This window comes from Mogibacterium kristiansenii, from assembly GCF_009695905.1.
GTDB classification, from domain to species: Bacteria; Bacillota; Clostridia; order Peptostreptococcales; family Anaerovoracaceae; genus Mogibacterium_A; species Mogibacterium_A kristiansenii.
This window is the reverse complement of sequence record NZ_VUNA01000015.1, coordinates 1-50,340: the sequence shown is the minus strand read 5'-3', so window position 1 is coordinate 50,340 and position 50,340 is coordinate 1. Positions and strand designations below refer to the sequence as shown.

General features: G+C 42.2%; 49 protein-coding genes and 4 pseudogenes. 47 read left to right on the top strand and 6 right to left on the bottom strand.

Annotation, left to right across the window (positions count from 1 at the left end; translation table 11 throughout):
- The first annotated feature begins 896 nt into the window (after positions 1-896).
- A complete protein-coding gene (locus tag FYJ65_RS07760) occupies positions 897-1,925 on the top strand; it encodes a hypothetical protein (RefSeq protein ID WP_154554752.1) in 1,029 nt (342 codons plus the stop codon).
- 467 nt (positions 1,926-2,392) lie between these two features.
- Positions 2,393-3,880 carry a pectinesterase gene (locus FYJ65_RS07755; protein ID WP_154554751.1) on the top strand — a complete coding sequence of 496 codons (1,488 nt, stop codon included), beginning with the start codon at positions 2,393-2,395 and terminating at the stop codon, positions 3,878-3,880.
- Between the two features lie 48 nt (positions 3,881-3,928).
- Here the strand turns inward: FYJ65_RS07755 and FYJ65_RS07750 are convergent, their stop codons facing one another.
- Positions 3,929-5,122: a glycerate kinase family protein gene (locus FYJ65_RS07750; RefSeq protein ID WP_154554750.1), complete on the bottom strand. Its 1,194-nt coding sequence runs from the start codon at positions 5,120-5,122 to the stop codon at positions 3,929-3,931.
- Between the two features lie 168 nt (positions 5,123-5,290).
- On the opposite strand from FYJ65_RS07750, the pseudogene FYJ65_RS09895 reads away from it, so the two are divergent.
- The 4 genes and pseudogenes from FYJ65_RS09895 to guaA form a co-directional block, all read left to right on the top strand.
- A pseudogene (locus FYJ65_RS09895) lies at positions 5,291-5,904 on the top strand (four-carbon acid sugar kinase family protein); the annotation flags it as partial.
- Between the two features lie 6 nt (positions 5,905-5,910).
- Positions 5,911-6,567, top strand: a complete 657-nt coding sequence (locus FYJ65_RS09890; RefSeq protein WP_331469455.1) for a nucleotide-binding domain containing protein — start codon at positions 5,911-5,913, stop codon at positions 6,565-6,567.
- Positions 6,568-6,735: 168 nt separating this feature from the next.
- Positions 6,736-8,247 (top strand): IMP dehydrogenase, encoded by a 1,512-nt coding sequence (locus FYJ65_RS07740; RefSeq protein WP_154554749.1) that lies wholly within the window; start codon positions 6,736-6,738, stop codon positions 8,245-8,247.
- Between the two features lie 112 nt (positions 8,248-8,359).
- Positions 8,360-9,904: a glutamine-hydrolyzing GMP synthase gene (guaA, locus tag FYJ65_RS07735; protein ID WP_154554748.1), complete on the top strand. Its 1,545-nt coding sequence runs from the start codon at positions 8,360-8,362 to the stop codon at positions 9,902-9,904.
- Positions 9,905-10,124: 220 nt separating this feature from the next.
- Here the strand turns inward: guaA and FYJ65_RS07730 are convergent, their stop codons facing one another.
- Entirely contained in the window at positions 10,125-10,328 is a 204-nt protein-coding gene (locus FYJ65_RS07730) for a transposase (protein ID WP_154554747.1), read from the bottom strand.
- A 331-nt stretch (positions 10,329-10,659) separates the two neighbouring features.
- Between FYJ65_RS07730 and FYJ65_RS07725 the strand changes: the two genes are divergently transcribed.
- A complete protein-coding gene (locus FYJ65_RS07725) occupies positions 10,660-11,712 on the top strand; it encodes an InlB B-repeat-containing protein (RefSeq protein WP_154554746.1) in 1,053 nt (350 codons plus the stop codon).
- A 379-nt stretch (positions 11,713-12,091) separates the two neighbouring features.
- Here the strand turns inward: FYJ65_RS07725 and FYJ65_RS07720 are convergent, their stop codons facing one another.
- The gene (locus FYJ65_RS07720; protein ID WP_206157367.1) at positions 12,092-13,096 is read right to left on the bottom strand and encodes a serine/threonine protein kinase; all 1,005 of its coding nucleotides are present in this window, start codon (positions 13,094-13,096) and stop codon (positions 12,092-12,094) included.
- A 28-nt stretch (positions 13,097-13,124) separates the two neighbouring features.
- Positions 13,125-13,994, bottom strand: coding sequence for a LytTR family transcriptional regulator DNA-binding domain-containing protein (locus FYJ65_RS07715; protein ID WP_154554744.1), 870 nt, complete (start codon positions 13,992-13,994; stop codon positions 13,125-13,127).
- Between FYJ65_RS07715 and FYJ65_RS07710 the strand changes: the two genes are divergently transcribed.
- Both FYJ65_RS07710 and FYJ65_RS07705 read left to right on the top strand, forming a co-directional pair.
- Positions 13,891-14,694, top strand: a complete 804-nt coding sequence (locus FYJ65_RS07710) for an SDR family NAD(P)-dependent oxidoreductase (protein WP_154554743.1) — start codon at positions 13,891-13,893, stop codon at positions 14,692-14,694. The two genes, FYJ65_RS07715 and FYJ65_RS07710, sit on opposite strands and share 104 nt — an antisense overlap.
- Positions 14,695-15,107: 413 nt before the next feature.
- Complete coding sequence (locus tag FYJ65_RS07705) at positions 15,108-15,641, top strand: group II intron maturase-specific domain-containing protein (protein ID WP_331469454.1); 534 nt, start codon at positions 15,108-15,110, stop codon at positions 15,639-15,641.
- A gap of 92 nt (positions 15,642-15,733) precedes the next feature.
- Here FYJ65_RS07705 and FYJ65_RS10010 read toward each other — a convergent pair.
- Positions 15,734-16,289: pseudogene (locus FYJ65_RS10010) on the bottom strand (DegV family protein).
- A 186-nt stretch (positions 16,290-16,475) separates the two neighbouring features.
- Between FYJ65_RS10010 and bcp the strand changes: the two are divergent.
- The 10 genes and pseudogenes from bcp (at position 16,476) to FYJ65_RS09875 (ending at position 21,463) form a co-directional block, all read left to right on the top strand.
- The gene (bcp, locus tag FYJ65_RS07695; RefSeq protein WP_154554742.1) at positions 16,476-16,931 is read left to right on the top strand and encodes a thioredoxin-dependent thiol peroxidase; all 456 of its coding nucleotides are present in this window, start codon (positions 16,476-16,478) and stop codon (positions 16,929-16,931) included.
- Positions 16,931-17,056 carry a hypothetical protein gene (locus FYJ65_RS10055; RefSeq protein ID WP_331469452.1) on the top strand — a complete coding sequence of 42 codons (126 nt, stop codon included), beginning with the start codon at positions 16,931-16,933 and terminating at the stop codon, positions 17,054-17,056. The genes bcp and FYJ65_RS10055 overlap by 1 nt, the downstream gene beginning before the upstream one ends.
- A 142-nt stretch (positions 17,057-17,198) precedes the next feature.
- Positions 17,199-17,357 carry a peroxide stress protein YaaA gene (yaaA, locus tag FYJ65_RS10050; protein WP_465223470.1) on the top strand — a complete coding sequence of 53 codons (159 nt, stop codon included), beginning with the start codon at positions 17,199-17,201 and terminating at the stop codon, positions 17,355-17,357.
- Positions 17,358-17,741: 384 nt separating this feature from the next.
- Positions 17,742-18,338: pseudogene (locus tag FYJ65_RS09945) on the top strand (flavin reductase family protein); the annotation flags it as partial.
- 42 nt (positions 18,339-18,380) lie between these two features.
- A complete protein-coding gene (gene rbr / locus FYJ65_RS09940; RefSeq protein ID WP_235898237.1) occupies positions 18,381-18,923 on the top strand; it encodes a rubrerythrin in 543 nt (180 codons plus the stop codon).
- Between the two features lie 6 nt (positions 18,924-18,929).
- Positions 18,930-19,187 carry a desulfoferrodoxin family protein gene (locus FYJ65_RS09935; RefSeq protein WP_328603045.1) on the top strand — a complete coding sequence of 86 codons (258 nt, stop codon included), beginning with the start codon at positions 18,930-18,932 and terminating at the stop codon, positions 19,185-19,187.
- Positions 19,188-20,045: 858 nt separating this feature from the next.
- Positions 20,046-20,765 (top strand): hypothetical protein, encoded by a 720-nt coding sequence (locus tag FYJ65_RS07670; RefSeq protein ID WP_154554740.1) that lies wholly within the window; start codon positions 20,046-20,048, stop codon positions 20,763-20,765.
- 122 nt (positions 20,766-20,887) lie between these two features.
- Positions 20,888-20,983 (top strand): helix-turn-helix domain-containing protein, encoded by a 96-nt coding sequence (locus tag FYJ65_RS10005; protein ID WP_154554756.1) that lies wholly within the window; start codon positions 20,888-20,890, stop codon positions 20,981-20,983.
- Positions 20,944-21,165 carry a hypothetical protein gene (locus FYJ65_RS07660; protein WP_154554739.1) on the top strand — a complete coding sequence of 74 codons (222 nt, stop codon included), beginning with the start codon at positions 20,944-20,946 and terminating at the stop codon, positions 21,163-21,165. The genes FYJ65_RS10005 and FYJ65_RS07660 overlap by 40 nt, the downstream gene beginning before the upstream one ends.
- 61 nt (positions 21,166-21,226) lie before the next feature.
- Complete coding sequence (locus FYJ65_RS09875) at positions 21,227-21,463, top strand: hypothetical protein (protein ID WP_331469451.1); 237 nt, start codon at positions 21,227-21,229, stop codon at positions 21,461-21,463.
- Between the two features lie 51 nt (positions 21,464-21,514).
- On the opposite strand, the gene FYJ65_RS07650 is transcribed toward FYJ65_RS09875, so the two are convergent.
- On the bottom strand, positions 21,515-22,333 hold the full coding sequence (locus FYJ65_RS07650) for a MerR family transcriptional regulator (protein WP_206157365.1): 819 nt from the start codon (positions 22,331-22,333) through the stop codon (positions 21,515-21,517).
- A gap of 107 nt (positions 22,334-22,440) precedes the next feature.
- Here FYJ65_RS07650 and FYJ65_RS07645 point away from each other — a divergent pair, with 107 nt between their 5' ends.
- The 28 genes and pseudogenes from FYJ65_RS07645 to FYJ65_RS07510 all read left to right on the top strand — a co-directional run bounded on the left by FYJ65_RS07645 (position 22,441) and on the right by FYJ65_RS07510 (position 49,999).
- Entirely contained in the window at positions 22,441-23,727 is a 1,287-nt protein-coding gene (locus tag FYJ65_RS07645) for an MATE family efflux transporter (protein WP_328603044.1), read from the top strand.
- Positions 23,728-23,839: 112 nt separating this feature from the next.
- Entirely contained in the window at positions 23,840-25,018 is a 1,179-nt protein-coding gene (locus tag FYJ65_RS07640; RefSeq protein WP_154554736.1) for a fibronectin type III domain-containing protein, read from the top strand.
- A 298-nt stretch (positions 25,019-25,316) separates the two neighbouring features.
- Entirely contained in the window at positions 25,317-25,595 is a 279-nt protein-coding gene (locus tag FYJ65_RS07635) for a helix-turn-helix transcriptional regulator (RefSeq protein WP_154554735.1), read from the top strand.
- 953 nt (positions 25,596-26,548) lie between these two features.
- Positions 26,549-26,707, top strand: coding sequence for a hypothetical protein (locus FYJ65_RS07630; RefSeq protein ID WP_154554734.1), 159 nt, complete (start codon positions 26,549-26,551; stop codon positions 26,705-26,707).
- Positions 26,708-26,740: 33 nt separating this feature from the next.
- Complete coding sequence (galE, locus tag FYJ65_RS07625) at positions 26,741-27,754, top strand: UDP-glucose 4-epimerase GalE (RefSeq protein ID WP_154554733.1); 1,014 nt, start codon at positions 26,741-26,743, stop codon at positions 27,752-27,754.
- 12 nt (positions 27,755-27,766) lie between these two features.
- Positions 27,767-29,044 (top strand): DegT/DnrJ/EryC1/StrS family aminotransferase, encoded by a 1,278-nt coding sequence (locus FYJ65_RS07620; RefSeq protein ID WP_206157364.1) that lies wholly within the window; start codon positions 27,767-27,769, stop codon positions 29,042-29,044.
- A 31-nt stretch (positions 29,045-29,075) separates the two neighbouring features.
- The gene (locus FYJ65_RS07615) at positions 29,076-29,447 is read left to right on the top strand and encodes a VanZ family protein (RefSeq protein ID WP_206157363.1); all 372 of its coding nucleotides are present in this window, start codon (positions 29,076-29,078) and stop codon (positions 29,445-29,447) included.
- Positions 29,448-29,494: 47 nt separating this feature from the next.
- Positions 29,495-30,166: a nucleoside-diphosphate sugar epimerase/dehydratase gene (locus FYJ65_RS07610; RefSeq protein WP_206157362.1), complete on the top strand. Its 672-nt coding sequence runs from the start codon at positions 29,495-29,497 to the stop codon at positions 30,164-30,166.
- Between the two features lie 210 nt (positions 30,167-30,376).
- Positions 30,377-31,111 carry a DegT/DnrJ/EryC1/StrS family aminotransferase gene (locus FYJ65_RS07605; RefSeq protein ID WP_154554731.1) on the top strand — a complete coding sequence of 245 codons (735 nt, stop codon included), beginning with the start codon at positions 30,377-30,379 and terminating at the stop codon, positions 31,109-31,111.
- A gap of 33 nt (positions 31,112-31,144) precedes the next feature.
- Positions 31,145-31,747 carry an acetyltransferase gene (locus tag FYJ65_RS07600; RefSeq protein WP_154554730.1) on the top strand — a complete coding sequence of 201 codons (603 nt, stop codon included), beginning with the start codon at positions 31,145-31,147 and terminating at the stop codon, positions 31,745-31,747.
- On the top strand, positions 31,744-32,406 hold the full coding sequence (locus tag FYJ65_RS07595) for a PIG-L deacetylase family protein (RefSeq protein WP_154554729.1): 663 nt from the start codon (positions 31,744-31,746) through the stop codon (positions 32,404-32,406). Before FYJ65_RS07600 ends, FYJ65_RS07595 begins: the two co-directional genes overlap by 4 nt.
- 19 nt (positions 32,407-32,425) lie before the next feature.
- Positions 32,426-33,052: a sugar transferase gene (locus tag FYJ65_RS07590; RefSeq protein ID WP_154554728.1), complete on the top strand. Its 627-nt coding sequence runs from the start codon at positions 32,426-32,428 to the stop codon at positions 33,050-33,052.
- Positions 33,052-34,272 (top strand): type III PLP-dependent enzyme domain-containing protein, encoded by a 1,221-nt coding sequence (locus tag FYJ65_RS07585; protein WP_154554727.1) that lies wholly within the window; start codon positions 33,052-33,054, stop codon positions 34,270-34,272. Before FYJ65_RS07590 ends, FYJ65_RS07585 begins: the two co-directional genes overlap by 1 nt.
- A gap of 6 nt (positions 34,273-34,278) precedes the next feature.
- On the top strand, positions 34,279-35,361 hold the full coding sequence (locus FYJ65_RS07580) for an ATP-grasp domain-containing protein (RefSeq protein ID WP_154554726.1): 1,083 nt from the start codon (positions 34,279-34,281) through the stop codon (positions 35,359-35,361).
- 29 nt (positions 35,362-35,390) lie between these two features.
- Positions 35,391-36,629 (top strand): glycosyltransferase family 4 protein, encoded by a 1,239-nt coding sequence (locus FYJ65_RS07575; RefSeq protein WP_206157361.1) that lies wholly within the window; start codon positions 35,391-35,393, stop codon positions 36,627-36,629.
- On the top strand, positions 36,619-37,809 hold the full coding sequence (locus tag FYJ65_RS07570) for a glycosyltransferase family 4 protein (protein WP_154554724.1): 1,191 nt from the start codon (positions 36,619-36,621) through the stop codon (positions 37,807-37,809). The genes FYJ65_RS07575 and FYJ65_RS07570 overlap by 11 nt, the downstream gene beginning before the upstream one ends.
- A 15-nt stretch (positions 37,810-37,824) precedes the next feature.
- Positions 37,825-38,961, top strand: coding sequence for a glycosyltransferase (locus tag FYJ65_RS07565; protein WP_154554723.1), 1,137 nt, complete (start codon positions 37,825-37,827; stop codon positions 38,959-38,961).
- 6 nt (positions 38,962-38,967) lie between these two features.
- Positions 38,968-39,648, top strand: coding sequence for a CatB-related O-acetyltransferase (locus FYJ65_RS07560; RefSeq protein ID WP_154554722.1), 681 nt, complete (start codon positions 38,968-38,970; stop codon positions 39,646-39,648).
- On the top strand, positions 39,645-40,907 hold the full coding sequence (locus FYJ65_RS07555; RefSeq protein ID WP_154554721.1) for an O-antigen polymerase: 1,263 nt from the start codon (positions 39,645-39,647) through the stop codon (positions 40,905-40,907). The genes FYJ65_RS07560 and FYJ65_RS07555 overlap by 4 nt, the downstream gene beginning before the upstream one ends.
- 91 nt (positions 40,908-40,998) lie before the next feature.
- Positions 40,999-41,785 (top strand): annotated as a pseudogene (locus FYJ65_RS07550) (IS30 family transposase).
- Positions 41,786-42,004: 219 nt separating this feature from the next.
- Positions 42,005-43,153: a glycosyltransferase family protein gene (locus FYJ65_RS07545; RefSeq protein WP_154554720.1), complete on the top strand. Its 1,149-nt coding sequence runs from the start codon at positions 42,005-42,007 to the stop codon at positions 43,151-43,153.
- Positions 43,153-44,445: a flippase gene (locus FYJ65_RS07540; protein ID WP_154554719.1), complete on the top strand. Its 1,293-nt coding sequence runs from the start codon at positions 43,153-43,155 to the stop codon at positions 44,443-44,445. Before FYJ65_RS07545 ends, FYJ65_RS07540 begins: the two co-directional genes overlap by 1 nt.
- A gap of 15 nt (positions 44,446-44,460) precedes the next feature.
- Positions 44,461-45,336, top strand: a complete 876-nt coding sequence (locus tag FYJ65_RS07535) for an ATP-grasp fold amidoligase family protein (RefSeq protein WP_206157360.1) — start codon at positions 44,461-44,463, stop codon at positions 45,334-45,336.
- Positions 45,337-45,627: 291 nt separating this feature from the next.
- On the top strand, positions 45,628-45,972 hold the full coding sequence (locus FYJ65_RS09520; RefSeq protein WP_206157359.1) for a DapH/DapD/GlmU-related protein: 345 nt from the start codon (positions 45,628-45,630) through the stop codon (positions 45,970-45,972).
- Between the two features lie 62 nt (positions 45,973-46,034).
- A complete protein-coding gene (locus tag FYJ65_RS07525) occupies positions 46,035-47,069 on the top strand; it encodes a polysaccharide biosynthesis protein (protein ID WP_154554718.1) in 1,035 nt (344 codons plus the stop codon).
- 16 nt (positions 47,070-47,085) lie between these two features.
- On the top strand, positions 47,086-47,583 hold the full coding sequence (locus FYJ65_RS07520) for a PglD-related sugar-binding protein (RefSeq protein ID WP_154554717.1): 498 nt from the start codon (positions 47,086-47,088) through the stop codon (positions 47,581-47,583).
- Between the two features lie 26 nt (positions 47,584-47,609).
- A complete protein-coding gene (locus FYJ65_RS07515) occupies positions 47,610-48,803 on the top strand; it encodes a UDP-N-acetyl glucosamine 2-epimerase (RefSeq protein ID WP_154554753.1) in 1,194 nt (397 codons plus the stop codon).
- The gene (locus FYJ65_RS07510) at positions 48,803-49,999 is read left to right on the top strand and encodes a polysaccharide biosynthesis C-terminal domain-containing protein (RefSeq protein ID WP_154554716.1); all 1,197 of its coding nucleotides are present in this window, start codon (positions 48,803-48,805) and stop codon (positions 49,997-49,999) included. Before FYJ65_RS07515 ends, FYJ65_RS07510 begins: the two co-directional genes overlap by 1 nt.
- Positions 50,000-50,340: the final 341 nt, after the last annotated feature.

Genomic DNA, 50,340 nt, shown 5'->3' with positions numbered 1-50,340 from the left:
CAAGCACGGGCTCCATTGCACATAAAGTGTAGCTGGTGCTATGGACATCCATTCCGATTTTTAGTATTCTATTCATAAATGACCTCCTTTTGTATGTGGTAAACCACTGTCTATTGATTTAGTCGTCAATTACAGTATAGTGGCGAATCCACGATATTACAAATGTGAGGTCATTTCATATTATCTTATTTCTTCGTTCGGAAGCACCACGCCTATCGGCTCGGTCCGGCGGCGCCTCAGTTGGCGTCGCCCTCCCCGCAAAGCCTTAACTCTTCGTCGGGCCACGCCAACCAGGCCCGGATTTTCTCGGTCCGCCGGCGCCTCAGTTGGCGTCGCCCTCCCCGCAAAGCCTTAACTCTTCGTCGGGCCACGCCAACCAGGCCCGGAATTTCCCGGTCCGCCGGCGCCTTTGTTGGCGTCGCCCTCCTCGCAAAACCTTAATTTTTCGTCGGGCCACGCCAACCAGGCCCGGAATTTCCCGGTCCGCCGGCGCCTTTGTTGGCGTCGCCCTCCCCGCAAAGCCTTAATTCTTCGTCGGGCCACGCCAACATGGCCCGGATTTTCCCGGTCCACTGGCGCCTTTGTTGGCGTCGCCCTCCTCGCAAAACCTTAATTCTTCGTCGGGCCACGCCAACCAGGCCCGGATTTTCCCGGTCCGCCGGCGCCCTTGTTGGCGTCGCCCTCCCCGCAAAACCTTAATTCTTCGTCGGGCCACGCCAACCAGGCCCGGCCGAGCCTCCGGCAACCCGGGCTTCCCTTTTCCCATAAGAAGAGAATGCGACGAATATATATAATATAACAAGATATTAAACTAACAGTTACTTGACATAAAAATGGGGGGGGGGTAGCACAATATATCTTGTGTAATTATGTAATTCAAATTATCAGGGGGAGAAATGAATTCGAAAAGAAAATACAAAAGAGGAATTTGTCGTACGCTGATTGTGGTGATGATGGTAGGTCTGATGGGCGGCGTGTATCCCATGATGCGGGAAAACCAAGCCTGTGCGTTTACCCGAACCATGAACGTAAACGATTGGCTGGAGCAGTGCCGGATGGTGGCCATCAAGGTTTCCAACGAAAAGGCTAAATACCACGGAGACCCGGGTTCACCGACGAAGAAATACGATAAGAATTTCAATAGAAAACATCTGACGAAGATTCACCGAAGAGTGCAGCTGAACTGTGCGGACTACGCATCCTGGTGTCTCCAACGGTACAAGGTACTCCCGGTGGGTCAGAAATTCTGGGTGCAGGGTCAGAGCATCGAAGGAAAGGACAAGAAGAAAGTTCGGAAGAACAAGAAATTCCAGCAGATTAAGATTGCCAAGAAAGGGGTCTATGCTTCCACTTTGGTGAAGCGAAAGGGAACCAAGAGTCTCAAGAAGGGCGACCTGGTTTCCGTGGTGAAGAAGAACGGAAAAGGGCATCACATCCAGATCTATGCCGGCAGAGAAGAAGGCACTGGCAAAATGCTCTGGTATATGGTGAACAACGGCAGCATTTGTGACAAAAACGGTTACCTGAAGCTGTCCCGCATGCTGCGTACCGTGAACGGTCAATACAACGGAAATCCGCGCATCGCCATGATTCTCCGCATCAAGGGCCTGAACTATACGGAGAAATTTAAAGTGACTACATCTCACGGAGAACACGGAACGATTGCCGGGGCCCGCTGGGTAAAGTGGGGCAAGGATGCGGAGTTCGCCGTGACGCCGGAAGAGGGATATGAAATCGCCGGTGCGACGGTGAACGGCAAAGCCATCGAATTCGACCCTTCCGCCGATTCGATTACGGTAAAAAATGTTCGTAAAACCAGCCGCATCCGGGTGGAATTCCGGGAAGCGCCGCCGACAGAGGTACCGGATGAGACAGTGAAACAGATTCCGGAAGGAGGAAATTTAAATCCGGAGGAGAAGGAGTAAGAGGTTAAAGGGGAGTCGGTTTGCTTTTGTCGGATGATATTTTTCCGGCCTTCTGGTGCATGAAATTGTTTTTATTGGGGGCGTAATCTGTTATGCGAACAAGAAGTACGAAGTTCCGACGGCGATATGTTTGATGGAAATTTTTGGATTCCTTTTGATTGGAAAATATCTGTATTATGACGTTTGAATAAGGGCAGTTCGAAGATTTCCGCAAAGGTGTTTCAAGTATTGAAAATGGAATAAGATGAGAAAGAGGTGAGTCTGTGGGACCCACCTCTTTTTGTTGGAATAAATTGCGACAGAACATGGAAGTGAAAGTAAACCGGAATTAAACTGCCAGTTTATTGACGAAAAAAGTGAAGGAGTTGATAATATACTAAGAAAGTCTCTAAGAGACAAAAGTGTATCATATTCACTCTCGGGGAAACAATCGGTCAATTTATCTGGGCTAAATTGGAGGAACAATTATGAAAGAGAGATTTGGGAAGTTATTGGGAGTTTTAGTGTGCAGCATGGTTCTGGTGGGAACGCTGGCCGTTGCGGCATTTGCGGATGATGATGTTGTACCGGTAGGATCTGCAGATGTGGCATGGATTGGCGAAACCGGTTACGAAACATTGGAGGCAGCAGTAACAGCTGCAAAGAGCGGAGACACTATCGTTCTGGGAGAGGGAAAATATACCCTGTATAAGAAGGGCGCCGACACAAAGGGAAAGAACCTCACCTTTGTCGGAAAGGGCGCTGACAAAACAGAATGGGGAATAGGTGCAACAATGCCGGATCCGGACAAATTTGGAACGGAATATAACGGAGACTACAGTTTTGACGGTGCAGGTACAATTACTTTTAAGAACATGACATTGCAGTCGAGCACTGCGAATTATCTGGGCTTTATTCGTGCAGATAGGACAATTACGGAGAATTGTACTATTAACGGAAAGACCTTCTACTGGGGGTATACTTCCGCAATGTTCAAAAACACAACCTTCAACGCACCGAAGGGTGATTATGCACTGTGGACATACAGCTCGCCGGAGATGACTTTCGATGGGTGTACCTTTAATACATCCGGAAAAACCGTTAACGTGTATACGGATTTCGGTGCCGGAAAAAACGACATCACGGTGAACTTCAGCAATTGCACGGTGAATAATTCCGCTGAAAAAAATAAGTCGGTGCTGAACATCAACGATCAGAATATGGGAAACTTTAAGTACAGACTGAACATTTCCGGAACAAATACGATTAACAACACTGCTGAGGGTGTTGATATTTTCCGCGATTCGGTGACATGCAGCAGATGGTTTGGCTTCGGCGGAAAGGCATCTTCCAATAATACCGGCAGAAGTGTGGTTACCGTCGATGGCCATGATGCATTCAAGGATGGCAAGATGGTGGGTCACGAGGTTTGTGACAACTACACCGATGGTTATAAAGACAATGCTTATGAGAGAAGCACATCGGACTGGGAAAAGACTGATACGGACAAGTACGTTCGTCGCGTGAAGAAAGTCTGCAATTACTGTGGCTACAGTGAGACATATGATGAAGAGGGTTATTCCGTAACGTATACCGATGGTGTGGATGATAAGGAAATCTTCAAAGATCAGACACAGATTGTTCCGGCAGGAGATGGAACGCCGAAATTCGATGGCGAAGATCCTTCCAGAGAGGGTTACAAATTCACCGGGTGGAGTCCGGCGGTAGAGGAAACCGTAACTAAGAATGTAACGTATACTGCTACTTGGGAAAAAGAAGCGGATCCGACCGATCCGGATAATGGTGATGACGATACCACTCCGAGCAAGACCAACGGAAAAACTACGGGGAAAAAAGTAGCTCCGAATACCGGAGACGACAGCAATCTTTCACTGTGGGCTGCTTTGCTGTTCATTAGTGGTGGTGTTGCCATTGGTACAACGGTTGCAAGAAAGAAGAAAAAATATACCAAATAATTCCATGAATTGACGAAATAACGGCTGCAAAATCGCAGCCGTTATTTTTTACCGTATCTCCATCCCGGCCTTCACGATGCGGAGCAGCCGCACCGCCGCGCGGAAGCAATTCTTCTCCGCATCGCGGATGGCCGAATCCAGGGATTCAATGCGGTCCACCAGGGGCATCATCCCGGAAATTCCGAAATCGTACAGCGCCTCGGCGCCGTCCTCGATGCTTCCCGCCAAGGCGAAGCAAGGTATTTGGTGGGTTTTGCAGTGCGCCGCCACGCCGGCCACCACTTTGCCGTAAGCCGACTGGAAATCCATGCGCCCTTCACCGGTGATGACCAGGTCCGCGGATTCCAGATGCTCATCGAATTCCAGAAGCTTCAATACCGTCTCGATGCCGGAGGAAATTTCGCTGCGGGTAAAAGCAAGCAGTCCGGCGCCGAGACCCCCGGCCGCCCCGGAACCTGGTGCGTGGCGGATGGATTTTTTTTGGAGGGCGGATTCTACGCAATCGATGTAGTGAGCCATGGCTTGATCCATGTCGGCCAGCCGCTCTGCCGGAATACCTTTCTGGGGTCCGTACACGTACACCGCGCCTTCCGGCCCCAAGAGAGGGTTTTTCACGTCACTCATGACGGTGATGGGGATCCGGGAAACGGCGGGGTCCAGCCGGGAGACATCCACCGCCGCAATTCGATGCATGGATGCGGGCATCGGATCCAGGGGCATGCCGTTTTCGTCCCGGAACACGGCGCCAAGGGCGGCGGCCATGCCCATCCCGCCATCGCTGGTTGCGCTGCCGCCCAGGCCCAGGTAGATATGCCGACAGCCCTGAGAGATGGCATCCAGAATCATCTCGCCGGTGCCGAAGGTGTTGGAATGGAAGACATCCCGCTCCGCCTCGGGCACCAGGGTCAGGCCGGACGCGCCGGCCATATCCATGATGGCGATTTTTGTTTTTGGGAGGGGATGCTCCGGCGTTTCCCGTGCAGAAGCGGTGGGTGCGGATGGAACGATGCCGTAGCGGGCGGTGACCGGAGTCCCTAAAGGGCCGCGGACCTGCACGGTGCGGATTTCACCGGGGAGGACGTTCATCAGCACTTCCGCGGTGCCTTCCCCGCCGTCCGCCAGGGGAAGCTTCTGAACGGCAGCATCCGGGAATACCTCCCGGGCGGCGTTTGCCGCGATGTCACAGACCTGAGAGGCGGTGAGGGATCCCTTGAAGGAATCCGGCGCGATTACAATCTTCATAAAAAAATCCTTTCTGTATGCGGGAACCGGCGAGATGCCCGTTGTCAAGTGTTTTATTTTCTTAATGCCATAGTGAGTGGAAATCTTTCCGCCGATATATTACAATATAAATCAGAAATATTATAGCAAGTACGAGGGGATTCTGCTATTGGGACAGGAGAGAGATATATGAAGAAACAGGCAGATATTTTGACGCAGTATGCGGAAATCGATGAAGCGCACGTGGATGCGCTGCTGCAGGAGGAGCTTCGCCGGAATCGGAAGAAGCTGGTGGTACTGGACGATGATCCGACAGGGGTGCAGACGGTGCACGACGTGTCGGTGTATACCCACTGGACGCCGGAGGATTTGGCGGCGGGTTTTCAAGAGGAAGAGAATCTGTTCTACGTGCTGACCAATTCCAGGGGTTTTACGGAGGCGGAAACGATAAAAGCACACCGGGAGGTCGCAGAGGCCACCGACAAGGCGGCAAAGGCGGCCGGTTCACCCTGGACAACATCCACTATGTGAAATACGGCGAAGAGTTGGTGCCGGCCAATGAAACGGAGTTCGCCAAGGACCCCACCTTCGGATACGTGTCGGAGACCCTGCCGGAGTACGTGGAGGAGAAGACCGGCGGAAAGTTCCGGAAGGAAGCGGTGACCTGCATCTCCTTGAAAGATTTGCATGAAATGAATTTCGACCGGATTCAGCAGCAGCTGATGGACGTGAAGGATTTCAATAAAGTCGTGGTGAATGCGGTGGATTATCCGGACCTGAAGGTATTCTGCGTTGCGCTGCTTCGGGCCATGGCCGCCGGCAAGAACTTTCTGTTCCGGACGGCGGCATCCCTGGTGCGGGTGCTGGGCGGCATTTCGGAACGGCCGCTTCTGACCCGGGAGGATATGGTCCAGAAGGAAACCGCCAACGGCGGAATCATCGTGGTGGGTTCCCACACGGACAAAACCACCCGGCAGCTGAGCCGGCTCCGGGAGCGGGAGGACATTGCGTTTATTGAATTGGATGCGACGCTGGTTCGGGACGAGGGAGCCTTTGAGCAGGAAGTGGCCCGCTGCCTGGCAGAGGAGGAGCGCTGCATCCGGAACGGGCAGACGGTGTGCTGCTACACCACCCGAGGCCTGATTACGGCGGATACCGGCGACCGGGAGGACGAGCTGCGCCTCTCCGTGCGGATTTCTGATGCGGTGCAGTCTCTGGTGGGACGGCTGTCGGTCACACCGGCTTTCGTCATCGCAAAAGGCGGCATTACTTCCAGCGATGTGGGTACCAAGGCGCTGGCGGTAAAAAAAGCTCGCGTGCTGGGACAGATTCAGCCGGGAATTCCGGTGTGGCAGACCGGAGCGGAAAGCCGTTTCCCGGGAACGCCGTACGTCATCTTCCCGGGAAATGTGGGTGAGGACGGAACTCTGAAAGCCGCGGCGGAAGTGCTTTTAGGGGGAAAATAAAAAGCAATATTTGTTAAATAACAACAAGGTCAAATAATTCGGTTGTGCAATTTAACAAAGTGAAGAAGAGTGCAAAAAAACCTTTAAAAATCAACGTTTTTGTGCTATATTAGAATACAATTTATGATTTAAAATACTGTTGCGAAGTGAGAAAGAAAGAGGTGTACAATGGCAATTGTTCTTCAGGAACCATCCAGAACATTTAGTGAATATCTTCTGATTCCGGGCTACTCCAGCGCGGAAGCAAGACCGGAAAATGTGTCGCTTAAGACTCCGATTACCAAGTTTAAGAAAGGTGAGGAGCCGGCGATTACCATGAATATTCCACTGGTATCTGCAGTAATGCAGGCGGTATCTGACGACCATATGGCCGTAGCTCTGGCAAAGGAAGGCGGCGTTGCGTTTATCTACGGATCCCAGTCCATTGAAAGCCAGGCAAACATGGTACGCAAGGTAAAGAGCTACAAAGCGGGCTTCGTAACCAGCGACTGCAACCTGAAGCCGGATCAGACCCTGAAGGATGTTCTGTACCTGAAGGAAAGAACCGGTCATTCCACCATCGCGATTACCGAGGACGGTACTGCCAACGGCAAGCTGATGGGCATTGTAACCAGCAAGGACTACAGAGTCAGCCGTCTGGATGCGGACACGAAGATTTCCGAGTTCATGACACCGATGGACAAGCTGGTATACGGAAAAGAAGGCATCACCCTGTCCGAGGCGAACGACATCATCTGGGACAACAAGGTGAACCAGCTGCCAATCGTAGACGATGAGATGCACCTCAAGAGTCTGGTATTCCGTAAGGACTACGATTCTCATAAATCCAACCCGAACGAACTGCTGGATGCCAACAAGAGCTACATAGTTGGTGCCGGAATCAACACCAGAGACTTTAAGGAAAGAGTTCCTGCACTGGTAGAGGCCGGTGTAGACGTGATGACCATCGACTCTTCCGAAGGTTACTCCGAGTGGCAGGCAATCACCCTCAAGTGGATTCGCGACAATTACGGAGACACCGTTAAGGTGGGTGCCGGAAACGTTGTCGATAAAGAAGGTTTTGACTTCCTGGTAGAGCACGGTGCGGATTTCGTAAAGATCGGTATCGGCGGTGGCTCCATCTGCATCACCAGAGAGCAGAAGGGTATCGGCCGCGGCCAGGCTTCTGCTGTGCTGGAAGTTGCAAAAGCAAGAGACGAATACTATGAGAAGACCGGCATCTACGTTCCGATTTGCTCCGACGGCGGTATCGTTCACGATTACCACATGACTCTGGCTCTGGCAATGGGTGCGGACTTTATCATGCTGGGAAGATATTTTGCTCGTTTCGACGAGTCCCCATCCGCAAGAATCATGGTTAACGGAAACTACATGAAAGAGTACTGGGGCGAAGGTTCCGCAAGAGCCAGAAACTGGCAGAGATACGACCTGGGCGGCGATGCAAAGCTGAAGTTCGAGGAAGGCGTAGATTCCTACGTTCCGTATGCCGGCTCTCTGCACGACAACGTAAAGCTGTCCCTGGACAAGGTGAAATCCACCATGTGCAACTGCGGCGTGCTGAGCATTAAGCAGCTGCAGGCGGAAGCGAAGCTTACTCTGGTATCCGCAACCAGTATCGTTGAGGGCGGCGCTCACGACGTTGTCCTGAAGGACAACAGCGTTGCTACCGTAAGACGATAGTTGAAAAACGAGACGCAGAATGTATAATAACGGTGCATCAGCGTGTTGGCGCTGATGCACTTTTAAGATTAATCGCAAAAGAACAGTAAAAAGAATTGGAAGAGGTATCAAAATGGCACAGAACAAAATTTTGATTCTGGACTTCGGCGGTCAGTACAACCAGCTGATTGCTCGGCGTGTTCGGGAATGCAATGTGTATTCGGAAGTCCGCGGCTTTGAGAGCACCACTCTGGAAGACATCAAAGCCTTCGATCCAAAGGGTATTATTTTTACCGGCGGACCACAGAGCGCATACGGCGAAGGTGCACCGAGCATCGATGCCGGCGTGTTCGAGCTGGGCGTTCCGATTATGGGAATCTGCTACGGTGCGCAGCTGATGGCATACATGCTGGGCGGCAAAATCGATTCCGCTCCGACCAGTGAATACGGTCGTGCGGACGTGGTAATCGATGATAAGGACGGCATCCTGAAGAGTGCCGACGATGTGAATGTCTGCTGGATGAGCCATACGGACTACATCAGCCGGCCGCCGGAAGGTTTTGTGGTGACCGCGCACACGGATCACTGCCCGGTTGCGGGAATGGAAGACCGGAAGAGAGGATTCTACGGCGTGCAGTTCCATCCGGAAGTAAACCACACCGCACACGGTGCAGAGTTCATCCGGGATTTCGTGCTGGACGTGTGCAAATGCGACCAGGATTGGAAGATGAATTTCTTCGCAGAAAAACAGATTGAAGAGCTGCGGGAGAAGATTGGCGACGGAAAGGTGCTGCTGGCACTGTCCGGCGGCGTGGACTCCAGCGTCGTTGCGGGACTTCTGTCCAAGGCAATCGGCAAACAGCTGACCTGCGTTTTCGTGGATCACGGCCTGCTCCGTAAGAACGAGGCGGAAGAGGTTGCTGCCGTGTTCGGACCGGAAGGACCGTTCGACCTTAATTTTATCTGCGTGGATGCGAAACAGCGTTACTACGATAAACTGGCCGGCGTAACCGAACCGGAGCAGAAGAGAAAGATTATCGGTGAGGAGTTCATCCACGTATTCGAAGAGGAAGCGAAGAAAATCGGCAAGGTGGATTTCCTGGCACAGGGCACCATCTATCCGGACGTAATCGAGTCCGGCCTGGGCAAATCCGCTGTCATCAAGTCTCACCACAACGTGGGCGGACTGCCGGATTACGTGGACTTCAAGGAAATCGTGGAGCCGCTGCGCAGCTTGTTCAAGGACGAGGTTCGTCAGCTGGGCAGAGAAATCGGACTGCCGGATTACATTGTAGACCGGCAGCCGTTCCCGGGTCCGGGTCTGGGAATTCGAATCATCGGGGAGGTTAACGCAGAGAAGGTGAAGATCGTTCAGGATGCGGATGCCATCTACCGGGAAGAAATTGCCAACGCGGGACTGGCCGGAAGCATCAGCCAGTACTATGCGGCGCTGACCAACATGCGCTCCGTCGGCGTTATGGGTGACTTCCGTACTTATGATTACGCCGTGGCACTTCGTGCGGTTCAGACGTCCGACTTCATGACCGCAACCGCTGTGGAAATTCCGTGGAATGTCCTGCAGAAGGTGATGACCCGAATCGTAAACGAGGTGGATCACGTGAACCGGGTATTCTATGATTTGACCAGCAAACCACCGGGGACTATTGAGCTTGAATAACCTATAAACATCAAGAACCGTTGAAATTTCAACGGTTCTTTTTTTCGTGGGACCAAGTTTGGGACCAAGTCAGCAATATTTGCAAAACTCATCATTAATTTTTATTATTATAAGACACATGATTTTTAAGATTTGGTAGTAGCTACTTTCGGACACTTTTTCATCAATTGGATTGTTACCATGACAGTATTTATTTTGCAAATCTAATACATTTGAGTACTTATGCATATTTAGCATCCTTATCGCTTAAATGCTGGGATTGATGACCGCTTCCAACGAAAGCGCCAGTGCCTCTATGCTTTCTAATGGCTCTCCATTCAGCGAGCGTAAAGTATGGAAATCCAAGCTGCTCAGCTACTTTCTTTACTCCAATGTCATCAGATAGTTCTAAGGCTTGAAGCTTAAATTCTTTATCATATTGCATAGATAAACCCTCCTTATTATTAATATATCATTGTTTTATGGGTCTATCGACTGCACTTAAATGCTACCACTCCAAAACTTTACCGGTCGTTCTTAGACAAGGAAAATTTTGTGTTTTAATCTGAATCATAGTATGATATTTCACATAAAGTGTAGATTCAAAAACACTGGATGCTGGTGGGCGAATTGTATTACAGGGAGAAAGGGATAGTTTTGCAAGATATGAAAATAAAGTATTATCAGATTTTGCAGGGCAATTAGGGGTAACGTTTCAAATTACAATTAATGTCGACGATCAGGATAATGCCATTATCAATAAAGATTCAGATATAATGGGTGGTCAAGATCTTGTAGGAAATGAACTTGAGTATAGGGCAATTGGAGAGATTACTTATAGTGGAGATGCACAAGTTATTGCCACAAGTGTAGACAAAAAATATCCTTTTATTGTAGATTTTCCAGTTCAAAAAGGACGTATAACTGTCATGTCAGATGTAGACTGGTGGCATAGAAGGGGCAATATGCTCCATACACCTGCTCAATTACAGTCTGCACAGGAATTATGGGGAAAATTTTTATCAAACTCTATAAAAAATATGCAAGCTGTAAAGAATGGAATTAATCCTAATCATGAACATCATTTCAATTATATAAGTCAAGGTAATAAGATTTTGGCATATTGTGATGAAACATGGGGTGCCTCTGGATGTGAATATAATGGAATAAGTAACGCTGTTGCAGTAACCTTATTAGCTGATGATGCCTTTTATTCAGGTGAAGCTTATTCAGGTATTACAGTAGAAGGAATAGACACATACAATGCTATTACAAAAAGTAATTTAGACAAGTCACAAGTAAGCTTCTATCAAGTAGAGATAAAAGGAACCACTAGTGGAGGAATAAAACTTGAATCAGCGCCAAAAGAAAAAGGTCATTATTATGCAGCAATCACTAGTAATGGTGCACAAGCTGTGGCTGCATTTAGTATTGAGAGATTAGCACATAGTATTACAATACAAAATGGTACAACAGAAATTGCAGACAGTAAAGCAGAAGAAGATACGATTGTAACCATTAAAGCTGATCCGGCCCCGGCGGGAAAAGTGTTTGATAAGTGGGTTGTAGAAAGCGGAAACATTACCCTTGCGGACGCAAACAGCGCAACCACAACCTTCACAATGCCTGACAGCGCAGTAAGTGTGAAAGCGACCTATACGGACGCTCCGCAGACCGGAATACCGACAGAACCGGCGAAGCCTGAGAACCCCGATTCTCCGCAGACTGGCGATAACAGCCACATGGCATTGTGGATTGCACTTCTCTTTGTGAGCGGAGCAGGCGTAATCGGAACAACTGTTTACGGAAAGAAAAAAAGAGCAAAATAAATTCATATAAGTGTGCTTAGCGTACTTGCAACAATCCCTCCTGTCACAGACACCGGCAGGAGGGATTTATTATGGACAGATATAATAGTCGAATTGTGATATTCTTATTCATCCTATACCTACCTCCTTCTCTTTATTGATATTCATTGTTTTTCCTCCTGAAAATTGTCAACTTCAATTGCATTGCTGCGGAAATCAAGCCCTTTGGCACAATTATCATCAAAAATCAAAACCCTCCGAAGTGACTCAAGGTTTCCGCTACAATCTCGGAGCCATCTCGCATCGCCTGCTCGATATCCCCATGCAGAAGATACGAACACACAAAACTGGAATTGTCAAGAAAAGTGCAGTCTGTTAAACCCACAAAGTTTCTGATAGTCTAAGCAGCACACTGAATATCCTCTTCGAACAGCCTTCTGTTTGCTGCAGGAGGAAGACTGTTCGGATTTGATGTATAGATTCTCTTCTGGTTGTAATACGTGAATACATAGTTGAAGACGATTCGTTTATTTTCTTCTCTGGTCATTCTGTAGGTTGGAATTCTGTATAGCAGTTCCTTCTTGAGTGTAGCGAAGAAGCTTTCCATGTCGCGCCGCGGCAATTGCATAGATAACTGTATTATGGAGACATTTTTCGGTCGAATGAAGAATGAGATGTATTGTGGGGTCATTCCGGTCAAGGCGTAGTATATCGTTGCACACATGCCATAGACATCTGTCCAGGGGCCGAGTTTACCGTTCGGGAAGTATTGTTCCGGGGGTGCAAATCCATGCTTTAAAATTACTGTTTTAGATTCCTGTTCAGTCATACTTTCAAGGTTTGCAGAACCAAAATCAATGAGGTGGAATTGATTGTCGGTTCCGAGAATCAGATTGTCCGGACTGATGTCTCCATGAAGTAATCCTTTTTTATGAACCTGAATCAAATCCCGTAGAACCGGTGCAATGAGCTGGAATAATTCATCAAAGGACAGTGGTTCGTTTTCTTTAATATATTGTTTTAATGTGAGTCCATCGATTAGTTCCATGACAAGATAGAAGGTGCCATTTGCCTCGATAATATCTTTTACTCCTACGATGTGTTCCAACTGCTGAAATTCTTGTAAGATGCTTGCCTCTGTCAGAAAGCGGCGGCGTTCCCGCTCAAATAGTTCCTGATGCTCCGGAAAGGGAACAACGGTGGAGCTTTCTTGTTCTATCCTTCGGTATGCGATATGATTTGGAAAATACTCTTTGAGCGCAAAATGTTCGTCTGTATGGCGGAGTTTGCAGCAATAGGTGATTCCGAATCCGCCTTCTCCTAAAACCCGTTCAATGATGTAGTTGTGTGGTAGAACCGTTCCGGGAGGTAAAGTATGGTATGATTGTGGTATATGGTCGTTCATAGTTGTTTCTCCAATCAATCGTGCAAGTCTATTTATTCCCATTGAAAATCTTTACAGCAAAAAGAAATAAAAGCAAGGGTACATCTGCCAACTGTAATTCGGTCGTGCTGAAATCTCCCAAACTCAGTTCCGTTTCCGGATTTAGCAGGTAAACCTGTTTCGGGATGAGGCGGGTATTGCCCTCAATAAAAGTACCATTGCTGGAGTAGTCAATAATCTCATATTTCTGTTTTTTTTTATGATAGGTGATTTCACAGTGAATCCGGCTTACAAAAGGCAGGTTAATAACCACATCAACAGCATTGTCATCCCGGCCGATTAAAACCCGTTGTTCTGCTTTAATGCGAATCATGGAACCTTCATAGATACCACAGGTGCAGATGAGGGTACCGCAGGAGGGCTGATTCTTTAAGAAATCCCGTGTTTTCTTTTGATACTGTCGGCTGACCGGAATGGCGGTGTCGGTATCCCGAAGGGTAATAGATTGATTGTTATAACCAATAATCTGATTTATTGCTACTAGGTAACTTTGATGACAGCGAAGAAAATTATTTCCAGTTAAATGTTCTTCCAATGTATTCAATTTTTCATAACACTGGTAAGTTTCGGACAATGTGTGAATGGTAAGTATTCTGTTATTACTCTCAATGTAAAGAATAGTGTCAATGGGAATTTTGTAGTTGCTGCCCCGGGTTGACAAACAAATGAGAAACTCAATATTCCTGTGGAAAAAAGGGGCAAAATTTGATAGAATGAAAAAAATCAAGAAGCATAATTTAAAGGAGGAATTTGTTATGAACAGATTACAGGACAAAGTTGCTGTTGTTACCGGGTCCACCAGTGGAATTGGTGTTGGAATCGCTAGACTGTTTGCGGCAGAAGGAGCAAAGGTAGTCATCTGCGGGAGACGGGAAGAGAAGGGGCAGGCTGTTGTGGATAGCATTGCCCAGGATGGCGGAGAAGCCTGGTATCATTTTATGGATATTACGGTTACAGAGAGCATTGAGAAATTGTTTGCAGATACCGCTGAGAAGTATGGAAAGATTGACATTCTGGTAAACAATGCTGCCAATGTAGGTCTGAAGGATGGTCGTGTGGATGAGTTAAGTCTGGAAATGTGGGATGCTGTTTTCCAGAGTGATGTGCGTGGCACCTTCTATGCTACTAAGTGTGTACTTCCCTACATGCAGAAGAATGAGAATGGAGGTTCCATCATCAATATTGGTTCCATGGCTTCCTGCGGAGGAGACCTTGGTTCTACCGCGTATGCCTGTGCGAAGGCAGGTGTGGACATGCTGACCCAGTCCACTGCACTGCAGTACGGAAAGCAGAACATCCGTTGTAACTGTGTCCGCCCGGGATTGATTGTGACTCCGGAGAACGAAGCTTCTGTACCTCAGGCATTGAAAGATGTATTCCTGAGCAACATTATGGTGAACCGTTATGGATGTCCGGAAGACATTGGTCATATGTGTGTATACCTGGCTTCCGATGAGAGCGCTTATGTGAGCGGTCAGATTGTCAACGTAGATGGAGGTTTGAATTCCCATGTTTCTACGGTTGCCCAGTTTAGAGAAATGAATTCCCGTACCTGGTAAACAAAGTTTATATATAAATAAAAATACCATTCCATGGGAATCGTCTGGCATCAAGGTTTCAGACGATGCGTGGAATGGTATTTTGTTAGTGCGCCTGGCGGCGCACGTTTCTAACGGGTTAAAGTCCCGAATCCACCCGGTGGTGGGAAGGATATAGCCGAAGGCAAGGGTGTCCATCGTGGGATGGAATCTGAAGGAAGCTGGATGTGAGGAAAATACTAACTCACGGGCAAATTTCTGGTCTGACGAATAGAAATCTCATATAAGGTTATACATGAGGGTAAGACTGCTAACCAAGCCAAAGCCCAATAGCTACATGGAATCCTGTATGATAAATGAGGCAGATAGATGGAGAGGAAGAAATGTGTGATACCCAGGGAGGTCTGTTCGGCACGCCTTGAAAGAGGTAACCATTGCTAGCAAATGTCTACCTCAACGAGTTCGACCAAGAATTCTTGAAAAGAGATGTTCCATGCATAAGATATGCAGATGACATTGTGCTTCTTGCAAAGAGCAAGCAAGCATCAGAGAGACTCTTGGAAAGCAGTACAAAATATCTTGAGGAGAGGCTGAAACTTACAGTCAACCGAGAAAAGAGTCGTACTGTCAGCGTATTTGCAATTCGAAATTTTAAATTCCTTGGCTTTGCATTGGGAAGAAACGGAAAAGGCATTTATGTCCGAGTTCATCCGAAGTCATGGAAGAAGTTTAAGTCTAGACTGAAGGAGTTATCTTCCCGTAAGCGATGTCAGTCAATCAAGCCAAGTCTTGAGAAAATCAAGGTGTATGCGAGGGGATGGCTTAACTACTATGGAATTGCAAGTATGAAGAACAACATAGATGACATCAACGGATGGCTCTATCACATAATACGTATGTGTATATGGAAACAGTGGAAACTTCCAAGAACAAAGAAAAGAAAGGCTGATAAACAGTGGATTTTATGATATAGCCACAGCCTATCCGTCTGTGCACGTCAACTATTGAAACCGCCGTGTACCGAACGGTACGCACGGTGGTGTGAGAGGACGGCGGTTAGTCACCGCCTCCTACTCGATTTTTCTGTCAGTCTACCCGTTCGTTTCCCCAGAAAAACAGTGCCACCTTCTGCGTTGACTTTCATTTGTTCTACGATTGCCCGGATGACTTTTTTCTTGCCACGGAATTTGGTGCGGGGAATCAAATGTCCCAGATTGTCCATGTTTAAAAGAGGGCATATATTCAAAATATTTCCAATGGTGCCGGAGGTTTTGGAAATTCTTCCACCTTTAATGTAAAAGGACAAATTTGTCCATAATCAATCCGTAGCCGGAAGATGCACCCAGAGAATCTACAATATAGATGGTACGGTCCCGGTATTTTTCCAACAGCGTCTCCTTTGCAATATTGGCAGAATTGATGGCACCACTTAATCCAGAGGAGAGGCAGACATGCAGGATGTCATAGCCTTTTGCAAGAAAGCCTTCGAAATATGCCTCATATTCCTCAGCATTGACCTGGGAGGTTTTGGTGTCGGCACCTTGGGCCATAGCTTTGTAAAAATCTTCAAAATTTATGGACTGTCCCAGGTCATCTTTGTATTCTACGCCGTCCAATTCATAATGAAAGCATATAATGGAAAAGAGATTAAATAGTAATGGAAGATTCCATTATCAAATTGACATAAGAATGTGGTAGCGTATAATTAAAATTGAATACACTGAAAAACGGAGAAATAAATGATTTCAGGCAATAAAAGAACAAGAAAACAGGTGGAAAATACAAAAGCGGAGGAATAGTAAATGTTAGAGTTAGGAATAAAAGCACCGGATTTTGAATTGCCGGATCAGAACGGAGAAGTGCATAAATTAAGCGATTATGCAGGAAAAAAAGTGATCTTATATTTTTATCCAAAGGATAACACACCAGGATGTACGAAGCAGGCATGTGGCTTTTCTGAGCGTTATCCACAGTTTACTGAGAAAGGAGCTGTTATTCTCGGAGTAAGCAAGGACTCTGTAGCGTCTCACAAGAGATTTGAAGAAAAATACGGACTGGCATTTACGCTATTAGCAGATCCGGAGCGTAAAGTTATTGAAGCATATGATGTCTGGAAAGAAAAGAAAAATTATGGAAAAGTATCTATGGGTGTAGTAAGAACTACATATCTTATTGATGAGCAGGGAATCATTATAAAGGCAAATGATAAAGTCAAGGCGGCAGATGATCCTGAAAATATGCTTAAGGAATTGGTATAATGAAGATTATTTTATCACCTGCAAAAAAGATGATTGTAGATACCGATAACTTAGCACCGGTTGAACTGCCTGTCTATATTGATAAGACAGCAGAAGTATTAAACTGGATGAAAAGCTCTTTATAACAGGCTTACTCCAGCTGTTTTAGCATATGAAGGGATTGCATTTCAATATATGGCACCATCTGTGTTTGAAATCCAGCAGTTTGAGTATTTGCAAATCATTTAAGAATCTTTTCTGCGTTTTATGGCATTTTAAAACCAATGGATGGTTGCCAAGATGGCTCGTGGTGAAATGGTCAGATTCATAGCGGAAAATAATATTGAAAATCCGGTGGAGATTCAGAAATTTGACAGACTCGGATATTCGTTTAGGTCTGATTTATCTTCAGATTCAGAATATGTATTTGAACGCAAAATAAAATAGTTATTCAGATAAAAGATGCTCAGTTTGACAGTTTTTATAATAATGATAATTATTAATAATTTTTTGACAACAGGATAAGAGTGGTATATAATCCTTATTAAGAACTAATCCTAATAAGGAGGACGAATGACAAGTAAGAGAAATACATTCAAAAAGATCTTGTAAGAAATGCCGTATACGAAATGAGAAGACACGTTACGGCAAAATGAAGTGTATGAATTTATAGATGTATAAAGTGCGGTGAAATTTTTGATGTGGATATGGATCAAATACCGGATTTGCTGGAAAGAATTCATAACACTCATGGAATTGAATTTGTGGATTATGATATTTCATTTAAAGTCATTTGCCCGAAATGCAGGGAGAAAGTAAAGGAGGAACAGCATGGATAGGAAAGCAATGTATAAGTTGAGTTATGGACTGTTTATATTGACCGCTAAAGAAGCAGAAAAAGATAACGGATGCATCATTAACACAGCCATTCAGGCAGCTTCGGAACCAAACCAGTTAAGTATCTGTGTAAATAAGGCAAATTATACGCATGATATGATTCAAAGAACCGGAAAATTTACTGTATCAGTCTTAAGTCAGAAGGCACAATTTGAATTGTTCAAACATTTTGGCTTCCAATCAGGAAGAGATACCAATAAGTTTGAAGCATTTGAGCAGTGTGCCAGGGGCACAAATGGTATTTATTATATTACAGAAGGTACAAATGCATACATTTCTGTGACAGTTACTAAAACAGAGGACTTGGGTTCACATACGATGTTTATCGGTGAGATAACCGATATGGAAGTTTTAAGCAATGTTCCTTCAGTAACATATGATTATTATCAGAATAATATTAAGCCTAAGCCACAGGAGGTTGGAAAAACAGAGGACGGTCAGACAATATGGCGCTGCAGAATTTGCGGATATGAATATGTAGGCGAGGAATTACCAGATGACTTTATATGTCCTTTGTGCAAGCACCCGGCATCAGATTTTGAAAAAGTAGTAACGAAAACGGAGGTAAAAGAGATGGCAGCAAACAAATATGCAGGAACACAGACAGAGAAGAATTTACAGGAGGCATTTGCAGGGGAATCACAGGCAAGAAATAAGTATACCTATTTTGCTTCTGTAGCGAAAAAGGAAGGTTACGAGCAGATGTCAGCATTGTTTTTAAAGACTGCAGATAATGAGAAAGAACATGCAAAGATGTGGTTCAAGGAATTAGCAGGAATTGGTGATACAAAGGAAAACCTGGCGGCAGCGGCAGAAGGTGAAAATTATGAGTGGACAGATATGTATGATGGCTTTGCTAAAACAGCTGATGAAGAAGGATTCCCTGAGCTTGCAGCAAAATTCAGGGCAGTAGGTGAGATTGAGAAGCACCATGAGGAAAGATATCGTGCACTTCTTAAGAATATCGAAACTTCACAGGTATTTGAAAAGAGCGAAGTTAAGGTATGGGAATGCCGTAACTGCGGACATATTGTAGTCGGAACAAAGGCTCCAGAGGTATGCCCGGTATGCAATCATCCGCAGAGTTATTTTGAAGTACGTGCAGAGAATTATTAAGGGAGAATAGACAAGGAAGTAAAATATTATGTATGTAAGCATTGTGGAAACATTATTGAAAAGCATGTACCGGTACATACACTAGACGGTAATCTGGTTCATGTTGTTGTTGGAGAAATCAAACATCCAATGCTTGAAGAACACTTTATTGAATGGATTACATTAAATACCAATCAGGGTGTTTATAGAAAACAGTTAAATCCAGGACAGGAGCCGGTTGCAGATTTCTGTCTTTGTGACGAAAGATCAGTTTTCAGAAGTTGAATAGAAGCCTAATCCTGTTTTAAATACGGAGAGATAAACAAAAACCCTGGTGCGTGAGCAACAGGGTTTTTTATGTGCGCCTTGCGGCGCACGTTTCTAACAGGTGAAAGTTCCCAATCTGCCCTAGTAGTGGGAAGGATACAGCCAAGACCAAGTAGGGTGTCCATCGCGAGGTGAAATCAGAAGAAAGGTGGCGGCAAATCTTTGGTCTGACGAACAGAAATCACATCAGGCTTCAGTTAACAGAAATTAGTCATATTGCATTGTGAGATACAAGACATTATGGAATTTGTTCCAGATGAGGAAAGGTGAGATTTATTGGAGAAAAGTATGAAGATGGAATTGAAAAGTTAAAGCAAACACTGATAGAATAGGAAGATGGTCGACAATCATTAATACACCGGCTCCGGGATTAAATGTTGTATAAAGAAAATTGTTGATGAGGTAAAAAAGAAGAAGTAGAATTCTATACACCACATGATGTGGTTCAGTTGATTGCAACTATGATTGAGCCTTATGATGGCACAGATTTATCTGTGATCCGCGCTTTTAGACGGTAGAGCTCACGGTGGACCATTGACCTGCGGGATTGATCCGCGTATATTAGAGTGGCCAATGCCGGGAACTGTATTTGCTAGAGCGCTTACAAGATACCTTCGGGTAGTGACTTTTCAAAAGCGGAATATTTTCTCTTGACAAAGGTCACTTCATATCAGGTTGGAATCTAGCTAGCGTGAAGTATTATATAACCAAGTTAAAGGAAAAGGAATATTTGACGAGACAAGGAAGCAGTCAAAAAGGGAAATGGATGGTGTTGACAAAATGAAGAGATCTTTTTCAAAAGGAAATCGGCAATTCATGGTTGTCGCAATAGTGATTTTAGCAATGGGAGTGATGCTGGCGGGATGCGGACGCTCGAACGAACGGCCGGAGTTTTTGACAGCGCATGAGTGGGTTCACTACAATTCGGCAAGCAATGAAACAATTAGTTTTGGCGAGGACGGACACTTTGCGTTTTACGGTGACGAAGGGAATCCCGTGGGGAATTCCGACTTGTACGATCGGTATTCGTACGATTCGGAGAGCAAGGCGATTAAGCTTAAGCCGGAGGGCGATATGAAAATTAAGGTGCTTCGCCACGAGAAGGCGCGCCTTCTTCTGGATATCGACGGGGATGTGAAGGAGTTTTTCGATGGGAAGGATGAACGGATTGCCGGAGGCGCTCCTCAGAATCTGGAGTACGATCTGGACAACGTTGCAAGCGGCTTCGGTTCGTATCTGGCGATTATCAGCAAGGATGGATTTAAAATCGTTACCGCACCGGCAAATTATGACGGAGATGATCCGGAGTTTAAGGAATATGAACTTTCTGAAAAACTGGTGGATCATGCGACGTTCTATTCCTGGGTGTACGATGTGGATGAGTCGGGGATGGATGTCAAATCGAACTGCAGGAAGGTGACGGAAAAAGAAGCGGCGAAGATGATCAGCGACGGAGCCGCCGTGGGATTCGTGTGGTATAACGAAAAAGCGGAGATTACGAAAATCGTCTTTTGGGGAAGCACGGTTACGCAGTAAGAAATTGCAGTCTTGTGGCAATCGACGAAATATGTCGGTACCACGAGACTTTTTTTGCTGCGAAGCCCGCTAAAGTGCAGCTCTACCTGTGAGGGGTCGCAGTAAAATGAAAAGCGCAGGACCTGACGCAGGCGCAACTGGCGCAGAAGCTGGGGGTTTCCGATAAATCGGTTTCCAAATGGGAAAGAAGGTTGAGATTGTTGCCAAGGAATACATGAGGGGCAAGTTCCTTCGTTCGAAAGTGTGCTCTACGATGCAGATTCGCCGAGGAGAGGGGATGATCGGCGTGCTTCTGGATTCCGATAAAGGGGAATGCATGGTTTCGGTGGGCGACAGCGAGGGCGCCGGAGGAAAGAATCCTAGAAACGAATGGAAAATGCCTGAAGGAGAGCGGCGTTGACTATTACGTTTGAGATTATCCGGACAAGCTTGCCGGGGTAGACAATCCGGAGAAAAAGAGAATGATCATCGGAAACGAATTTATCGAGGTGTTTGCGGAAGAGGCGAGAAAACTGGACGGCATCGAGTTCCTGGCGCAGGGCACAATAACATGGAAATTCATGGACTTTGGGACAGCTGACAAAAAGTGTCAGCTGTCATCCAAAGTCCTATTTCATTTCCACGAATTGTGCCGGCTGCGTCTGCGGAAGACCCGCAGCGGGGACCTGCCCGGTCCTGGGGGAAGGAGGAAGCTGTAGGGGCTCCGCCCGGCACCGATCACCTCGGCGGAGCCCACTTCACATGAGGACTTATTTTACATAGAAAAAAATCTCCGTAATGAATTCGCTTTCGTCGCCGGAGGAAAAGTAATCGTTGATGCAGAACTCGTAGGAATCCGAAAGAATCTCCAGCTCGTTCTCCCGGCAGAAGTTCAGCAGCTTCCGGTAGGACCGTTCCACGGACTCGTACGTGCCGTAGTGGTAAATGCCGGCCACCTTGCCTGCCGGCAGGATTTTGATGTTCTTCGCTTTCTTTGTTTTCTCGATGGGCAGGAATGCCACGGAGGCCTCGGTGTATCTTCCGTCCAAAATATTTTCGTACGGGACAATGACACCGGTTTGGAAGAAGATTGGGAGCTCATCCTGCAGCGCCTGAGAAAAACACTTCTTCGTGGCGATGCTGATTTCCCGGAAGGACTGCGGAGCGTCCACCGGGGCGAAGAGGATACGGCTTTGCGGGATGTCCTTTACGGTCACCTCCTGATTGCCCTCGCGGAATTCTTTTACGTGCTCCATCTGTTCGCAGCGATGTGCCAGCCGGTGCTGAACCAGCTGTAGGCGTTTGATCTGCCGGTCGATGACGGAAAGCTGCTTCCGCAGGATGACCAGAGAGGTGTCGATGGTGTAATTTTTCATGTGCTCCTGAATTTCGCTCAGGGAAAAACCCAGCTCTTTCATGATTAAAATGGTGTCCAGATAGTCGATTTGCTGGGCGGTGTAATAGCGGTATTTGTTGTTCGGGTCCACGTAAGCGGGCTGAAACAGGCCGATTTTGTCGTAGAAAATCAAGGTTTGCTTAGAGATATTCTGGTATCCGGCAAGCTCCCCGATGGAAAACATATCTTTCATATAAATCTCCCTTGACACTATAGTTACTATATCCTTTACTATATAGCCATCACAAGAAATAAGCAAGCAGGAGGATTGAAAATGAAGTGTTTTGAAACAAAAATGACATATCTGCATTTTATAAAATATTTGATACCATCCGTTTTGACCATGATTTCCTGTCGTTCTACACGACCATTGACGGATTTTTCGTATCGAAATATGCCGGTTCGGATGCGCTGGCGGGAATCAACATCGTGATTCCGGTGACCTGCGTCATCTTCGGAATCGCGGTGATGCTGGCCACGGGATCCGGGGCGATTATCGGAGAGCGGCTGGGGCAGAAACGAGAACGGGAGGCCGGTGAAATTTTTGCTTTTATTGCCGCTTCGCTCCTAATATTCTCTATTGCATTTACCGCGGCGGGTATCCTGTTCCTGGAACCGATCTGTGTTTTTCTGGGAAGCAGCCCGCGGCTGATGGAGCACGTGGTGCCGTACGCCTTCGTGATTTTCCTGGGCACGGTGCCGATGTCCTTCAAGCTGTTCTTCGAGTACCTGGTGCGCACCGACGGCAAAGCCAACATCGGGATGGTGATGTCCCTCGTCGGACTGGTCCTGAATGTAGTCCTGGACTACATTTTCGTGGGACGGCTGAGCATGGGAACTTTGGGCGCAGCCTGGGGAACCTTCCTGTCCATCACGGTGAGCATGCTGATCGGTCTGGGATATTTCCTGAAATTCAGCCATATCAAGTTCTGCCGCCCGAAGCCGGATTGGAGAATTCTCCTAAAATCCTGCACCAACGGCAGCAGTGAGATGCTCACGGAAATGTCCACGGGAATTACCACGTTCCTGTTCAACCTGATCATCATGCAGTATTTCGGGGAAGACGGAATCGCGGCGGTGACGATTATCATGTACATCTACTACTTCTTTATCTCTATTTATATGGGAATCACCGTGGCTACCGCCCCAATGGTGAGCTACAACGCGGGCGCCGGAAATCACGCCAAAATCCGGGAGACCATCCGCTACAGTTTCATCACCATCGCCGTCAGCTCCGTGCTGATTCTGGCCATTTCCCTTCTCTGCGGGCCGCGCATCATCGGCCTGTTCGTGGACGGCGGCAGCGTGTTCACCCTGACCTGGGACGGCCTCAAGCTCTTCAGCCCGGTATTCCTGTTCATCGGCCTGAACGTGTTCCTCTCCGGCTACTTCACGGCCCTGGGCAACGGCTTCCTCTCGGCACTGATTTCCTCGCTGCGGTCCCTCATCCTGGTGGTGGTCTTCATCCTAATCCTCCCAAAACTCCTGGGTGTGTCGGGGGTCTGGATCACCATGCCGCTGGCGGAAGCCGTGACGATTTTCGTCGCCGTCCACCTGTATCGTTCCTACGGCAAGTGCTTCGGATAAAAATAAAACGGCGTAGGGCAGACACATCCGGGGAGACCGAGCCTTGCGGAAGGATAATCGACTAGTGGTTGTTGAACTTATTAGCCATTGAATTGTCTAATAACACAGGAGTATGCTTGTAATAGGAAAAAAATCTCTTGAGAAAGGAAAGGAAAAAGTTATGAAGAAGAGACGATTAATGGCATTACTTTTATCCGTCTGCGTGGGCATTTCAATGTTTCCAATGATGGCCTTCGCCGATGATGGTTCTACGGGAGAGACAAAACCAACCGCAACCGATGCGAAGTATTTCATGTATGAAGAAGGTGAATACGATGAAGTAAACGATACTGAAACCTATGAAATAACAGGATATAAAGGCACTGCATCCACGGTTGTAATTCCGGATACAATTAAGGGCAAGAAAGTAACATCGATATCCCTTTATGAAAATGACGATAAATATGATAAGTGTTTCGCAAAAATTCGGACACTTGTCATTCCAGAAGGGGTTAAAGATGTCAGCCTGGATTGTTTCTATATGAAACGGATTGTTATTCCGCAGAGCGTTGAAGCGTTGGATATTACCGGCATGCATAGAACGATTCTGGATTGCAAATGTGGATCCTATGCAGAGAAATGGGCATTATCCCATGATTTCCCGTTAGCATCGGGAACATCCACTCAGATAATAGCTAAAGCAACCTTTAAGAAGTCCGGAAAAGTTGTTAACACTTGTAAGAATTGTGGCGCATCGAAAGAGGCTAAAGTTTATCGTGCGGATGCTTGTTGTACTGGAGCTTATAAAGGTGAAAATGGCTTTTATTACAATGGAAAGGCAAGAAACGGACATATTTTGGTGTATGCTGTCGACAATCAAGACGCCTGGCTGTACGATCTTGAAAAAGGAAAGGATTATACCGTTAAAGCTCCGGCAGGAAGAAAAAAAATCGGGGTATACTATTATACGGTAACTCTGAAAGGAAAGTATTCAGGAACAAAGAAGCTTGCAATGAAAGTTGCGCCGAAAAAAACAAAAATTACGAAAATCAGCAGAGGAAAGAAAACCCTTACCGTTAAGTGGAAAAAGCAGCGCTCTCAGACCAGTGGCTATCAGGTTCTGTATCAGTCTGCAAAGATGAAAAAGCCGAAAGTAATTACGGTAAAGAATAATAAGAAGACTTCTGTGAAGATCAAAAAGCTGAAGAGGAAGACTAAATACTATGTTTGCCTTAGAACCTATAAAAATGTAAAAGGCAAGAAAATTGGTATTTGGGATGAAAACAATCTTAAGATTGTTAAAACAAAGTAACGAAAAAAGTCAAAAGTGCAAGCAAAACCGAGACAGAGACTTGTCTTTATATAATCTGTCAAAAAATTACCGACCGAGCCCAAAAGGCTCGGTCGATTGCTTTGTATGCCTTTTGTACGGGTTTTAAACTAAAGTATACCAAGAATTAAGGGTATTAAACTATGTCTTCATTGATTCAACTTAAGTTGGAAGTGCATAATTATTGTAGCTATTCTTTATTTATAAAACAAGATAAAGTTTTCGCCGCTAAGTGGCGCCGGGAGTTTTGGGAAAATGATAAACGAGTAGGATTTTGAAGATGAAAGAAACACAAGTAATTAACAGGATTGAAACAGGGAAAAGAATTCGCCGGTTGCGTGTGGAGAATGGATATCAGGTAACCGATATCCAGAGAATTATCGGACTGGCGTCGCCCCAATCCGTTTACAAATGGGAACGAGGGGACAACCTTCCATCCATTGACAGTGCGGTTATTCTGGCATGGATCTTCGATATTCCTGTGGAAGATTTATTTGTTCTGAATGATTCCGACGAAGGTTTGGATGAAGAAGATAGAAAAGTAACAACGTGCAAATAGTTTAGAAGAACCAAAGACGCAGACCCCCGGTATGGCTGACGATTGTCAGCCATACCGGGGGTCTGCTATTTTTTACTCTTTATGGATAGCCGTTGGAGCGGAATCGTTGCTGCGAACCACCGTACAAGTATTCATGAAACACTTCTAATTTGGACCGGTCACGCAAAAGTGGCGGAAATTGACGACGAAACCCTCTGCCCCGAGGTTGCGTCGTCAATTTCCACGCGGCCGCCGGGTGGATTAGAGCCAAATGCCCGAGGGAGAGGGCGAGATGAGGTCTAGGAAGCAGGAAAACCGAGTGGAAATAAGTGATTTTGTTCCTGACTTCAATTTTGACTGGAGCATTTTCCGCAAAGAAAACATTAGATTGACGACAGACCGCCGGAAACCGAAGGTCTGTCGTCAATTTTTGGTGGCACAGAATGCGGATTAGAGCAGGTGGCAGGGAGGGATGATTAGAATTGACGACGACGAGGCGAGAGTGTGAGTTCGTCGTCAATTCTTTCCTTTTGGAAATATAATAGTGGGAAGAGATGCACGGACCCCGGGGCCTTCCATGCATCTCTTTTCATCTGAACGCAGCCCGCCGGCCGGCGCGGTTCGCGCACGCCTGCCCGCAAAGCCAAAGAACTCGGTTTTCGAGCGCGAACCCGTGGGACGCGCAAAACAGTAAAACGCGTCCCGTCCGTTAGCGGAGCCCAACCGGCTCGGCAGCGCCCACCAAGTTCGGCAGCGCCCCGGGGAAGCGCTGCCCGAAGGTGAAATTTAAACTTACAATTCAATCGGAAAACCTGAGGTTTAATTCAAAATACTTTTACCACTCTAAAGCTGATTAAAAGTGGTAAAAACATAGAAAAAACATAAAATTAAAGGAACGGTACCTTGTTTTGTACCATTATAAAGAGTAAAATGAAACGTAGCGTATTGCGGAATTAGAGTGTTAAGAGAGAAAAATGCGGACAGGATTGAATGTCAGAAAGAGAAAAGACGGGCTTTATGAGGCTCGATATATGAAGGGGCGCACGGAAGAGGGCCGGATTGTGTACGGGTCGTTCTACGGGAAGACTTTGGAGGAGGCGGCGGCCAAACAACCCGGCGAAGCCGACGAATAACGGCGAAGCCGCTGTATAGAAAGAAGGTACAAAATGAGCATTTTATTGGCAGGGGGCGCCGGATACATCGGGTCCCACACCGCAGTAGAACTGATTCGAGCAGGCTATGACGTAGTCATCGCCGACAATTTTGATAACAGCAGCCCGGAAGTCCTCCGGCGAATCGAGCAAATTACGGGCGTGCGGCCGAAGATGTATCGGACGGACGTGAAAAACCCGGACACATTGAAAACTGTTTTTACGGAAAACTCCATCGACGTGGTGATCCATTTTGCCGGGCTGAAGGCGGTGGGAGAATCCGTGGAGAAGCCGGTCAAGTATTACCGAAACAACATCGATACCACCCTGACGCTGCTGGAAGTGATGCAGGAGACGGGCTGCCGCCGGATGGTATTCAGTTCCTCCGCCACCATTTATGGGGAAGAGGCGCCGGTGCCGTATACGGAGGACATGGGCCGCGGAAAATGCACTAACCCGTACGGTTGGACGAAGAACATGATGGAGCAGATTTTGGAAGATGCGGCGCATGCCGACAAGGAGATGTCGGTGGTTCTTCTGAGATATTTTAACCCGATTGGCGCGGACGCTTCCGGTCTGATCGGCGAGGACCCCCAGGGGATTCCCAACAACCTGATGCCGTACGTGTCCCAGGTGGCCGTGGGCAAGCGGGAGAAGCTGACGATTTTCGGCAAGGACTACGACACGCCGGACGGCACCTGCCGGCGGGATTTCATCCACGTGACGGATCTGGCCAAAGGCCACGTGAAAGCCGTGGAGTATGCGATGAAGACTACCGGCACGGAGGTGTTCAACATGGGCACGGGCACGCCCTACAGCGTTCTTGAAATCGTAAAAGCATTTCAGGACGCCAATGCCCTAAAAATACCATACGAGTTCGGCCCGAGACGTCCGGGGGATCTTGCGGAGTGTTGGGCGGACGCTGCCAAAGCGGAGCGAATCCTGGGCTGGAAGGCGGAGAAAAACCTGACCGATATGTGCCGGGATACCTGGAACTGGCAGAAAAACAACCCGGATGGGTACAGATAAGGAGAAAAAGCGATGTTTAGAGGAGCCGATATGAAGCCGTTTGAGAAGAAGGTATGGCTGGCTTCGCCTACCATGCACGGCGAAGAAATGAAATATATGAAGGAAGCCTACGATACCAATTGGATGAGTACCGTGGGCGCGAATATTAACGAGGTGGAACGGATTGCCGCGGAGAAGGCCGGCGTAAAATATGCGGTCGCCCTCTCGGCCTGCACGGCTGCGCTGCACCTGTGCGTGAAACTGGCTGGGGAGAAGCTGTACGGCCGTCCGGCAGTGGGCCACGGCGCCGTGGAAGGCAAGCGGGTGTTCTGTTCCGATATGACCTTCGACGCCACCTTGAACCCGGTACTGTATGAAGGAGGAATTCCTGTTTTTATCGACACGAATCCGGAAACCTGGAACATGGACCCGGCAGCTTTGGAGAAGGCCTTTGAGATGTATCCGGAAGTCAAACTGGTGGTGTGCGCGGAGCTGTACGGATTCCCGGGCGGAATTCGGGAGATTAAGGAAATCTGCGAGAAGCACGGGGCACTGCTGATTGAGGACGCAGCGGAAGCCATGGGTGCCACCTATGAAGGCCGGCAGTGCGGAAGTTTTGGGGACTATTCGGCGATTTCCTACAATGGAAATAAAATCATCACCGGTTCTGCCGGCGGATGCCTGCTGACCAATTCCTTGGAGGATGCCAATAAAGCCCGCAAATGGTCCACCCAGGCCCGGGAGGCAGCGGCGTGGTACCAGCACGAAGAGGTGGGATACAACTACCGCATGAGCAATGTCATTGCCGGCGTCATTCGCGGCCAGTACCCGCATCTGGAGGAGCACATTGCCCGGAAAAAAGCCATTTACGACCGCTACGCGGAGGGCCTGAAGGACCTTCCGGTGAAAATGATTCCATTCGATGAGAAGTCCGTTCCGAATTACTGGCTCAGCGCGTTGATTATCGACGAGGATGCCATGTGCAAGCAGGTTCGGGGTGAGACGGATGCCCTTTACATCGGGGAGGCGGGCAAAAGCTGCCCGACGGAAATCCTGGAGGCCATTGCCGGCCTGAACGCGGAAGGCCGTCCGATCTGGAAGCCGATGCACATGCAGCCGATGTACCGGATGCACGAATTCATCACCGTGGACGGCACCGGCCGGGCAAAGACGAACGCCTACATTGCCGGCGAGGCCAAAGACGTGGGCGCCGATATCTTCGCCCGTGGCATGTGCCTGCCGTCGGACAACAAAATGACCCCGGAACAGCAGGACCGTATCATTGAAGTTATTAGAGCGTGTTTTGAATAAACGAAAAAGAATCCAATTCGTCCTATTCCTGATGTACGTTGGGTTCATGTTGTGGATGACCTTGTTCAACCGCACGCCGTACCCCCATCGGGTATTCCGGCCGGAGCTCTTCTGGGAAATCCGGAGCATGCTGGCGGGGGAAGAATCCGGAAAACTGCTGACCCTGCTGTTTCTGGAGAACATCCTGTTCTTCATCCCGTTCGGGTTCCTTTATCCCGGTAAAAAAAGCATTTGCCACGTTTGCGCTGCCGGCATGTTCACGTCGGTGTCGATTGAACTCATGCAGCTGCTTACCCTGCTGGGAGAATGCGAGCTGGACGATGTAATCAGCAACACCTTCGGGGCATTTATTGGAGTTTGCTTGTATCAGGTTGCAGAAAAGTGTTGGAAAGAGTGTGCGTAATTTTCATGTATGGGGGATAAACAATGAATAGGGCGAACGCAGGTAATATGGATAAGAATCGTATGGGACAAAGCAATCCATTGAATATCAGGTGGATGCTAGTCATGTATGATTTGATTATATATGCGATAGTAGCAGGAACAATGCTAGTGTTGTATGAAGGAATGGATAAACTATCAACTAAAGGCATACTTCAACAAGTATGCCTTTCTGTGCTGTGTATTTTTTCAGCACGTCTTGTTGGCAAAATATATGAGCAGGTATGGAGATATGGAGGGATACAATGTTATATCCTTTTGCTTTTTACCGACTCTGTTGCTTTTATAATCTATTTATGTCTGGAATTATTACTTCCGGTTCAAAAAATTACGTTTGCGAGAATGCTTTCACTTGTTAGCCTTAATCTATTGGGTGCGTTAACACTTCGTATGATGTATCGCTATGCATATAAATGTGGAAATACGGAAACAATAAAAGGAAAAATCCTTTCTGTATTGCTGCATATATTTGCCGGCATAGAAGCCGGCAACGGAAAAGAAGTCCAAAAAATAAAGGTTGCAATTATTGGAGCGGGACGTGTTGGTGTAAGTCTGGCAGAGGAACTTCTCAATAATGAGGAGGCAGCATATATTCCAAGATGCTTTATAGACATTAGTAAGGAAAAGGTGGGACGTGAAATTCACGAAATCCCGGTTTGGCCTTTTTGTGTTCAGTTGTAATAGAATGTAAGTGGTCCATAAGGTCTTCTCCTTGTAAATGTTGTTTGGTCACATACATTCTACCAAAGAAAAGCTTGATGGACTTTTCAATTTACATGTTCAACTTGATATTACCATCGGCGATTATATGGTTTTCCTGGAAATATAAGACATATTAAAGAAATCTGTGAAAAACATGGTGCTTTATTAGTTGAAGATGCTGCATAGGCCATGGGAGCAAGTTGGGAGGGAAAACAGTGTGGTTCGTATGGTGATTACGCAGCGGTCTCTTATAATGGAAATAAAATTATAACTGGATCAGCTGGTGGATGCTTATTAACAAATTCACTGGAAGATGCGAATCCGGTTCGTAAATGGTCTACACAAGCAAGAAAGGCGGCAGCTTGGTATCAGAATGAAGAGGTTGGCTACAACTATCGTATGAGTAATGTGATTGCAGGTGTAATCCGAGATCAGTACAATCATTTGACAGAGCATATTGCAAAGAAAAAAGCAATTTATGAAAGATATAAAAAAGGCTTGAAAGAACTTCCAATTAAGATGAATCCATTTGATGAGACAAAGGCAAGTCCTAATTATTGGTTGAGTGCATTATTAATTGATGAAGGGGCAATGTGCAGACAGGTTAGAAGTGAAGCAGAGGCATTGTATATTTCAGAATCAGGAAAAAGCTGTCCGACAGAAATTTTAGATGCAATTAGTAGCATAAATGCCGAAGGCAGACCGATTTGGAAACCAATGCATATGCAGCCAATGTATCGAATGCATGAGTTTATAACAGTGAATGGTTCCGGCAGAGCAAAAACAAATGCCTATAGTGCAGGGGGAATTAAAGATGTTGGAGCAGATATTTTCCAGAGAGGTGTATGTTTACCGTCTGATAACAAGATGGCTGAAGAACTGCAGGATAAAATTATAGAAGTAATAAGAGCTTGTTTTGAGTAAAGAGCAAAAATATATCATAGATAGGTAATATAGATGAATGATAAGTTGATAATTATTGGTGCAAGTGGTCACGGAAAAGTAATTGCAGATATTGCAGTTAAAAATGGATATCACGATATAGTATTTTTGGACGATAATGAAACAATAAAAACATGTGCAGGATATCCAGTAGTAGGAAAAACTTCAGATGCTATTAGTTTATATGGAGATAAAATAGTAGCTATCGGAGATGCAAGAATTAGAAAAGAAATTCAAAGTAAATTATCCAATGTGGTTACGTTAATACATCCTCAAGCAATGATTAGTAGGAGAGTTGAGATAGGAATGGGGTCTGTCGTTATGGCAGGTGCAGTAATTAATTCAGATACTAGTATTGGAAAAGGAGTTATTGTTAATACAGGATCATCTATTGATCATGATTGTTGGATAGGAGATTTTAGCCACATATCTGTTGGGGCACACGTAGCGGGAACAGTATCTATTGGAAATAGTTCATGGATTGGTGCAGGAGCGACTGTAATTAACAACGTTAATATTTGTGGTGAATGTATGATTGGAGCAGGTACGGTAGTGATAAATAATATAGAAGAATCGGGAACGTATATAGGGGTTCCTGCTAGGAGGATAGAAAAATGAGAGTATTGGTAATTGCACCTCATCCAGACGATGAGATTATTGGTGTCGGAGGAACTATTGCGAAAAGAGCGAAAGATGGTGATGAAGTTTATGTTTGTGTTGTGACAAAGGGAAAGTCACCGCTTTTTAATGATGAGTTTATAGAACAAGGAAGAAAAGAATGTCGAAAGGCAGATAAAAAGCTTGGAGTTAAAGAAACTATTTTTTTAGATTTTCCGGCAGTGATGCTAGAAACAGTTCCACGTTATGAATTTAATGGAAAAATTTCAGAAGTTGTTAATTCAATAAAACCAGATGAAGTATATATTCCACATAGAGGAGATATGCAGATAGATCATCAAATGGTTGTTGATGCTGCAATGGTAGCAGTTAGACCTCGTGGAAATAACTATCCAAAGAGAGTTTATGCGTATGAAACGCTTTCGGAAACAGGGTGGAACATTCCTAACATTGTAAATGAATTTATTCCGACAGTATATGAAGATATTACAGATACATACGAGGTGAAGCTAGAGGCTATGGCTATTTTTGAGTCTCAGCTTTCTGTTTTTCCTGAAGCAAGGTCTATAGGGGCTATTGAAGCATTGGCAAAGTATCGAGGTGCAACAGTGAGTGTCAAAGCAGCTGAGGCGTTCAGCTTAGTTAGAGAAGTAAAGTAAGGAGTATAATGTATAGTATATGATTTTTCGTGTGTTTAAGAGAATGTTTGATTTTGTGTCTGCTTTGCTTTTACTTATAGCAATTAGCCCAGTGTTTTTTTTGTTGGTTTTAATGGTTCGTGTAAAACTCGGATCCCCGGTGTTTTTTACTCAAGAAAGAACCGGAAAAGATATGAAAAAATTTAAGCTAATCAAATTTAGAACTATGACAAATGAGAAAGATAAAAATGGTAAACTATTACCTGATGAAATGAGGCAAACAAAGTTTGGTGGATTTCTTAGATCATCATCCTTAGATGAACTTCCAGAGTTGTTATGTATAATTAAAGGCGATATGTCTGTAATTGGACCTAGACCTCTACCTCCGATATATGATGACTATTATACTGATAAAGAGTTAAAAAGGTTTTGTGTGAAAGGAGGATTAATACCACCGGATTCTATTGACGATAACGCAGTAATATCTTGGGATGAGCAGTTTGAGTATGAGGCAAATTATGCAGAGAATTTGTCTTTAATAAATGATATGAAGATATTTTTTAATGTATTTAAAATTATCTTTCAAAGAAAAGAAACAGATTATGGTAATTTTGTAAGAAAACCGCTATATGAAGAAAGAAAAAACAGAGATAATAGAGGAGAATAATGATAGAACTAAACGATAAACAGGTAAAAGAAATAATTGAGCAGTATGGAAATGCTGTGTATATTTTTAATCAAGATGAATTTGAAGAAAATTATAAAGAATTAGAAAGCACTTTTCAAAAAGTATATCCCAATTATCATATTTGTTATTCATATAAAACAAATTATACTCCAGCAATTTGTAAATGTGTTAAGGATTTGAATGGATATGCAGAAGTTGTTTCTGATATGGAATATAGGTTGGCTTTAAAGATTGGATATATTCCTCAAAGAATTATTTTTAATGGGCCTGTTAAGGGAGAATATTTAGAAAAGCATTTATTAGAAGGCGGAATTAATAATATTGATAGGGTGGAGGAAGCAAATTTAATATGTGAAATTGCTAAACGCAATCCTAATCATATAATAAAAACGGGTATTAGAGTGAATTTTGATATTGATGCAGGTTACACGTCTAGATTTGGAATAGATATTCACGAAATAGATGAAATCATCAAAACTCTAACGGATGCTAATGTTATTATTAATGGAATTCATTGCCACATGAGTCGTGCAAGGGGAATTGAACCATGGAAATTACGCGCAAAAACAATGCTTTCACTTGTAAATAAATTCCATTTGGATAACATTGACTATATTAGTTTAGGAAGTGGAATGTTTGGGAAAATGGATCCGGAGTTAAAAAAACAATTTCCAGCAGATGCACCTACATATGAGGAATATGCTAACGAGGTCATTAAACCGTTTGCAGATTATTATAAAGATAAAGAAAAACAACCTTTACTATTTACAGAGCCAGGTACAACTTTAATATCTAAGTATGTAGATTTTTTGGGAAAAGTTATCGGAATTAAAAAAATTCGTGGAAATGAGTTTGTATTATTAAATTGTAGTTTTCAAAATTTGGGTGAAACATGCCAAATGAAAAATCTTCCAATCAAAAGATATGAATATGGAATCAAGAAAACTACTGTTTTAAATGCTAGGTTTGTTGGGTATACATGTTTAGAACAAGACGTATTGTATAAGGGATATAGTGGAGATATTTCTATTGGAGATTATATTTTGTTTGGGAATATTGGCGGCTATTCATTGGTAGATAAACCACCTTTTATTATGCCGGACTGTCCTATGATTGCAATAAAAAGTGAAAATATTAAATTAATAAAACGTAGAGAGACCTTTGAAGATATATTTAATGTGTTTGAGTTCGAGGAATAGATTGGCATGAAAGATATTACAATTTTAATGTCGGCGTCGGGATCTCCTTCGATGCCGGGGATGATTGATTGTTTGAAAAAAAATGGAGAAAGAAATATTCGAGTAATAGGAATAGATATGAATGAAGAGCCAAGTGCTCAGTATTTGGTAGATAAATTTTATAAAGTTCCGGCAGCTACATGCGAAGAATATATAGATATCGTCTTAGACATTTGCAAAAAAGAATGTGTTGATATTTATTTTCCTAATATTTCAACTGAAGTCACTGCTGTTTCCAAAAGAAAAGAAGAATTTCAAAAGTTAGGAACAATAATATCGGCATCAGAACAAAAAGCTATTGAAGTAGCTAACAATAAATTATCATTATATAACTTTTTGAAGAGCAAGGGAATAAAAGTTCCTCGATTTTATGGGGTTAATTCAATTGAAGATTTTGAAGAAGGTTGCAAATATCTTGGATATCCAGATGTGCCTGTTTGCTTGAAAATTGTTGATGGAAGTGGGAGTAGGGGAGTTAGGATAATCGACTCTAAACGAAATAGATATCAGATTTTTGTGAACGAAAAACCAAATAGTTTTTTTGTCGCTTATGAAGACATGATTAGCATTTTGAAAGAAGCAAACGAAGAATTACATGAAATGCTTTTGGTTGAGTATCTTCCTGGAAATGAATATACTGTCGATTTATTAGCAGATCATGGAAAGGTACAATATATTGCAGGTCGAGAGAATATAGTTAGCTTAATGAGCATTGCTCAAGAAAGTATCGTTGAGAAAGACGAGAAAGCTTATAAGATGAGTAGTGATATAGTAGCTGCTTTAAAACTAGATGGAAATATTGGTTTTGATTTTATGAGAGACAAGAATGGCAATGCAATTCTTATGGATTTAAATCCACGTATCACGGCTACGGTTTCTGTAATAGCGGCAGCAGGGCTTAATTTACCTTATTTAAGGGTTAAGCAATTACTAAAAGAAATGTTACCTAAAGTGGAAATAAAATATGGTACGAGATTAAAGCGTCGGTATAGTGAAATTTATACGGACGTAAAGGGCAATAAAATCGAGATTGGTATGCAAACGAAATAGTATTGATAATGATTAGTGAGGTGTTTTCAATGAATATAATGTTTTTATCAATAGAAAATTATTCAGATTTTAATGCCAGATCGATATATATGGATTTGATAAATGAGTTTCGTAAGCAAGGTCATTATGTTACTGTGATTTCTGCTTGTGAACAAAGAGATACAAAAAGTGAGAAGCCCCAAATAATAGCACGTGATAGAAGTGGTGAAATAAGAAAAGTTTATGTTGCAAATGTGACAAAAATGTCAAATTTTATACTTAAAGGAATAAATCTTATGAAATTATTGCCCAAGTATAGAATTGCCGCAAAGAAGGCTATGAAAGAAAGAACATATTCTCTTGTGTTGTATAGCTCTCCACCTATTACAGTATATGGAGCAGTAAAAGCTGTAAAAAAAAGACAGAATGCGTGCTCATATTTATTGCTGAAAGATATTTGGCCATACGATTGTTTGTTTGGGGGAGCCTTATCTATGAAAGGACCAAAAAAAATAGCGTTTGATTATTTGGCGTTGTTAGCAAGACGTTTGTATGATACATCTGATACAATAGGATGTATGTCACCAGCAAATGTAAAGTTTTTACTAGAAAATGAGCCATATTTAGAATCACAGGATAAAATAGAAATTTGTCCTAATAGTATTTCGCCTAAAGAAGTTTACTTAAGTGAGTTTGAAAAAACAACTATAAGAAGAAAATATGACATTCCAGAAAATAAAGTGGTCTTCATATATGGTGGGAGTTTAGGAGTGCCACAAGGAATTGATTTCGCATTAAGAGCGGTAGCTTCCTCAGCGTCTGTAAAAAATGCATATTTTGTTTTTGTTGGTGGTGGAACTGAAAAAAATAAAATTGCTAATTATATTGAAACAGAGAAGTTGAAAAATGTTAAATTAATAGATATGCTGGCAAAAGCAGAATATGAAAAGTTAGTATCTGCTTGTGATGTAGGACTCATATTTTTACATCATGAGTGTTTATCACCAAATTATCCGTCAAGAATTTTAACATATATGCAAGCAGGTATTCCAATTTTATGTGCTACAGATACATATACAGATGTAGGTAAAATAGCAGAAAAGAATGGATATGGTCTGTCATGTGAAAGTAATAATGAGGAATCATTTGTAGAAAAAGTAATTGAATTCTGTGATGAAAATATGAGAAGTATAATGGGTAAAAATGCTAATTCATATTTAAATAGCAATTATACAGTTGAGAAATCCTATGAAATAATAATGAAAAGAGTGGGTGAAAATGGGAAATAAATTATTAGTTGCATGTGATGTGCATTTATTAAAAGCTCCAGATGGAAGCTATTGGTGTGATGCAATTTATAAATATAATTTTTGGAAAAGATATATGGATGTTTTTCAAAGTATAAGAGTAGCTGGAAGATGTAAAGAAGTTAAGACAATAAATCCAAAATGGCATAGAGTGGATGGACCTAGAGTTGAAATATTTGAAATTCCTTTTTATCAGGGACCTAAGCAATTACTCTTTAAATATATGCAAATACAAAAATGTTTAAAAAACGTTGACGAAGGATGCGATGCTGCATTAATGAGAATGCCAAGTCAAACCGCGTATATGGTATTTAAACATTTGTCGAAAAAGATTCCTAAAGCGGGAGAAATAGTATATGATCCATCAGATGATGTGAAGCGAAAAGGCCAATCTTTTATAATGAGGATATTAAACCGTAGGATTTCAAATCAATTAAAACAGTTTTGCAGAACTGTTAATGGGGTTTCATATGTAACAGAATATTCTATACAAAAAAATTATCCTTCAGTTGCAGCAGTAAAAGGTGAGAGTAAAGAATATTTTGAATCAAATTATTCGACGATAACTTTATCAAATGACGCCTTTACATCTTCAAGGAATTACAATAATATCAGCCATATGAAAATAGCGCTTTCAAGTGTGGCAATGGAAAGTGATAGAAAAGGCGAAAAAATATTGATACGTGCTGTTAAAATTGCAAGACAAAAAGGATTTGATATAACGGCAGTTATCATAGGCGATGGATCAAAGCGAGGAGAATTTGAAAAATATGCAAAAGCTGAAGGGGTAGATGAATTCATTACTTTTACTGGTTTGTTGCCATCTTCAGATGAGGTACGAGAGCAATTATTAAAATCGGATATTTATATGTTTCCAACACAGGCAGAAGGTTTACCAAGAGGAATTCTTGAAGCTATGGCTGTTGGAATGCCTGTATTATCGACACCTGTAGGCGGAATACCAGAAATAATTGAAAAAGACTATCTGTTTTCTCCATTTGATGCAGAAGCATTTGCAAATAAAATATGTTATTTAATGGAAAATCCTGATGAATTAAATATTATGAGTAAGAAAAATTTTGAAAAATCTAAAAGTTTTGCTAACACTGTATTACAGAAAAAGAGAAATGAATTTTATATAAAACTTTGTAAGTTGATTTAAGAATGAGGAAAAAATATGTATGTTTTAATCGTGTCACCAAACAATTTCCCGGAAAATGATGCGGGAGCAGTACGTGATGGATGCTTTGCGAAAATATATCAAGAGTTAGGTTATGATGTGGTTCACATAGGAATGAATCCTGACTCAGAAAAGGGAAGTTTCAAAGGCGTTAGATATTATAGTATATATCAGGATAATTGCGGTATTGCTAGAAAAATAAGCAATAGTTTTTCATACGGTGAGCGGTTATCACAGGTAATGAAAAAAATAATCAAAAACAGTGGGAAACCATCTGTAATACATATGTATGATATTCCGAAAAGTGGGATAGAACTGTTGCGGAAATATTCAATTAAAAACAATATTCGTATTGTACATGATAGTGTTGAATGGTATTCGCCGTGTGAATTTAAAATGGGATGTTTCGCATATCCATACCTATTAAAGAATAGAACAAATACAAAGCTGATAAGAAAACCAATGTATGTCTATGCTATAAGCAGATATTTACAGGAGTATTATTCAGAAAAAGGATTAAAAACACTTAGAGTACCGGTAATAATGGATAGTAAGGAGTATTGTCCTAAGATAGTTCAAGGTAATGTGATAAAAGTTGTTTATGCAGGGTCTCCAGCAAAAAAAGATTATCTTAAAGAATGTATTATAGCTTTTGGGAATTTAACAAATAAAGAACGAGAAAGAATGGAATTTCATATATATGGTGCAGATGAAAATTATGTAGAGGATTGTTTGTCTGAAAAACAAATTCCAGAAATTGTAGCTCATGGTAGAGTAGCGCGAGAGGACGTCACAAGAGCATTAGCAATGAGTGATTTTTCTATACTTCTTAGACCCGCAAACGAGCGTTACACCAAAGCTGGTTTTCCGACAAAATCAGTAGAAGCAATGATGAATGGATGTGCTATGATATGTAATTTAACTTCAGATTTGGGAATGTATCTTAAAGATGAAAAGAACAGTATTATAGTTGAAAATTGTAGTAGTGAAGCAATGACACAAGCATTACGAAAAGTTATAAAGTTAAATAGACAGGAAATTAACGAAGTGAAAGAAAATGCGCACAAAACTGCAAAGGAATATTTTGATTATCGAATTTGGGTTTCCACTGTAAAAGAATTTATTGAAAGGTAGAAAAATATGTTTTTAGAAATTAAACGTCTTATTAAAATATATAAAATTAAAATGCAGAAAAAGAATATTATTTTTTTAAGGAAAGCTAATATAGACAAAAATGCAGTACTAGAAGGTCAAAACAAAATTGGAGCAGAATCTTGGTTTGAAGGTTATATGGGGTTTGGAACATATATAGGTGATCAGTGTACTATAATGGGTAAAATTGGACGATACTGCAGTATTGGACATAAGGTTACTGTCCTCACAGGAACACATCCAAGTCATGGATTTGTTTCAACACATCCGACATTCTTTTCATTAGGATTACAAAATGGAACAACATATGTTTCAACACAAAAATTTAAAGAAAAAATATACGCTGATGAAAACAATAAATACGGATGTATTATTGGGAATGATGTGTGGATTGGTTATAATGCAACAATTATGGGGGGGTGTACTATAGGCGATGGTGCGATTGTGGCAGCTGGAGCACTTGTTAGAAAAAATGTGGAACCATATACAATTGTTGCAGGGCAACCAGCTAAAGTGATTGGAAAGCGATTTGAAGATGAAAAAATAGCATTCTTAATGAAAATTAAATGGTGGGATAAACCAGAGGCATGGATAAAGTCTCATGCTGATGATTTTGAAGATATTAGTAAATTTGAAAGGAATATAAGTAGAGGGGAGAGTCAATATTGAAAGTTGTTATTTGTATACTTCCTATCATCTGTTTTCTTATGTCAATGCATAAATATAAAACGTGGAATAATCCATATGTAATATTCAATATACTTTGGAGCGTAGTTGGCATTTTGATATTATGCGGAAATAAAAGTGTATATACACCATCAATAACGGCTATGTTGTGTGTAATAACAGGGATTATAGGTTTTAATTTATCTGCGTTGTCAAGAAGAATTACTTTGGGAAATCGGAGCGTTTTGAATGTGAAATATATGTTTAATCCGCGAAGAGCTGCCATTATTTCAACCATTGTTTTAATAGTAAGTTTCTTTTTATCAATAGATGCTATTCGTTCTCTATTAGTTGGAGTTTCATATTCCGATATTAGAAATGATTATTATACATATGATGGTGGAGGAAGTGTGCTCTTATATTATTTTCGTGAGTATATAATTGATCCCTTGAGATATGTTGTAATTGTTTCAGCTATATTTGCTATTTTCAAAAAAGAGTATCGTTCAAAATTATTGATACTTAACGCATCATTTTGTGTTTTATTGCAAGCCGTGAGCAATGGAGGACGCTATATTTTAATGAATACTTTTTTTATGATAATTTGTGGAGCTTTGATACTTAACCGTAATGCTAAATTATCCTTAAAGCAAAAAATGGAAATTGTGTTCTTTGGTGGCATATTAGCGTATGGGCTGATTTTTCTGACAAATAGTAGAGCAACTTATTTAATGCAGAATATGACTATTGGGGAAAAGATGTTCTCAACTGTGTATCAATATTTCGCAGGAAGTATTACTTATTTAGGAGAAGTTATTAAAAATACACCTAATATAAAAGGAACAACGTATGGTGTAAATTTTGTAGCAGGTTGGATATCTCCGTTATTTGTTATACTTAATTATATTGGTATTCTTTCATACCCACAAGTGTTCAGTGTTATAGGAACCGAAGCATGTAAAGTTTTAAAAATTGGTGAAAATTTATACTATAATGCTATGCCAACTGTTTTTGGATATTTTTACATTGATGGTGGTCTAGTACTTATATTTATAGAAGCTTGGATATGGGGGTATATTTGTAAACGCCTTTATACAAGAGCAGAAAATGGAAATTTGTTATTTACAGCGGTATATATATTGATGTTTTTACAAATATGTAATGCAAGCACTAGATGGTTTTTGTATTCTACCGGATACTGCCTAGCTTTTATATATATGAGATTAGTTTTTGATAGAGAGAAATTTGTACGCCGATGGTAACATCAAGTTGAACATGTAAATTGAAAAGTCCATAAAGCTTTTCTTTGGTAGAATGTATGTGACCAAACAACATTTACAAGGAGAAGACCTTATGGACCACTTACATTCTACTACAACTGAACACAAAAAGGGTAAACATCTTTCATATGAAGAACGCGTCGTAATTCAAACCCGCCTCAAAGATGGATGGACATCCAACAGGATTGCCAGGGAAATAGGCTGTGCGCCGAACACCGTCCGAAACGAGATCAAGCGGGGTACAGGCTCTCTATATCGAGGCAATGTATTCCGTTATAAGGCAAGCGCCGGGCAGGCTACCTACAAAAAGAATCGTGCAGCCTGTTGTCGCCATTATGATTTCCTTGAAAAAAAGTCCCTTTATCTCCTATGTAGAAGAACACTTCTTTGAGGACAAATGGTCGCTGGATGTCTGTGTCCACCGTGCCCTGAAGGATGCATCCTTTATCCGGGAACAGATCGTCTGCACGAAAACACTTTACAATTATGCAGACCTCGGACTCCGGAGGATCAAAAACATCGATCTTCCGGAAAAGCTGCGGCGCTCTCCTAAAAAGACACGGGTTCTTAAGAACAAGCGGATTCTTGGCAGAAGTATTGAAGAACGGCCATCTAGTGTCGAGGACTGTGCAGAGTTCGGGCACTGGGAAGCGGATCTGGTAATCGGATCAAAGAGCGATAAAAACGGCCTAATCCGTAGATTCATTCCGAAAGGACGCAGAATCGACAGCTTCTCAGACGAGCAGATCTGCCAGATTGAAGTCTGGTGTAACAGCCTTCCAAGAAAAATCCTCGTTTATAGTACACCCGACGAGCTTTTTGAGGAGGAACTGGACAGAATCTACACCATAGCAGTGTAACAATCTGGATAGCACGGACTCCCAGCCAGTCAAGGCGACCTCTGACGATGCGCTTTTGGCGGCCTTGACTAGCATGCTCATCCTGTGCTTGAGGTCACCTAAGAGGAATGTAACCATTCCTCCAAGATAACCACCCTGTGTGCTTAGGACTGTTCACATGTCAATGTTCAACTTGTTATTGCAATTTACGGAGAAAAATTTGTAGAGGAAGAGTAAAATATGAATATAGCAATAGTAGCAGTGGGGTATAATCGCCCCGATTCTATGGAACAATTGTTGAATACAGTTGTAAAAGCAGATTATGCTAATGATAAAGTTGATCTTATCGTGAGTATAGATAAAGGAGAAAAGCAAAATGAGATTGTAAAAGTTGCAGAAAAAGTTGAATGGTTATTTGGAAATAAGATTATCCGTGCATTTCCGGAACGACAAGGGCTTAGAAAGCATATTATTCAATGTGGTGATTTGACAGAAAAATATGATGCAGTAGTTGTATTAGAAGATGATTTGAATGTATCAGAGTATTTCTATACATATGTAAAACAGACATTGTCTTTTTATGAAGAAGACTCAAAAATTGCAGGTATTTCTTTGTATAAGCATCAGACTCATCCAGGTGTATATAGACCGTTTGAGCCGGTTAATAATGGATATGATGTGTATATGCAGCAGTTTGCCATGTCATGGGGACAATGTTGGTCAAAAAAAATGTGGCAAGGGTTTAAAAACTGGTACACAAAGAATGAACAGAAGGATTTGGCAGAAGGTTGTATTTTACCGCAATATATTTCAAATTGGAATAAACAATCATGGTTAAAATACTTCATGCGTTATATTGTAGAAAATGATAAATATTTTGTATATCCATATTTCTCGCTCAGTACAAATGCCTCGGATGCAGGTGAACATTGTCGAATTCCCAATAATGATTTTCAAGTATCTATGTTGCAAGGTGAAGTAGAGTACCGTTTACCAACATATGAAAGAGCAATAAAATATGATGTTTTTTTTGAAAGAGTTGGTTTAGAAGTCTTTGATGAATTGAACGGAAAAGTTGTTTTAGATTTGTATGGAAATCGAGAAAATTTTGGAAATGCAGATTATGCTATTTCGACAGCGCGACATCCGTTTAAAGTTGTAAAAACACTTCAATTAAAGTATCGACCGATCGAGATGAATTGCGTTGTTCCTGTTGAAGGAAATGGAATATATATATATGATTTGCATTCGGTAAAAAGGAAACCGAGTGGGACTGAAGACATAATTACACGTTATGATGTTAGAGCCATTCATTGGAAAAAAATGCTTCATCTTGGGATTGTAGGATTGGTTGATGCAATAATGGATAGGGTGAAAAGAAGATTATAATGTTAGAACAAATTAAAAGATTTTTGACTAATAAATTTTTTCAAAATACAAGTTGGATGGTTTTTGCGCAAATATATCAAATGGTTATTTCACTGTTTATTGGTGTAATTAGTGCAAGATATTTGGGTCCGTCTAATTATGGAACTATAAACTATGCTGCATCATATATATCATTTTTTACAATTTTCTGTGCGTTGGGCTTAGAGGGTATCGTAGTTAGGGAAATTATTTCTAAACGGGAGCAAGAAGGAATAATATTGGGAAGCGGCATAATAATGCGTTTGATAGCTGGCGTATTATCTATGGTTGCTGTGTGCATAATAGTCTATTTTTTGAATCCGGATGATCATATTCTTTTGGTAGTTACCTTTTTGCAATCTATCATATTACCTTTTAATGCATTTAATTTAATTGATATGTGGTATCAATCTAATTTGAATTCTAAGGTGTCTACTATAATTAGATGTATATCTTATACGGTCATGTCTTTATATAAGGTGTTTTTATTAATTACGGGAAAAAGCGTGGAATGGTTTGCTTTTTCAACAGCATTAGATTCACTGTTAATAGCCATTATGTTTATAATAATGTATCGTAAACAAGGAAAACGAAAACTAGAGTTTGATTTACAAACCTCAAAGCAACTATTGAGAAAAAGTTATCATTTAATTATTTCAACAATGATGGCTGTTTTATATAGCCAAATGGATAGAGTAATGATAGGAAAAATGATGACTCAAACAGATGTAGGATATTATACTGCCGCAGCTACGATATGTAATATGTGGGTTTTTATACCACAAGCATTTACAAATTCTGCAAGGCCTGTAATTATGGAAGTGCAAGAACATAATAAAAGTTTATATGTAAAGAGGCTAAAACAGTTGTCTGGGTTCATTTTTTGGATTGGAGTATTATTTTCAATAGCATTTACTGTCTTGGCAGATTTTATTATTTTAGTTTTATATGGTAACGCATATATGATGGCTAAAGGACCTTTGGTAATATTGATATGGTCGACAGTATTCTCATCATTATCATATCCAAGATCTATATGGATGATATGTGAGAACAAACAAAATTACACTAAACATATATTAATATGGGGAGTAATTATAAATTTGATATTAAACTATTATGGAATTAAGTATTATGGAATTATAGGTGCGGCAGTTGCGACACTATTTACAGAAATGGTGACATGTTTAATTGCGCCAACATTCTATAAAGAAACACGTATATACGTTAGATATTTAATTGAATCATTTATAGGGAAAGGAATTTTAAAATGAAAATTAAGATTTTACATGATATATATTGGAAAATATATGAGGGGGGGGTGTTCTATTAGAACTATAATATCACCTACCAGTTCAACTAAGTATTTATATAAAAAAAGATTTCAAAAACCATTAAATCTTAAAAATCCGGAAAGCTTTAACGAAAAAATTCAATGGTTAAAATTGAATACATATAATAATAACCCTACGATTACACAATGCGCTGATAAGTATGCCGTTAGAGAATTTGTGAAGAAGATGGGATGTGAAGAACTTCTTATTCCATTAATGGGAGTATATAGCGATGTGAATGAAATTGATTGGGATAGCTTACCGAAAAAATTCGTATTAAAATGTAATCATGGATGCGGATATAATTTGATTTGCGTTGATAAAGAAAAACTAAATATAGAAAAGGCAAAAAAAACAGTAAGTCAGTGGATGAAAGATGATTATTGGAAACATAGAGCAGAAATTAATTATAAATACATTCCTAAAAAAATCACAATTGAAAAATTCATTGATAATAATGGAAAGCAAATTGAAGATTATAAATTTTATTGTTTTAACGGAAAAGTACTATATACAATGGTGTGTCTTGAAAGAAAAGAGGGACATGCTAAATATTATTTTTTCGACAGAGATTGGAATTTGATTCCATATTCCAAAGATGCACTTAAAATAGATAAAAATTTTAAAATTTGTAAACCCCAATTATTAGATAAAGCAATTGAGTATGCTGAAAAACTGTCTGCACAGTTTCCTTTTGTAAGAACTGACCTATATATATTGGATGATAAAGTTTATTTTGGTGAATTAACATTTACTCCAGCAGGAGGATTAGACGATGATCTTTTGGATGGTGATAAAGAAATGGGAAAACTAATCAAGCTGGATTTGTAATATTGATGGAATTAGCTAAAAGAAGTTTAGGTAATGAAAATATATTGTATATCATTAATCAAGATATAAGGAAAGGTTATTGTGAAGTAAAATGAAAATTATAGAGTTATTTAAACGGTTAAAAAATAAAATTGCTCAAATAAAAAATCCAATAGTATGGGCAAAAAAATAGGCGTAAACTTTCCTGAGGGTGAATTACATTTATATGGAGATATTAATTGGAGTACAGAACCATGGATTATTACATTAGGAAAAACGTACATATCACAGATGGGGTTAAGTTTGTAACACATGACGGGGGGATTGCTATTTAGAAATAAAGTACCGGATCTTGAGGCAACAAAGCCTATTGTAATTGGAGACAATGTATATATTGGAAACAATGTAATTATTTTACCTGGAGTGACAATTGGCGATAATGTTATTATTGGTGCAGGGGCTGCAATTTCTAAAAGTATTCCAAGTAATTCAGTTGCAGTTGGCGTACTCGCCAGAATAATAAAAACTGCAGATGAACATTTTGAAAAAATACAAAAAGAATCTCTTCATTTAGGACATTTAAAAGGTGTCGAAAAAGACAAAGCATTAATGGAATATTACCATTATGAGGGAGATTCAAAAAGAATTTATTTATAGAATAGAAAGCTCATTATTTTTAGCTTAGAAAATATAATTAATGATATAAAAGGAGAAAGAAAATGTCTTTATTCAAAGGAAAAACATTAATGATTACTGGTGGTACTGGTTCTTTTGGAAACGTAGTTTTAAATCGTTTCCTCAAAACAGATATTGGAGAAATTCGAGTTTTCTCTCGTGATGAGAAAAAACAGGATGATATGCGTCATGACTTCCAAGTTCGTATGCCTGAAGTTGCAGACAAGATTAAATTTTATATTGGAGATGTAAGAGATCTTCAATCATGTAAGAATGCGATGCACGGTGTTGATTACATATTCCATGCTGCTGCATTAAAACAGGTTCCATCTTGCGAATTCTTCCCAATGGAGGCTGTAAAAACAAATATTATTGGAACGGACAATGTCCTTACAGCTGCAATTGAAGAAGGAGTTGAAGCTGTAATTTGCTTATCAACCGATAAGGCTGCCTATCCAATCAACGCAATGGGTAAATCTAAATCACTAGAAGAATCTGTGGCAATTGCAAAATCTAGATATAGTGGAAAAACAAAAATCTGCTGTACACGTTATGGCAATGTAATGTGCTCTCGTGGATCCGTAATCCCACTCTGGATTGATCAGATTAAAGCAGGTAATCCGATTACTGTTACAGAGCCAAACATGACTCGTTTCATCATGTCTCTGGAAGAGGCAGTTGATCTCGTTCTTTATGCATTTGAACACGGTGAGAATGGAGATTTGCTTATTATGAAAGCACCGGCGTGCTCAATTGGTCTTCAGGCAGAAGCAGTTTGTGAGATGTTTGGTGGAACGAAAGAAGATATTAAGGTAATTGGTATTCGTCATGGTGAGAAGATGTATGAAACATTACTTACAAATGAGGAGTGCGCAAAGGCAATTGATCTTGGTGGATTTTATCGCGTTCCTGCTGATAATCGTGGATTAAATTACGATAAGTATTTCAAAGAGGGCAATATTGAACGAAACAAATTGACAGAGTTCAATTCAAATAATACAAAACTTCTTAATAAAGAAGAGATTATTGCAAAAATGAAAGAAATTGCATACATCCAGGAAAGATTAGCCGAAAAATAAAAGAAAGCGTGATTTCATGAATAAGAAGTTAATAATTTTAGGTTCTGGCGGATACGGAAGAACAGTCTATGATATGGCAGAACAACGAGGCTATTTAATTACAGTTTTAGATGATGCAGATGAAGAGTATCCACTTGCTTCTTTTGCATGCTACATAGATGATGATACAGAATTTATTCCAGCATTTGGGAATAACAAGTTTCGTTTACAATGGATTAATAAAATCGAAGAGGCAGGTGGAAAACTCGCTACTTTGATTCATCCATCCGCATATGTGTCTCCGAAAGCACAAGTATCGTCTGGGTGTGTGGTTTTACCTGGATCCATTGTGAATACTGGAAGTATAGTTGGTAAAGGCTGTATTATAAACCTGGGCGCTACGGTAGATCATGATGTTGTTATAGAAGATGGAGCACATTTATGTGTGCGTTGTATTGTGAAAGGTGAGAATCGTATTTCGTGTTGTGAGAAGATAGAGGCAGGAGAAATCATAGAACGAGCTACGAGAGTGTAGTTGGATTGATGGGAGAAATATTAGTAATGATAGAACATAATTTCAAATGGCAAAATAATGGTAAGATAAAACTGTGCGTTGGTCTGGGTACTCGTCCGGAAATTATTCGTTTAGCAGCTGTTATTAAGAGATGCCGTGAGTATTTTGACCTTTGTGTAATCTATTACAATCAGAACTGGGATCGAAATCTTTCCACCGTGTTCTGGGAGGATTTTGAGCTGAAGAACAGTAACGGTGAATTCGGACCGGACATCTTGGTGCCGGTTGTGGGCGATAATCTAGGAGTAACATGCGGAAATATTCTTGTAAGAAGTTTTGAGCTTTTATCCGAACTTCAGCCGGATGGATATTTGGTGCTTGGAGACACGAATAGTTGTTTGTCCGCTATCTCTGCAAAGCGGCTTCATATTCCGCTGTTTCACATGGAAGCAGGTAACAGATGTAAAGATGAGTGTCTGCCGGAAGAAACCAACCGAAGAATAGTTGATGTTATCTCTGATGTTAATCTTCCGTACAGCGAACCGGCCAGAAAATACCTTCACGAAATGGGAATGCCAAAGGAACGGACATATGTTACCGGATCTCCGATGGCCGAAGTTCTGAGAATGAATCTTGAAAAAATCAAGAGAAGTGATGTGCTGGAACGACTGGGACTGGAGCCGAATAACTACATCTTGCTCAGCGCTCATAGGGAAGAGAATATTGATACAGAAAAGAATTTTGAATCGCTCTTTACCGCTATCAATGCATTGGCTGAGAAATACAATATGCCAATCTTATATTCATGCCATCCAAGATCAAAGCACAGACTTGAGAAGAGTGGATTCAAGCTTGATTCTAGAGTGAAAGTAAATGAGCCACTTGGATTCAACGATTACAATTGCCTTCAGATGAACGCACTTGCTATCGTATCCGATTCGGGAACTCTTCCGGAAGAGAGCAGTTTTTATCTCTCCATTGGACATCCGATAGCTGCTGTGTGTATACGTACTTCAACGGAAAGACCGGAAGCACTGGAGTCCGGAAACTTTATTCTTGCGGGCATTTCAACTACCGAACTTCTTCAAGCAACTGATATGGCAATTGATATGAAAGCAAGAGGAATTCTCGGAAAGCCGTGCCCGGATTATGTAGATGAGACTGTATCCATGAAAGTTGTAAGAATTATTCAAGGATATGTAAACGTTGTCAACAAAATGGTATGGAGGAAGTCAAACTAATGAATGTATTGGTAACAGGTGCCAAAGGAATGGTGGGAACGGCGCTTTGTAACAATCTCAAAACCATCAGAGATGGGAAGAACCGAACAAGACCCAATCTTGTAATTGATGAAATTTATGAATATGATATGAAATCAACCCCAGAAGATTTGGATCGATATTGTCAGAATGCAGATTTCGTATTTAATCTAGCAGGTGTTAACAGACCGGAAAATCCGGAAGACTTTATGAAAGGAAACTTTGGTTTTGCCAGCCGGTTGCTTGATACATTGAAAAAGCATAATAATAAAGCGACAATCATGCTTTCATCTTCTGTTCAAGCCACACTTGCAGGGCGTTTTGGTAATTCTGAATACGGTCGTTCAAAAAAAGCCGGAGAAGAATTATTTTTTGAGTATGCTCAGGAAACCGGTGCAAAGGTTGCGGTGTATCGATTCCCGAACCTAATGGGACACAGTCGCCCAAAATACAATTCGGCAGTATCTACGTTCTGCTGGGCGGTTGCAAATGATGAGGAATTCACTGTAAATGACAGAAGTACCGAACTTGAATTGCTCTACATCGATGACCTTATTGAAGGAATGTTCGATCTTCTTGAGGAAAAGGAGAGCCACTGTGAGTTCGATGGGGTCGAGACGGTGGACACAGTCGATGGAAGGTACTGCTATGTTCCGGTGACTCATAAAGTTACATTAGGTGAGATTGTTGATTTGCTGCAGGAGTTTAAACAGCAGCCGGTAAATCTTCTGATGCCAAAGATGCCGGAAGGCTCTTTCGCTAAGAAGCTATACAGTCTTTACCTGACCTATCTTCCAACGGATAGGTTTAAGTATGAGCTAAAGATGAATGTTGACAGCAGGGGCAGCTTCACTGAGCTTGTACATACCGAAGATTGCGGTCAGGTAAGCATTAATATTAGTAAGCCCGGTATTACAAAGGGACAACACTGGCACAATTCTAAATGGGAACTCTTCATTGTTGTTCATGGACATGGACTTATTCAGGAGAGAAACATCAATACCGGGGAGATGGTTGAATTCGAGGTGAGCGGCGACAAAATTGAAGCGGTGCATATGATTCCGGGATGGACTCATAATATTATCAATCTGAGTGAAACGGAAGATTTAGTTACTGTGATGACTTGTAATGAGATATTTAATCCAAAGAGGCCGGATACATTCTTTGAGGAAGTGTGATTGAATTGTCGCTTCTGGCACCGTGGAATAAAGATGTTCAAGAGACTTGCGAAAAATGTGACCATTAAACATACAGTAAAATGGTCACATTTTTATATGTGTATAACACCCTGTCATTAGGTGAATAATCCGGCCTCCGTGTCCCTGCTGTCCGGGGATAGGAAACCGCAAATCCGTTTTTAAGGAAACCACCATTCCGGTAGTGGAAACCTTTTGAATATTCCTGTGCGGTGAAACCGCCATTCCGGGACGCCGGGTACCGGCGTTCCAGAGATGGGGTACCGCAAATAGTATAGATGTTATTCGCTATCGCTCTGCTTAAGACCATAGACTTCTCTCAT

What these genes read in the sequence shown, in the direction of transcription:
- FYJ65_RS07760 (WP_154554752.1), top strand. Translation starts at nt 897, where the DNA reads ATGAATTCGAAAAGAAAATACAAAAGAGGAATTTGTCGTACGCTGATT.
- FYJ65_RS07755 (WP_154554751.1), top strand. Translation starts at nt 2,393, where the DNA reads ATGAAAGAGAGATTTGGGAAGTTATTGGGAGTTTTAGTGTGCAGCATG.
- FYJ65_RS07750 (WP_154554750.1), bottom strand. Translation starts at nt 5,122, where the DNA reads ATGAAGATTGTAATCGCGCCGGATTCCTTCAAGGGATCCCTCACCGCC.
- FYJ65_RS09890 (WP_331469455.1), top strand. Translation starts at nt 5,911, where the DNA reads ATGGCCGCCGGCAAGAACTTTCTGTTCCGGACGGCGGCATCCCTGGTG.
- FYJ65_RS07740 (WP_154554749.1), top strand. Translation starts at nt 6,736, where the DNA reads ATGGCAATTGTTCTTCAGGAACCATCCAGAACATTTAGTGAATATCTT.
- guaA (WP_154554748.1), top strand. Translation starts at nt 8,360, where the DNA reads ATGGCACAGAACAAAATTTTGATTCTGGACTTCGGCGGTCAGTACAAC.
- FYJ65_RS07730 (WP_154554747.1), bottom strand. Translation starts at nt 10,328, where the DNA reads ATGCAATATGATAAAGAATTTAAGCTTCAAGCCTTAGAACTATCTGAT.
- FYJ65_RS07725 (WP_154554746.1), top strand. Translation starts at nt 10,660, where the DNA reads ATGGGTGGTCAAGATCTTGTAGGAAATGAACTTGAGTATAGGGCAATT.
- FYJ65_RS07720 (WP_206157367.1), bottom strand. Translation starts at nt 13,096, where the DNA reads ATGAACGACCATATACCACAATCATACCATACTTTACCTCCCGGAACG.
- FYJ65_RS07710 (WP_154554743.1), top strand. Translation starts at nt 13,891, where the DNA reads ATGAACAGATTACAGGACAAAGTTGCTGTTGTTACCGGGTCCACCAGT.
- FYJ65_RS07715 (WP_154554744.1), bottom strand. Translation starts at nt 13,994, where the DNA reads ATGACTACCTTTGCTCCTTCTGCCGCAAACAGTCTAGCGATTCCAACA.
- bcp (WP_154554742.1), top strand. Translation starts at nt 16,476, where the DNA reads ATGTTAGAGTTAGGAATAAAAGCACCGGATTTTGAATTGCCGGATCAG.
- FYJ65_RS10055 (WP_331469452.1), top strand. Translation starts at nt 16,931, where the DNA reads ATGAAGATTATTTTATCACCTGCAAAAAAGATGATTGTAGATACCGAT.
- yaaA (WP_465223470.1), top strand. Translation starts at nt 17,199, where the DNA reads ATGGTTGCCAAGATGGCTCGTGGTGAAATGGTCAGATTCATAGCGGAA.
- rbr (WP_235898237.1), top strand. Translation starts at nt 18,381, where the DNA reads ATGGCAGCAAACAAATATGCAGGAACACAGACAGAGAAGAATTTACAG.
- FYJ65_RS07670 (WP_154554740.1), top strand. Translation starts at nt 20,046, where the DNA reads ATGGTTGTCGCAATAGTGATTTTAGCAATGGGAGTGATGCTGGCGGGA.
- FYJ65_RS07660 (WP_154554739.1), top strand. Translation starts at nt 20,944, where the DNA reads ATGGGAAAGAAGGTTGAGATTGTTGCCAAGGAATACATGAGGGGCAAG.
- FYJ65_RS09875 (WP_331469451.1), top strand. Translation starts at nt 21,227, where the DNA reads ATGATCATCGGAAACGAATTTATCGAGGTGTTTGCGGAAGAGGCGAGA.
- FYJ65_RS07650 (WP_206157365.1), bottom strand. Translation starts at nt 22,333, where the DNA reads ATGAAAGATATGTTTTCCATCGGGGAGCTTGCCGGATACCAGAATATC.
- FYJ65_RS07640 (WP_154554736.1), top strand. Translation starts at nt 23,840, where the DNA reads ATGCTTGTAATAGGAAAAAAATCTCTTGAGAAAGGAAAGGAAAAAGTT.
- FYJ65_RS07635 (WP_154554735.1), top strand. Translation starts at nt 25,317, where the DNA reads ATGAAAGAAACACAAGTAATTAACAGGATTGAAACAGGGAAAAGAATT.
- FYJ65_RS07630 (WP_154554734.1), top strand. Translation starts at nt 26,549, where the DNA reads ATGCGGACAGGATTGAATGTCAGAAAGAGAAAAGACGGGCTTTATGAG.
- galE (WP_154554733.1), top strand. Translation starts at nt 26,741, where the DNA reads ATGAGCATTTTATTGGCAGGGGGCGCCGGATACATCGGGTCCCACACC.
- FYJ65_RS07620 (WP_206157364.1), top strand. Translation starts at nt 27,767, where the DNA reads ATGTTTAGAGGAGCCGATATGAAGCCGTTTGAGAAGAAGGTATGGCTG.
- FYJ65_RS07615 (WP_206157363.1), top strand. Translation starts at nt 29,076, where the DNA reads ATGTACGTTGGGTTCATGTTGTGGATGACCTTGTTCAACCGCACGCCG.
- FYJ65_RS07610 (WP_206157362.1), top strand. Translation starts at nt 29,495, where the DNA reads ATGGATAAGAATCGTATGGGACAAAGCAATCCATTGAATATCAGGTGG.
- FYJ65_RS07605 (WP_154554731.1), top strand. Translation starts at nt 30,377, where the DNA reads ATGGGAGCAAGTTGGGAGGGAAAACAGTGTGGTTCGTATGGTGATTAC.
- FYJ65_RS07600 (WP_154554730.1), top strand. Translation starts at nt 31,145, where the DNA reads ATGAATGATAAGTTGATAATTATTGGTGCAAGTGGTCACGGAAAAGTA.
- FYJ65_RS07595 (WP_154554729.1), top strand. Translation starts at nt 31,744, where the DNA reads ATGAGAGTATTGGTAATTGCACCTCATCCAGACGATGAGATTATTGGT.
- FYJ65_RS07590 (WP_154554728.1), top strand. Translation starts at nt 32,426, where the DNA reads ATGATTTTTCGTGTGTTTAAGAGAATGTTTGATTTTGTGTCTGCTTTG.
- FYJ65_RS07585 (WP_154554727.1), top strand. Translation starts at nt 33,052, where the DNA reads ATGATAGAACTAAACGATAAACAGGTAAAAGAAATAATTGAGCAGTAT.
- FYJ65_RS07580 (WP_154554726.1), top strand. Translation starts at nt 34,279, where the DNA reads ATGAAAGATATTACAATTTTAATGTCGGCGTCGGGATCTCCTTCGATG.
- FYJ65_RS07575 (WP_206157361.1), top strand. Translation starts at nt 35,391, where the DNA reads ATGAATATAATGTTTTTATCAATAGAAAATTATTCAGATTTTAATGCC.
- FYJ65_RS07570 (WP_154554724.1), top strand. Translation starts at nt 36,619, where the DNA reads ATGGGAAATAAATTATTAGTTGCATGTGATGTGCATTTATTAAAAGCT.
- FYJ65_RS07565 (WP_154554723.1), top strand. Translation starts at nt 37,825, where the DNA reads ATGTATGTTTTAATCGTGTCACCAAACAATTTCCCGGAAAATGATGCG.
- FYJ65_RS07560 (WP_154554722.1), top strand. Translation starts at nt 38,968, where the DNA reads ATGTTTTTAGAAATTAAACGTCTTATTAAAATATATAAAATTAAAATG.
- FYJ65_RS07545 (WP_154554720.1), top strand. Translation starts at nt 42,005, where the DNA reads ATGAATATAGCAATAGTAGCAGTGGGGTATAATCGCCCCGATTCTATG.
- FYJ65_RS07540 (WP_154554719.1), top strand. Translation starts at nt 43,153, where the DNA reads ATGTTAGAACAAATTAAAAGATTTTTGACTAATAAATTTTTTCAAAAT.
- FYJ65_RS07535 (WP_206157360.1), top strand. Translation starts at nt 44,461, where the DNA reads ATGATATATATTGGAAAATATATGAGGGGGGGGTGTTCTATTAGAACT.
- FYJ65_RS09520 (WP_206157359.1), top strand. Translation starts at nt 45,628, where the DNA reads ATGACGGGGGGATTGCTATTTAGAAATAAAGTACCGGATCTTGAGGCA.
- FYJ65_RS07525 (WP_154554718.1), top strand. Translation starts at nt 46,035, where the DNA reads ATGTCTTTATTCAAAGGAAAAACATTAATGATTACTGGTGGTACTGGT.
- FYJ65_RS07520 (WP_154554717.1), top strand. Translation starts at nt 47,086, where the DNA reads ATGAATAAGAAGTTAATAATTTTAGGTTCTGGCGGATACGGAAGAACA.
- FYJ65_RS07515 (WP_154554753.1), top strand. Translation starts at nt 47,610, where the DNA reads ATGATAGAACATAATTTCAAATGGCAAAATAATGGTAAGATAAAACTG.
- FYJ65_RS07510 (WP_154554716.1), top strand. Translation starts at nt 48,803, where the DNA reads ATGAATGTATTGGTAACAGGTGCCAAAGGAATGGTGGGAACGGCGCTT.